Here is a 55,738-nt window from a genome sequence, read left to right as displayed (position 1 = left end):
CAACAGGTCGCTGCGCGCCGACAGGCTCGCCGCGAACTCGGGGTAGACCACTTCGTAGCAGATGTACGGCGCGATCTGGTAACCCTTGGCCTGCAACAGCGGCTGGTCTTCGGGGCCCCGGGCAAAGTCCGACATGGGCAGGTTGAAGAACTCGATCGCGCCACGCAGCATGTCTTGCAGCGGCACATACTCGCCAAACGGCACCAGTTTCTGCTTGAGGTAGGTGCCGTCGCCTTCGCCGGTCACGGTGATGCCGTTGTAATAGCGGCGTTGGTGGTGCACCACCTCACGTACGGGGACGCCGGTAATCAACGCCGAATGCCGCTCGGCGGCAAAGCGGCCCATCACGTCGATGTAGCCCTGGGCCTGGTCCTTGAGCACCGGCACCGCGGTTTCGGGCCAGATCAGCAGGTCTACGGGCTTCGAGGTGAAGGTCATGTCGCGGTACAGCGCCAGCTGAGCGTCGATGTGCGCGGGGTCCCATTTCACCTCCTGCTCGACGTTGCCTTGGATGGCGGCCACCTTGAGCGGATCACCCGCAGGCTTGGTCCAGGCGTGCCCCTTGAGGGCCATGCCCAGTACCCAGGGGGCGAGCAGCAGCACGCCGGCGACGGCCAGGAACGAGGGCCGGGCGCGTAGCCGATGCAGGTTGCACAGCAAGGCAGCGCTAAGCGCCAGGGTGAAGGAAATCAGCCACACGCCGCCTAGCGGCGCCAAGCCCGCCAAGGGGCCATCGAGCTGGCTGTAGCCCGCATAAAGCCAGGGGAAGCCGGTCAGGAACCAGCCCCGGAAGGCCTCTTGCAACAGCCACAGGGCAGCGAAGCACAAGGCATCGGCCAGCGGCGCCTCGTTGCGCCGCAGCCAGCGCGCCCATAGCCACGTGGGCAGGGCGAAGAACCAGGCAAGGGCGGCGAAGAAGGCCAGCAGCAGCAGGATCGCCAGCAGCGGCGAAGCGCCGCCGTAGGTGTTCATGCTGACGTAGATCCACCAGGTGCCGGCGCCGTACAGGCCAAAGCCGAAACACCAGCCGCGGCCCATGGCCTGGCGCGGGCTGAGCTCGCGCAGGCCAAGGTAAAGCAGGGCGATGGACAACAGGGCCAGCGGCCAGATGTTGAACGGCGCCAGGGCCAGGAGGGTGGAAGCGCCGGCCGCCATGGCCAGCAGGTTACCGGGCCAGCCGGGGCGGGTGATCCAACGCATGATTGTCCTTAGCGGGTGATCGGTGTCAGGCGCAGCAGGTGAATCCGCCGGCTGTCGGCATTGAGAATGCGGAACTTGTAGGCACCGATCTCGGTGGTTTCGTTGCGCTTGGGCAGGTGCCCGAACGCGCTCATCACCAGGCCGCCCACGGTGTCGAATTCGTCATCGGAGAAGGTGCTGTCGAAGAACTCGTTGAAGTTCTCGATCGGGGTCAGCGCCTTGACCAGGAAGTCGCCGCTGGGCAGCGGCTTGATGTAGCTGTCTTCCTCGACGTCGTGTTCGTCCTCGATGTCACCGACGATCTGTTCGAGCACGTCCTCGATGGTCACCAGGCCTGCCACACCGCCGTATTCGTCGATGACGACGGCCATGTGGTTATGGTTGGCGCGGAACTCGCGCAGCAGCACGTTCAGGCGCTTGGACTCCGGCACGAAGGTGGCCGGGCGCAGCAGGTCCTTGATGTTGAAGCTGTCGCCGTTCTCTTTGAGGATCAGCGGCAGCAGGTCCTTGGCGAGCAGGATGCCCAGCACATCATCGTGGCTTTCGCCGATCACCGGGTAGCGCGAGTGCGCGGCGTCGATCACCGCCGGCAGGAACTCGCGAGGCGATTGGCTGGCCTTGATGCTGATCATTTGCGAGCGCGGCACCATGATGTCGCGCACCTGCAGGTCAGCAACCTGGATAGCGCCTTCGACAATGGTCAGCGCTTCGCTGTCGAGCAGCTTGTTCTGATGGGCTTCGCGCAGCAGCTCAAGGAGCTCCTGGCGGTTTTTCGGCTCATGGGCAAAAGCCTGGGTCAGTTTACCCAGCCAGGACTTTTGCCCGTTGCTCGATCGATCTTCGCTCATGGCGGTTCTCGTGATCCTTGCAGTATCAGTGTGTGATGGTTTCGTCTTCATCGTCGGCATACGGGTCAGGGTGACCCAGTTCTGCCAGCAATTCTCGTTCCAGGGCTTCCATTTCCTCGGCTTCGTCATCGTCGATGTGGTCGTAGCCGAGCAAGTGCAGGCAGCCGTGGATGACCAGGTGCGCCCAGTGGGCTTCCAGGGTTTTGCCCTGTTCGGCGGCCTCGCGCTCGACCACCGCCACGCAGATCACCAGGTCGCCCAGCAGGGGGATATCGAGCAGGTCATCAGGCACGTCGGCCGGGAACGACAGCACATTGGTCGCGTAGTCCTTGTGCCGGTAGGTGTGGTTCAGCTCGCGGCCTTCGGCTTCGTCGACCAGGCGGATGGTCATCTCCGAGTCGGCGCTGCGCTGGCGCAGGGCCAGCTCGCACCAGCGGCGGAAGGCAGCATCGTCAGGGGCGGCGGCGTCCGTGGCCCGTTGCAAGTCAAGTTCAAGCATCTTTGCCGGGTGCCTCTGGCTTGGCCTGACGGCCTTCGAAGCGGTCGTAGGCCTCGACGATGCGTTGCACCAGTGGGTGACGAACCACATCTTTGGGTTGGAAATGGGTAAAGCTGATACCCGGAACGTCCCGGAGCACCTCGATCACGTGCGCCAGGCCCGACTTCGTGCCACGGGGCAGGTCGACCTGGGTGATGTCACCGGTGATCACCGCCGTCGAGCCGAAGCCGATGCGGGTGAGGAACATCTTCATCTGCTCGAGCGTGGTGTTCTGGCTTTCGTCGAGGATGATGAAGCTGTTGTTCAGGGTACGGCCACGCATGTAGGCCAGCGGGGCGATCTCGATCACCTGGCGCTCGATCAGCTTGGCCACGTGTTCGAAGCCCAGCATTTCGTACAGGGCGTCGTACAGCGGGCGCAGGTACGGGTCGATCTTCTGTGCCAGGTCACCGGGCAGGAAGCCGAGCTTTTCGCCCGCTTCGACTGCTGGGCGTACCAGCAGGATGCGGCGCACTTGCTCGCGCTCCAGGGCATCTACGGCACAGGCCACGGCCAGGTACGTCTTGCCGGTACCGGCCGGGCCGATGCCGAAGTTGATGTCGTTGGCCAGGATTTCCTTGACGTACCGCTGCTGGTTGACACCGCGCGGGCGAATGTTGCCCTTGCGCGTGCGCAACGAGACGCTGACCTCGTTGACCGCCGGGTTGTCGATGTTCTCGACGGTCGATTCCTGCAGGTACAGGTGGACCGTTTCTGGCGACAAGTCGGTGGCCTTGGCCTCGCGGTAGAGGCGGCGCAGCAGTTGCTCGGCAGCGGAGGTGGTCTTGGGTTCGCCGATCAGTTCGAACTGATTGCCGCGGTTGCGGATCTCGATGGCCAGGCGTTGCTCGATGAGGCGCAGGTGCTCGTCGAACTGGCCGCACAAGTTGGCGAAACGGTGGGCCTCGAAAGGTTCGAGGATGAAACGATGAGGTTCTATGGGTGCGTTCAAGGTCGTTTTTAGCCGCCCGACGGCAATGGGTGTGAGCTCAAGAATAACCCTTGAATGGCAGTGGCGAAAGCACTGAAACGATCAAGGGTTGGCACAAGGTATGTAGTGCCTGTTCTGGCCCCTTCGCGGGCAAGCCCGCTCCCACAGGTACTGAACCGTTTTGCAGGTGGGTGCATACCTGTGGGAGCGGGTTTACCCGCGAAGAGGCCGGCACTGCTATGATGCGCACCTTTTCTTACGCATGTGTTATCCCGCCAACCATGAGCAAACGCGAACCCGCCATCTATAAAGTGATCTTCCTCAACCAGGGGCAGGTCTTCGAGATGTATGCCAAGCAGATCTACCAGAGCGACCTGTGGGGCTTCCTGGAAATCGAGGAGTTCGTCTTCGGCGAGCGCACCCAGGTGGTGGTCGACCCCAGCGAAGAGAAGCTCAAGAGCCAGTTCGAGGGCGTGATCCGCAGCTTCGTGCCGATGCATTCGATCGTGCGCATCGACGAGGTCGAGCGCTTGGGCACCGCGAAGATCAGCGAGGCCAAGGGCGGCGGCAATGTGATGCCGTTCCCCATGCCGATGCCAGAGAAGTAGGGCGTTTCAGGGAAGTGGCGAGAACGGCGAGCGCCCTTCGGCGTTCTGCAGTTCAAGCAGGTACTTGCGGAAGATCTGGCCGAGCACCTGGGTCGCGTGTTCCAGCTCGTCGCGGGGCATCTGCTCGGTCACTTCGTCGGCCATGTCCAGCGCATCTTCAGCGCCGTTGACCGCCGCCATCTTCAGCAGAATGTAGGCCTGCACGTTATTGGCCTTGACCCCTTCGCCGCGGAAGAACATGGCGCCAAGCCGGTATTGGGCCTGGGCGTGGCCTTGCAACGAGGCCTGCTGAAACCAGTTCAGGGCCTTGTTCAGGTCTTTGGGCGTCTGGGTGTAGTAGTACTCGCCCAGTTCGAACTGCGCCTGGGCATCCCCCGTCGTCGCCGTCTGCTCGCAGGCCTTGAGGGCATTGGCGAGGTCTTCTGGCTGAACATTCAGGGTGCAGCGGCTCGTCGCTGGAATCAGCAATGAGTTACCACCCTCCGCCAGGGCCAGCAGGGGCTGTAGAAGCAACAGGCAGCCCAGGGTCAGGGCGCGGCCGGTGCGGTTCATGGGGATCGACTTACCTCTGCAAAGCTGCGGCCAATGTCTCTGGTGGCACATTATGGGATAAGCAGCGCCAACCTTACAAAGTTTTACGCGAAATTCTGTCGGGTTGGGGAAGTCAGCTGATTGTGTAGGAGCGGCCTTACGTCGCGAAAGGGCTGTAAGGGCGCTCCTACAGGGGCAAATGTGGCGGTTTACTTCAGTACAGCAAAGGCCTTTTCAGCGGCATCCAGGGTGATCTGCAGCTCCTTGTCGCCATGGGCGATGGAGGTGAAGCCCGCCTCGAACGCGCTTGGCGCCAGGTACACGCCACCGTCGAGCATCAGGTGGAAGAAGCGCTTGAAGCGATCCGCATCGCTGGCCATCACGTCGTCGAAGGTGACGATGTCATCGGCGCCGCTGAAGTACAGGCCGAACATGGCACCCGCCTGCGTGGTGACGAACGGTACGCCAGCGGCATCGGCACGCTGTTGCAGGCCGTCGAGCATGCGGCTGGTGAAATCGGTCAGTTCGGCGTGGAAGCCTGGGCGCCTGATCAGTTTCAGCGTGGTCAGGCCGGCGGCCATGGCCAGCGGGTTGCCCGACAGGGTACCGGCCTGGTAGACCGGGCCCAGCGGGGCGATGCAGCCCATGATCTCGCGCTTGCCGCCGAAGCAGCCGACCGGCATGCCGCCGCCGACGATCTTGCCGAAGGTCGACAGGTCAGGGGTGATGCCATAGTAGCCTTGAGCGCCGCCCAGCGAGACGCGGAAGCCGGTCATCACTTCGTCGAAGATCAACACCACGCCGTGCTTGTCGCACTGCTCGCGCAGGCCTTCGAGGAAGCCCGGGGCTGGCGGTACGCAGTTCATGTTGCCGGCCACCGGCTCGACAATGATGCACGCCACGGTCTGGCCGACGTCAGCCAGGGTTTTTTCGACCGCGGCAATGTCGTTGAACGGCAGGGTCAGGGTGTGTTTGGCGAAGTCCGCCGGCACGCCTGCCGAGCTTGGCACGCCCTGGGTCAGAAGGCCCGAGCCGGCTTTCACCAGCAGGCTGTCGGAGTGGCCGTGGTAGCAGCCTTCGAACTTGATGATGGCGTCGCGGCCAGTGTAGCCACGGGCCAGGCGGATGGCGCTCATGGTGGCTTCGGTGCCCGAGCTGACCATGCGGACCATTTCCATCGACGGCACGAGCGAGCAGACCAGGTCGGCCATCTCGGTTTCCATGGCGGTCGGCGCGCCGTAGGACAGGCCATGTTGCAGCTGGTTGCGCACCGCATCGAGCACTTCAGGGTGGCCGTGGCCGAGGATCATCGGGCCCCAGGAACCCACGTAGTCGACGTAGCGCTTGTCGTCTTCGTCAACGACATAGGCGCCTTCGGCGTGCTTGAAGAACAACGGCGTGCCGCCAACGCTCTTGAACGCGCGGACGGGCGAGTTGACGCCGCCCGGGATGTGCTTCTGGGCTTGGGCGAACAGGGTTTCGGAACGGGACATGGGATCTTCTCTCGAAATCAGGAAGCGAACAGGGCGTTGAAGGCACGGGCGCGGCGGGTGACTTCCTGCGCGCTATCGGTACCAAACAGGCCGTGGATCACCGCCAGCAGGTCGGCGCCATGGGCGACCAACGGGGCAGCGTTGTCGAGGGTGACGCCGCCGATCACGGCGATCGGCAGCTTGACCTGGGCGCGGGCCTGTTCCAGCAGGTCGAGGCTGGCGGCCGGTGCGCCCGGCTTGGTCACGGAGTTGAAAAAGCGACCGAAGGCCACATAGCTGGCGCCTTCGCTGGCGGCCTGGCGGGCCAGGTCGAGCTGCGCGTGGCAGGTCGAGCCGATGATGGCCTCGCGGCCCAGCAACGCCCGGGCCGGGGTCAGCGGGCCGTCGGTCTGGCCCAGGTGCACGCCGACACCCAGGCGTGCGGCCAGTTCGGCGTCGTCGTTGATGATCAGCTGGGTGTCGTAGCGCTCGCACAGTTGCTTCAAGGCTTCGGCTTCGCGCAGGCGACGCGCGGCGTCGTCACTCTTGTCGCGGTACTGCAACAGTCGCACCCCGCCGTCCAGGGCCGCTTCTACATGGGACAGAAAACGGCCGGCGAGCAGCTGGCTGTCGGTGATTGCGTACAGACCGCGTAGCTTCATCTGAAAGCCTCGTATCAGGAGCAGAAATCCAGGGGCAGGCGGCGCGGCACGTACTGGCCCTTGCCCAGTTGCTCGGCGTCACGCAGGGTGCGCCAGGTGTAGTCCAGGGCGCTGCGCACAGCGCTTTGCAGTGCTTCGCCCAGGGCCAGTCGGCCGGCCAGGGCGCTGGCCAGGGTGCAACCGGAACCGTGGTAGCTGCCTGGCAGGCGTTGGCAGGTCCAGGTCAGGCGTTGGCCATCGCGGCTGTACAGGCGGTTGTGGATTTCGTCTTCGTCGCCGTGACCCCCGGTAATCAACAGGTGTCTACAGAACGGCAACAGTTTCTCGGCACACTCGTCGGCAGTGCCTTCAGGCAGCTCGGCGAGAATGCGCGCTTCCGGCAGGTTCGGCGTGGCGATGGTCGCCAGCGGCAGCAGGCGTTCGCGCACGGCGTAGCCCACTTCGTCCTTGCCCAGGCGGCCACCGCCACCGGCACGCAGGACCGGGTCGCAGACCAGCGGCAGGTGCGGGTGGGCGGCAAGCAGTTCGGCGACGGTGTCGACCATGTCGATCGAACCGAGCATGCCCAGCTTGACGGCCGCTACCGTGGAGTCAGCCAGCACGGCGTTGGCCTGGGCCAGCACCCACTCGCGGTCGAGCACGCGGAAGTCGGAAACATTGACGGTATCCTGGACGGTCAGGGCGGTCACCGCGGGTGCGGCGTGACAGCCTTGGGCGATCAGGGCTTCGATATCTGCCTGCAAGCCGGCGCCGCCACTGGGGTCGTGGCCGGAGAGACAGAGGACAACGGGGCGGGAGCTGTAGGTATTCATGGGCGGCGAGCTTACCACCAAACCCATTTGTGGGGATCGTCCTACAAACGAGTTTTGCTGATCGACTGGTCAGATTCAGGTGTGTTGTTCTGCTGAAAGTATTGATTTAGAGCCTTTTGGCCGCAATTCGAGATGGCCGATTGCCAGGTAGGAAAGCTATGCTAGAGTGCTCGGATAACTCGACAAACGGGTTCTGCCGGATTACGTCGTCTCAAACGGATGGGAGGCAACCGCGACGCGACCGGACAGGCCATGCTGGGGCTGTATGCGCTATTTGCTGATTGTGCTTCTGGGCTTGTTGCCCGTGCTGGCCGTTGCGGTCGACTTCGACGACGCTACCCGCCATCTTCCGCTGGGCGAAACCCTTCAGGTCTTCGAAGACCCTGATGGCAGTACCAGCATTGCCCAAGTCAGTGAGCCCACGTTCGCCAAGCACTTTCGGGCCCATCACGAGCCTGTGTTGAACGCTGGTTATTCCACGTCGGTGTTCTGGTTGAAGATCGACCTGCGGTACCTGCCGTCGGCCACTGCCACCCCCCGCCAATGGCTGCTGGAACTGGCCTATCCACCTCTGGATCACCTCGAGTTGTACCTGCCCGACAGCACCGGTACTTACCGCCTGGCCCAGCGCACGGGCGACGCCTTGCCTTACGCCAGCCGGCAGATCCGGCAGAACAACTACCTGTTCGAGTTGCCGCTGCCCCCAGGCCAGGCGACCACCGTGTACCTGCGCTTGCACAGCCAGGGTTCGGTGCAGGCGCCGCTGGCGCTATGGTCGGCCGAGGCCTACATGGAGGACCAGCCCACGCGCCTGTACGTATTGGGCATGATCTACGGCGTGTTGCTGGTGATGCTGGTGTACAACCTGTTCATCTACCTCAGCGTGCGGGATGTCAGCTACCTCTACTACATCCTCTACATCGCCTCGTTCGGTCTTTATCAGGTTTCGGTGAACGGTGCGGGGGTCGCCTACTTCTGGCCGGACAGCCCCTGGTGGGCGAATGCCTCGACGCCCTTGTTCATTGGCGCTGCCGGTTTGTTCGGCTGCCAGTTCGCCCGGCATTTTCTGCAATTGGGCAAGATCAGCCGTGGCTTCGACCGGTTGTTGCAACTGTTGATGCTGGGCGGCGGGCTGGTGATGGTACTGGCCGTGAGCATGCCGTATGGCATCGCCCTGCGCATGGCCACGGTGCTGGCGTTGCTGTTCACCGTCAGCATCTTTGCCGCTGGCGTGTATGCCTGGTCGCGCGGTTTGCGGGTGGCGCGCTGGTTCATCATCGCCTGGTCGGCGTTTTTGCTGGGCGGGCTGGTCAACACCTTGATGGTGCTCGGTTACCTGCCGAACGTGTTTATCACGATGTATGCCAGCCAGTTGGGCTCGGCGCTGGAGGTGGCGCTGCTGTCGCTGGCGCTGGCCGACCGTATCAACAGCCTGCGCGAGCAACAGGCGCAGACCCTGCGTGAAACCGGTCGAACCCTGGAGCAGTTGAACCTGCAACTGGCCAGGAGCAACCGCTTGAAGGACGAGTTCCTGGCCACGGTCACCCATGAACTGCGCACCCCGATGAATGGTGTGATCGGCTCGCTGGAGCTGATGCACACCCTGCCGATGGAGGCCGAAATGGCCCAGTACCATCGCACAGCGGTCACGTCGGCGCAGAGCATGATGGACATGGTCGACGACATCCTCACCCTCTCCGAGCTGCAGGGCGGCCGCTTGCGTGTGCAGGCCGCGCCCTTCAGCCTGCGTAACATGCTGCAAGGCTTGCGAGCCGCGCACGCTGGCCAGGCGCTGGGCAAAGGGTTGTACCTGAGCCTGGACATACCTGCCGATCTGCCTGACGCGCTGCTGTCCGATGCGCAAAAACTGGCCCGTTGCCTGGGTTGCCTGCTGGACAACGGCCTGAAGTTCACCGATCAGGGCGGGGTCATGCTGCAGGTGCGCGGCCAGCGCCTGGGGCCGGACAACCTGGCGCTTACCTTTACGGTCAGTGACAGTGGCATCGGCTTCGATGATCTCGACCAGGCCACGCTTTATCAGCGTTTTTTCCAGGTTGATGGTTCCATGACCCGGCGTTATGGCGGGCTGGGCATCGGCTTGTCGATTTGCAGGCAGATGGGCGAGTTGCTGGGGGCCACGCTGTCGCATGAGTCAACGCGCGGGTTGGGGAGCCGGTTCGAGTTGACGATGAAAGTCGCGATATCGCAGGTGCAGTTGCCTCCGCACTCGCAGCAGACGCGTCGCTCCTTCTAGTAGTAGGTGTATCGATAGCGGGCACGATGCGTTTGGGGCTGACAGGCGCCCGCCACGGGAGGTATAGCGCCTGGGAAATCGAGCGCCGCCCGCGCGGCGCTTCGCAGCACAAGGCTGCTCCTACATTTCTTCCGGGCCAGTTATTCCGCGCGATCCCTTGGTGCATGGCGCGATATCGTGTCGGACCAACAAGGCGGTCGCGCGCCGCCCTCACAGGCGTGACTGGCCCGAAACAGATGTAGGAGCAGCCTTGTGCTGCGAAGCGCCGCGCGGGCGGCGCTCGATCTCACAGGCGCTAAATGTGTTGTTGCATTGAAGCCGAGGTGGTTGGCAGTTCGGCTTGACGTTTCTCGGGAGTCTGCATTGTATTTTCTCTGCAGTGGCTATATTAAAAAGTAATTGATAGTAAGCCAGATAAATCCGATGGTGCTCGTCCATGAAACGACAACTAATTTTGTTCTCAGATTGCTGGGTAGTTGATCGTAGTCTCGTGCATCCAGTATGCCTCTGCGGATGCTGGACTTGGGGAATGTAATGGCGCCAGTGATCATAAAAATCACCAAAAGCCTCGAGCGTATATTTTTTTCACCCCAAAGCGCGACGGCATAGGAAAGGCATTTGCTCCGGGAGAGCGCTTTGGCCATTTTTGCATATTGACTAGAGCAAGCGATGTGAAGGTCAGATACAAGCCCGATCAAGGCGAGGCAGAAAGGAGTGCCTAACAAAAATAGCCTTAGTTTTACGTCAAGGTGATCAATCATTTCCAGAGTCCTCGAAGATTAATTCTCCATGTTTCGTGCCGGCAACGCTACTAGCCAAAGCACCTGCGCACGAAATCACTATTCCGCATGCGAAAGCGTCATTGATCGGGCTACATCGCTTTCTTGAAGTATAAATAGCTCGCAAATGCTAATGCTGCTCCAGCGAACATCAACAGTTCGGCTGATTTTAGTTGGTGTTTTAGTTTTTTAGGGAAGTTTTCTACCTCGCGCTTGTCCAATTTGTTCAAACGGATGTGAATTGCATAGGTTGGCCAGCTCAGCAGGCAGCCAATTGCGCAGGCGAGCCAGAATCGTCCTTTCAAGCCAAGAGATTTGAAGGGAGTGGTAATGGAATTCAGATAATAGCTGCTCGACAGTGACGTCAGCATGGTTTCAAGGTTTTTGGTCCAGGCCAGCCTAGCAATCATGAATATCCCTAGGAATATCATGAGCCAAGGAGCCAGTAGCGCGACTATTTTCCAGGCGAAGGGGTGGTTTACTATTTTTAGAATTATATCCATTCTACTCGTCCCGAGGTCGCATTGGCTCTGTGATTTCAAAGACTACCTCGCCGACTTCTTCGCCGGCGGCCATTCCACCCACACTACCAGCCATTGATCCCGCACCTGTTATAGCAATACTGCAAACGGCTGCTCCAATGGGCCCAAAGCCCACGCAAGCTACGATAGCCAGCCTACTGGCTATTGCTCCGGTTATGACGCCACCTGCTACCCCACCCAAAAAATTTCCAGTTTCTTTTAATCTGATTTTTTTGCAGCTCTCAGTATCACCTGCTCGGCAAGCCTCCTTGATTTTTAACAGTGAACTACCACCGCCGAGCGCCATGCCTATATGTCCCCCAGCTTTCAGGTATTTCGACATGCTTGCCAACTTATCCAGGTGGGTTGAATACCCCGGAATCTGCCCCGGTGCTCCAGCTTTGCTCCAATGATGAACAAGGCTCCGGCTGGATATCCCCAATCCTCGACGCAGGGTGTCGTAACTACCAAGCTCCATACGCTTGTTAAGATAACTTACCCTCAGCTTGGCATTCAGTTGCCGGAACAGTTCTTTACGCTCGGCGAAGAACTCCGCGCTGCGCAGGTGTCCATGCTTCGAGAACTGCTGCTGATGCAGCTTTTCGATATTGCGCAGTGTGGTGCCTAGTTCATCTAGCGATTTGGCCATCATCGCCTCGCTCACCCCCATCGCCAGGCTTACATCGCTAAGCAAACCGGCAATCTCGGCCTGGTGACGCATCATGAAGTTGGCTTCTTCGGGTGTCAGCTCTGCCAAGGCTTCACGTGCAAGTTCCGCCGCACTCATCGCGTGCATTTCCTGGCGAGTGCAGGCGTGGCCGTTCCGTGGATCGCCGATAATGAAAATTTCGCCGGCTTTGAAGCCTTGTTGATAAGTCGGGTTGAGCCTTTTCAACATGGCATCCGGCAGTACCGATTGTGTATCACTCAGCCTAGTTAGCACCTGGTCGTACGACATGCTGCGTGGAATGATGTAAAAGCCTGGCTCTAGCTCTGGCAGCCTGGCAGCTGCGGGCTGGTTAGCATGACGGGTGGCTGTGCTGCTGTTTGTTTGAGAGGCAGCCTGAGGTGTGGGCAATTTGACTGATGTACTTCGGGGATGAGGTCGCTGGTGCATGGGCGCGACTACCCGATTGCTGCCTATGGGGCAACCGCACTGGACCAGTGCGCCATCCACGGCGGTCGGTACCCCGTCCTGCTTCCATCGACGTTCGCCTTCAACGATGGTCCCTTCGTTACCGCAGAGTGGGCAGGGTGTTGTTTTGTCGCCCACCAGCAGCCAGCCGCTCCCGTGTACACGCCCACGTGCCTGGCCGGCGATACAGATGGCACCGGTGGTGGTCTGGTCGCCGTCGAGTCCCTGGCCTTTGCCAAGGATGTTCATACGCTGGCTCATGGTTCGACGCTTCCTAAAAGGGTGGAAGCCCGAACCTAGCACTCTGGAAACGGCACATTTCACTGGAAGAATGGTTTAGGAAACCTCCTACACGAAATGCAGATTTGGATGTCGTCCGATAATCACCGCCGCAGCCAAATGCCATCCCGATTAGTCATTTTTGTCACTTTGACTGACCCCCAGGGAGTGCTTCACTGGGACTTTCAGGCCTGCACGGATCCAGGAGCTGCCAATGAACCTGCACCAGTACGCTGAAACCCACGAAGTCACCAACCAGCCGCCGTCCCTCGACGGCGCCAACCTGTATCGCCTTGACCAACCCTTACAGGAGTGGTCGCGGCGTTTTGGCGCTGGCTGGGCCGAGTCGCGGATCGATGCGTACGGTGCCTTGGCCGGTGGGCCGCTGATGGCTGCGGGCTTCTTGGCCAACGCGCACAAGCCCGAATTCAGCAGCCACGACCGTTATGGCCATCGTATTGACCTGGTCGAGTTTCACCCGGCCTATCACGAACTGATGCGTACCGCGGTCGAACATGGACTGCCCTCATTGCCATGGGCAGAACCCCGCGCCGGTGCCCACGTAGCGCGGGCTTCGATGACTTACCTGCACAGCCAGGCCGAAGCTGGCACTGGCTGCCCGCTGACCATGACCTTCGCCGCCGTGCCGGCGCTGCGCCTTCAGCCCGAACTGGCCGAGTACTGGCTGCCGAAAATCCTGGCCTGCGAATATGACCCGCGCAACGTCGGGGACCGGCACAAGGCCGGGGTTACCCTGGGCATGGCCATGACCGAGAAGCAGGGCGGCACCGACGTGCGTGCCAATACCACGCGGGCCTACCCGGTCGGTACGCCGGGCCCTGGCCAGGCGTATGAACTGGTCGGGCACAAGTGGTTTTGCTCGGCGCCGATGTGCGATGCCTTTCTTACCCTGGCCCAGACCGAAAAAGGCCTGAGCTGCTTCCTGTTGCCCCGCCATCGCCCAGATGACAACCGCAACCAGTTCTATATCCAGCGCTTGAAAAACAAGCTGGGCAACAGCTCCAATGCGTCCAGTGAAGTCGAGTTTCGGGGCGCCCTGGCGTGGATGGTGGGTGAAGAAGGGCGGGGTGTGCCGACCATTATCGAGATGGTCGCCATGACCCGTTTCGACTGCATGGTCGGCTCCAGTGCCCTGATGCGCCAGGCCCTCACCCAGGCCGCCCATCATTGCGCGTTCCGTAAGGTCGGCGGCCGGGTATTGAACGAGCAGCCGCTGATGCAGAACGTGCTGGCCGACCTGGCGCTGGAGAGCGAGGCGGCGCTGGCCCTGAGCCTGCGCATGGGGCAGGCCCTGGAGCAGCTCGATGACCCGCAGCAGGCGCATTTTGCCCGGCTGGTCACAGCGGTGGGCAAGTACTGGATCTGCAAGCGTGCCCCGGCAATGATCAACGAGGCCGCCGAATGCCTGGGCGGGGCCGGGTACGTCGAAGACAGCATCCTGCCGCGGTTGTACCGCGAAGCACCGGTCAACTCGACCTGGGAAGGCTCGGGCAATGTGCAGTGCCTGGATGTGTTGCGGGCGTTGTCCAAGGAGCCGGGGGTGCTGGACGCGCTGTTCACCGAGCTGGGTGATGGCCATGGCGACCCACGGCTGGCTGCGCACATTGGCAACCTCAAGGGGGCGTTCGCCGACACCGCCGACATCCAGTACCGCGCCCGTCAGCTGACCGAGGACATTGCACTGGCGCTGCAGGCCAAGCTGCTGCTGGAGGCGGGTAATGCGGTGGTCAGCGATGCGTTCATCGGCAGCCGCCTGGCCGCTGGTGGTCGGGCCTATGGCGCGCTGCCGCGGGGTGTGGATGTGCAGGCGCTGGTGGCAAGGGCCACGCCGGTCTGGCAAGACTGATCAATGGGGGTGTATTTACCCACGAAGGCAGGCAAGATGGTCCACATGCATGTCCAGACAGGAAGCACAGTGTGAGCCACGCTTTTGTAGTCGTTGATACCCCAGAACAGGCCGTCGACCGTCTGGCGGCCCTGCATGAACAGGCCACCGGTGCCCTCAGCCAAGCCCTCAAGCGCTACCTCAAGGACCGAACCGAGCCCGATGCCGACGAGCGCGGGCTGTTCCGTTATCCCGCGCTGCGCCTGACCTATTACAGCCAGGGTGAAGTCGCGGCCACCACGCGTGCCTACGCCAAGGTCCAGGTCGCCGGCACCTACAGCGTCACCGTCACCCAGCCAGCCGCGTTCCGTGGCTATCTGCTCGAGCAATTGCGCCCGCTCATGCACGACTACACCGTGACAGTGGAAGTGGGTGTGAGCGAGCAGAACATCCCGTACCCGTACGTGGTCGACCAGGGCGACGAACTGGCCGGCAGCGGCATCACCGCCGCCCAGCTGGCACGGGTGTTCCCCAGCACTGACCTGTCGGCAGCCACCGACAATATCGCCGATGGCCTGTACGACTGGGACAGCACCGAAACCCTGCCGCTGGCGTTGTTCGATGCCGCGCGTGTCGACTTCTCGCTGCGTCGCCTGGTGCACTACACCGGCAGCGACTGGCGGCATGTACAGCCGTGGATTTTGCTGACCAACTACCACCGCTATGTCGACCAGTTCATCAGCCATGGCCTTGAGCAACTGCGTGACGACCCGCGTTTCGTGCGCATGGTGCTGCCGGGCAACGTGGTGATCGAAAAAGGCATGGACCATGGCGAAACCCAGGCCCTGGTGGCCAGCGTGGTCTGGCACCGTTACCAGATGCCGGCCTACCACCTGATCGCCGCCGACGGCGACGGCGTGACCTTGGTCAACATCGGCGTCGGCCCTTCCAATGCCAAGAACATCACCGACCACCTGGCCGTGCTGCGCCCGCACTGCTGGCTGATGATCGGCCACTGCGGCGGCCTGCGTCAGTCGCAGACCATCGGTGACTATGTGCTGGCGCACGCCTACATGCGGCGCGACGGCATTCTTGACCGTGTGGTGCCGCCAAACATTCCGATCCCGGCCCTGGCCGAGGTGCAGATGGCCTTGCAAGAGGCAGCAGCACAAGTGACCGGTGAACGCGGCGAACAGCTGAAAAAGCGCCTGCGCACCGGCACTGTGTTGACCTACGATGACCGTAACTGGGAACTGCGCTGGGCCCAGGAGCGGCCATTGATCAACCTGTCACGTGCGGTGGCGGTGGACATGGAGAGTGGCACCATAGCCGCCCAAGGCTACCGCTTGCGGGTGCCGTACGGCACGTTGCTGTGTGTCTCCGACAAGCCGCTGCACAGTGAGATCAAGCTGCCAGGCTCGGCCAACGCGTTCTACAACCGGGCGGTCAGCCAGCATTTGAAGATCGGCATTGCCGCCCTCGACCTGCTACGTACCGAGCTCAATTCGTTGCACTCGCGTAAACTGCGCAGCTTCGATGAGCCGCCGTTCCGCTGAGGATCCATGCCCCTGCCACCCCGTTCCAAGCCGCGCCGCCCTCAGGCGCGGCCTGCCGACCCGCGTCGCCAGCCCAAGGCGCCGCCGGCCGAGCCACGCCTGATCCTGTTCAACAAGCCGTTCGACGTGCTGACCCAGTTCAGCGATGGTGAAGGGCGCGCGACCCTCAAGGACTTCATCGACATCCCGGGCGTCTACCCGGCCGGGCGCCTGGACCGCGACAGTGAAGGCCTGCTGCTGCTGACCAACCATGGCGGCCTGCAGGCGCGCATCGCCGACCCCAAGCACAAGCTGGCCAAGACTTACTGGGTACAAGTGGAGGGTGAGCCGAGCGACGAGCAGTTGCAACGCCTGCGCGAGGGGGTGATGCTCAATGACGGCCCGACCTTGCCGGCCGAGGCCCGCCGCCTGGATGAACCTGAACTGTGGCCGCGCAACCCGCCGGTACGTTTTCGCAAGAGCGTGCCGACCCATTGGCTGGAGCTGGTGATTCGCGAAGGGCGCAACCGCCAGGTGCGGCGGATGACGGCGGCGGTGGGGTTGCCTACCTTGCGCCTGGTGCGGGTGCGGATTGGCGACTGGACGTTGGACGGGTTGGACCAAGGCTGTTGGCGCGAAGTGCCAGCCAAACTACCTCGGTAGGAGCAGCCTTGTGCTGCGAAAGGGCCGGTATGTTCGACCTAGATCTTGGCGAGCGGCCAGGGGCCTCTTCGCAGCACAAGGCTGCGCCTACACCCCTTCCAGAAACGCCACCACCACGCTCTTGATGATAAAGGCCAGTACCCCAAGCCCCAGCACGAAGAACAGGATCAGGGTGCCAAACCGCCCGGCCTTGGACTTCTTCGCCAGGTCCCAGACGATAAAGCCCATGAAACCGATCAACACGGTGACGAGGATGATCATCATCCATTCTTCGAATACGGCGGGATCCATCAGTGTTCTCCAGGCTGGCTGAGCGCTCGATCATACGCCGGGCGATGAAGTATTCAACGCAGGTGGGTCAATGGAAGCTCGGTACTGGCCAGTACCTGGTTCAGCACGAAGCTCGAACGCACGCTGGTGACGCCTTCGATGCGGGTCAGGCTGCCGAGTAGCAATTTCTGATAGTGGTCCATGTCCGGTACCACCACCTTGAGCTGGTAGTCGGCGTCCATACCGGTGACCAGGCTGCATTCAAGCACCTGGGGCAAGTTGCGGATGGCGGCCTCGAAGGTCTCGAAGCGCTCTGGGGTGTGGCGGTCCATGCCGATCAGTACATAGGCGGTCAGGCTCAACCCCAGCTTCTTGCGATCGAGCAGGGCAACCTGGCGCGAGATGTAGCCGTCGTCCTCAAGTTGTTTGACCCGACGCGAGCACGGCGAAGGCGACAAGCCGATGCGTTCGGCCAGCTCCTGGTTGGAAATGCGCGCATCGCGCTGCAGTTCGGCGAGGATGCTCAGGTCGTAGCGGTCAAGTTTGCTCATGGAATATGCCTTTTCTGTTCAGATTGCGGTGAATTATCAATCTAAGGTGAAAAATTGCGCAAGTGCTATTTATCTGAGCAATCTTCGCAATCCTCTGTCGCCCTCTGCCCGGTATCTTTATCCACAGAATCACTGCCCGGACATCAGTCCACGGCGACGCGCTCTAGGCGAGCGGTCGCGGCCCAGCCATCCAACAGGATCCGCCAGGCCCCCGGGCTACACACCGTCCAGAAGACGGCGTGAGGTGAGCCGGCGCCACAAGTGCCGAGCACGGACGACAATTCCCAAAGGGAGGCCCAACGGCCTCCCTTTTTTCATGTCCGCGATTTTAAGTTGCCGGTGCGGCCGGCGCGGTAGACTGGCAGCGGCTGCAGTCATTTTGATCGAGAGGGGCACCATGAAGTCGCGCATCTGGCAGTGGGCAGGTGTTGGTTTGGTTACGTTGAGCATCAGCCTTGGCGCTGTGGCGCAGGGGCCTGATGAGGGGCATGGCGGCAACGGGCCACAGGACCCGAACGGCGCTGCCGCGGGCCGGTCTCCGCTCAACTCGCGCGACGAAGTACGCCAGACGCAGCCCCCGCGCCAGGGCTATTACCAGGACATCCCCCGGCACAATGGCGATAACCGCTATTGGCAAGCCGGTGGGCCGGGGCAGCGGCCGGGCGGTGACTGGCAGGGGCGCCCGGACGGCCATGGCAATGGCTGGGGGCCAGGGCCGCAGTATCGCCCAGGGCAGACCATCGACCGCTTCCCGGATCGCCACTGGAAGGTGCCTTACCGCGGGCACGACTACTTCTATTCGGGCGGCTATTGGTATCGACCGCACGGCGGCAGTTACATCGTCGTGGCACCGCCTTATGGGGCGCGGGTGGAGTACCTGCCGGCGTATGCCCGTGAGGTTTGGCTGGGTGGGGCGCTGTTCTTCCTGGTAGCCGATACTTATTACCAGTACCTGGCGGACAGCCGCGAGTATGTGGTGGTGAACCCGCCGATGGCTGCACCCGCGCCTGTTCCACCCGCAGTTGGCGGCTACGACGTGGTGGCTTATCCAATGTATGGCCAGGGGCAGGAACAGCAGGAACAGGACCGCTACCAGTGCCACCGTTGGGCGGTGAGCCAGTCAGGCTTTGACCCGGCGACGGCAGCCTATGCACCCCCTTTGAATGTGACCGATACCTACCGGCGTGCGCTGGGGGCTTGTTTCAGCGGGCGGGGTTACAGCATCAACTGAAATTGTCGCTGAATGATCCGGCCCTATCGCCGGCAAGCCGGCTCCCACAGAACTGTGCAGTGCTCAAGGCCTGCGTTTTCCTGTGGGAGCAGCTGTCTTGTGGTGCTTGTGCCGGCCTCATCGCTGGCAAGCCAGCTCCCACAGGTGCGGCGCTAGGCTTTGAGGCTACACAGTTCGGGTGGGAGCCGGCTTGCCGGCGATAGGGCAGGACAGGATTACACCGGGTCCGCGTGCACCATCACATCCGCCTGTGGATAACGCTGGCGAATCACCTCCGATGCCGCCACGCACAGACTGTGCGCTTCATGCAGCGCCAGCTCGCCCGGCAACTCCAGGTGCAACTGCACGAACCACTGGTTGCCCGAAACCCGAGTACGCACATCATGCACCCCCTTCACGCCAGGGATGGCCAGCACCAGGTCGGACATCGCCTCGCCCACATCGCCCGGCAGCTCCTTGTCCATCAGGATGGCGGTGCTCTCCCGCGCGATCTGCAGCGCGCTCCAGAGAATGTAGAAGGCAATGCCCAAGCCGAACAGGGCATCCAGTTGCGACCAGCCAAATTGAGTCAGCAGCAACGCCAGCAAGATGCTGCCGTTCAGCAGCAGGTCTGAGCGGTAGTGCAGGGAGTCAGCCCGCACCGCAGTGGAGCCGGTCAGGCGTATGACCTTGTGCTGCAACGCCAGCAAGGCAACGGTCAAAGCCAGTGAAAGCAGCATGACCGCGATGCCGACGCCCGTGTCACCCAAGGGTTGTGGGGTTTGCAGGCGTTCGACCGCCTGTACCCCGATCAGCACCGCGCTGACTGCGATGAACAGCGCCTGGGCCATACCCGCCAAGGCCTCGGCCTTGCCGTGGCCAAACCGATGGTCGTCATCGGCCGGGCGCAGGGCGTAATGCACGGCGAGCAAGTTGAGAAACGAGGCGACGGCGTCCAGTGCCGAATCGGTCAACCCGGCCAACAGGCTGACCGAGCCGCTCAGCCACCAGGCCAGCGCCTTGCTCACGACCAGGATGCTGGCCACCGCCAGTGACGCGCGGGTGGCCAGGCGCAGCAGGCGCTGGTGTTCAGCCGGGGTGATCATGCCGGGGCGATGTCCTTGTCTGGGTCAGGCAGCCGGTACCAGCTGGTAGGCGGCCAGTTGCTCGACGCTGCCACGGTGCTGGATCAGCCGTGGGTCGTTCAGCGGCAGGCGCTGGCCCAGTTCGCTTTCAAGAATGGCCTGCAGCTTGAGGTTGTCGACCTTGCCGTCCGGGCTTACCGCTTCGCGCAGTTTCTCTGGGGCGACCTGGGCCGTGCGGCCACCTGGGTAGTAGATGGCGCCGGTGGCAAAGTCGATGCCGAAGGCGATCAGCCCGGGGATCACGTAGAAGAGAATGCCGATGGCATCCATGGCGGCGACCACGGGGTCGATCTTGCCGTCGATCTGGCCGCGGCGGTCTGGGTAGAACAGCGTGCCGCAGGCCGTCAGCTGGGTCAGCAAGGTGACGATGAGGGCGCCGCCGATGACACGGGATGGGATACGCATGTAAATCTCCGAAAAGGTATTCAGCAGGGCAAGCGAAGCGCCAGCACCTGATGCTAAGACCATGATAGAGCAGGCTGGGTTCGCCGTTATACTCGCCCGACTGTTCGAGGACCACCATGATTTCATTACCGATCGATACTGTTTTGCCCGCCTTGCGCCAGGCCCTGGAAAACCGCGACGAAGCCGTGCTCGAAGCACCGCCCGGCGCCGGCAAGACCACCCGTGTGCCCTGGGCATTGCTGGACGCGCCGTGGCTGGCTGGGCAAACCATCGTGATGCTCGAACCACGCCGCTTGGCCGCCCGCGCGGCGGCCGAAAGGCTGGCCAGCGAGCTGGGTGAAAAGGTCGGGGAGACCGTGGGCTATCGTATTCGCCTGGACAGTAAGGTCGGGCCGAAGACCCGTATCGAGGTGGTCACCGAGGGTATCCTCACACGCCGCTTGCAGGCAGACCCTGCGCTGGATGGCGTGGGGCTGTTGATCTTCGACGAGTTCCACGAACGCAGCCTGGACGCTGACCTGGCCCTGGCCTTGAGCCTCAATGGGCGTGAACTGCTACGTGACGAACCGCCCCTGAAAATCTTGCTGATGTCGGCGACGCTGGAGGGCGAGCGGCTGTCGCGGCTGCTCGACGATGCGCCGGTGGTCAGCAGCGAAGGCCGCATGTACCCGGTGGATATCCGCTGGGGTCGGCCGTTCCAGCCGGGCGAGTTCATCGAGCCGCGCGTCGTCGAGTGCGTGCTCCATGCGCTGGCGGACCAGACCGGCAGCGTGCTGGTGTTCCTGCCTGGCCAGGCCGAAATCCGCCGCGTTCATCAGAGCCTTCAGGACATGCTGGGCGAACGTTCCGACATCCTGCTTTGCCCATTGCACGGCGAGCTCGACCTCAATGCCCAGCGTGCGGCGATCGACCCAGCCCCTGCCGGCAAGCGCAAAGTGGTGCTGGCCACCAACATCGCCGAAACCAGCCTGACCATCGACGGCGTGCGCGTGGTGGTTGATGCCGGCTTGGCACGGGTGCCGCGCTTCGACCCCGGCAGCGGCATGACGCGGCTCGACACCCAGCGTATCTCTCGCGCCAGCGCCACCCAGCGCGCCGGCCGGGCTGGCCGCCTGGAGCCGGGGGTGTGCTACCGGCTGTGGTCCGAGGCCCAGCATGACCAGTTGGCGGCGCATGGCAGCGCAGAAATCCTCCAGGCCGACCTCGCCGGCCTGGCCTTGCAACTGGCCCGGTGGGGCGTCACGCCTGATCAACTGCGCTGGCTGGACCAGCCGCCCGCGGCGGCGTTCTCCCAGGCCCAGGACCTGTTGGCACGGCTCAGTGCCTTCAAGGCGGGCAGCCGCGACAACCTCAGCGAGCACGGCCAGGCCATGGCCGAACTGCCGGCCCACCCACGTATCGCCCATTTGCTGCTGCGCGGGCAGGGGCTGGGCTTGGCGGCCATGGCCTGTGATGTCGCGGCCTTGTTGGGTGAGCGTGATATCCAGCGCGGGGGTGGCGCCGACCTGCACAGCCGGCTGGCGCTGATCAGCGGTGAAAGCAAAACAGCCCGAGGCGGGCAGGGCGGCGTGCAGCGTGCGCGGCAGCTGGCCCGCCAGTACCGGGGGCTGCTGCGTGGCAAGGCGGGCGCTGGGGTTGCCGACCCTGATCATCCACGCTGGTTGGGCGCACTGTTGGCGCTGGCTTACCCAGACCGGGTTGCCCAGCAGCGCCGCGAGGGCGGTGCCGAGTATCGCCTGGCCAATGGCCGCGCGGCCCTGTTCGCCGAGGTCGATGCCTTGATGAAATGCCCCTGGCTGGTGGTTGCTGACCTGGGCAGCCGCCAAGGCCAGCGGGAAGAACGCATTTACCTGGCGGCCGAGTTCGACCCCGCACTGCTGGACGACGTGCTGGCCGAGCAGGTCGAGCGTATTGATATCCTCGACTGGGACGACCGCGAGCAGGTGCTGCGCGCCGAGCGCCAGACCAAGGTCGGCGAACTGGTGCTCAGCCGCGAGCCGTTGCCTGGCCTGGACGACGACGCCCGCGCCAGAGCCCTGCTCGGCCTGGTACGGCGTAAAGGCTTGAACCTGCTGACCTGGACACCCGAGTTGCGCCAGTGGCAGGCGCGGGTGGCGTTGTTACGTCAGCTGGACCTGGACAAGGCCGGGCAAAGTGAGTGGCCAGATTTGAGCGACGAAGCCCTGCTGGCGACCCTGGAAGGCTGGCTGCAACCCTACCTGAGCAAAGTGTCCCGCTTAAGCCATTTTGCCGCGTTGGACCTGTCGTCGATGCTGGGCAACCTGTTGCCATGGCCTTTGCCGCAGCGCCTCGACGAATGGGCGCCGGCGCACTTGGCCGTGCCGTCCGGCTCGCACATCCGGCTGGACTACAGTGAAAACCCGCCCATCCTCGCCGTGCGCCTGCAGGAGCTGTTTGGCCTGGCAGACACGCCACGCATCGCCCAAGGGCGACAGCAGGTCAAATTGCACCTGCTATCGCCAGCACGCCGGCCCGTTCAAGTGACCCAGGACCTGGCCAACTTCTGGCGCACGACCTATACCGAGGTGAAGAAGGACCTCAAGGGCCGGTATCCCAAGCACTATTGGCCGGATGACCCGCTGGTGGCCGAAGCCACGGCGCGGGCCAAACCGCGGGGTACCTGAGGGTTTAATGGATACTGCGTTCAAGCCGTCTGTTTGAGCAGGAAGGTCACGACCGTGCCTTGCTCGACATTGAGCAATGCAATCCAGTCGCCACTGAAGTGCGGATCATCTTGGAGTGCGCCAACCCTGTGGCCCTTGTGGTCTCGCAGGTAGCAAGCAAGGCCTTCATCGGTCAGTTGCAGCGGTTCGATTTTCCAGAAATCTGTCACTTCGGCGTTCCAGTAAAACCCCAGGTAGCCATTGCGGCTAATGCCCAGTTTTTTGGTGCGTGGGTTACCCGGAATGCTGATGTGATAATGCAGTCGATCTTCGGTCCGGGAGTCGAAATGGAAGCCCATGACTGGCGAATCCTTTGGTCCGCCAGCTTGCAGCCAGTCATCTTCCGGGGTGATGCCCCAGCTGAACTTGTCAGTGCTGCGGCTTAACCGCAGCGGAATATCGCGCCCGACTGCCCGTATATACAGTTTGCCGCGAAATGACTTGGCGTAGCCCGCCTGGATGTCTTCGTCCATGGTGCTTTCTCGGGTTCAATTGAGGAAGCACGCACGTTAGACAGGGATGGCAGGCACGCGCAGCGTGAAACGGTGCTCGGGTAAACAGACTGAAAGTTCTGCCTGTCGCTTAGGTGTGAACCCGCGTAAGGCGGAAAATGGATTCTTTACCCTCAAGCACTCTCAGGTAAGAAAAGTTAGGTGCGGTCACTTTGGGATTGTGGTGGAGCCTAACCGAATGGCCTTGATGGTCGCGCCAACGGCATATCAAGCTGTCGTCGCTCCAATGCAGCGGTTCAAGCTTGAAGGGGTCGGACACGCTGGCGTATTGGTACAGCCCCAGATAACCGTTGCGGCTGATCCCCATCGTTTTGTCGTGGTCCGCTCCACTGCCGGTGATCATGAAGTGCAGGCGATTCGACGTTTTCGAGTGAAACAGAAAACGAAAGACGCTGGCAGGCTGCTGATGGCCAGCAATCACCCAATCACTTTGGCCGCTTATCACCTTCTGATCGGCGTCTTTGAACAGGCTGAGGTAGACGGATTTTAACGTCTCTTGCGCTACGTTTTCGAGCGGGGTTGCCGAGTCGAGTACCTGGAACGTGCCGAGGAAAATTTCGGCCTGTCTGCCCAGTGGATGTTAGCCGTGGTAGTGGACATGAAGGCTCCGTATTGGAAGGTCGGGAGCCACCACGGTCACTGATGTTCGACAATGCTGGCAGCCTGCAGGTTTTCCACGGAGCCCGCTTTGTGCGAGGTGCCTGGCATCAGGCGCCGGCATCAGCCTCCAGCAGCGTGAACAGGCGGTACAGCACCACGGTGCTGAACAGCTGCAAGAAGCCGCTGAGGCTGTCCATGGCCAGTTCCATGCCGGGGGACGGCGCTGGGAAGGCCATCAGCAGCAGCCCGTCGATCAGCCAGATCGGCGCCAGCACCGCCAGCACGCAAATCATGATGCGCAGGAAGTTGCCGGTGGTCATCCGTGCACTTTCGCGCATCGACTGCACCACCGGCAGGCCCCGCAGTACCAGCAGGTACTCGGCGAACACCAGGTTGATCATGATCCACACGCCCGGGAAGATGAACAACGCCAGGCCGGCCATGATCAGCAGGGAGCTGATGAGAATCAGCAGGGCCAGCTGCGGCCACAGTTGCACGGCCCGGGCAAACAGGTCGCGCTTGGCGATCTCCTGGCCATTGCTGCGGGTGTCGAGGTAAAGGATCAGCGCCGCGCTGTACAGCGGGTACAACAGCAAGCTGACCAGCATGCCGTAGGCCGGCGACGCCTGGTCGCCCATTTGCCGGTACAGCAGCTGGGTGAGCAAGGCTTCGAGCACCACCAGCGGCAGGCACAGCGGGAGGATGTTCGGCAGGTGGCGGCGGAAGAAGTACAGGGAGTCGCGCAGAACGCTCAGCGGATTCATCGGTCAACATCGCATGGCAGTAAAAGCAGGGGTGTACTTTAGCCCAAAGCAGGCGTGTAGCTGTCACTTGCTGAAAAAAGTTTCACCGCCGAGGTGATTGAATCCAGTGCCTGAACGCCCCATCTTTGACGCTGTCCGTTGTCCCGCTTCCCCATGAGGTAGCTTCATGAACACTGAAGAACAAACCCTGATCGATAGCCTGTTCGGCCGCATCAAGCAAGCGGAAGACCCGAGCCAGCCGCGCGACGCGCAGGCCCAGGCGTGCATCGAGGCACATGTGCGCCAGCAGCCGGCAGCGCCTTACTACATGGCCCAGGCGATCCTCGTTCAAGAAGCCGCGATCAAGCGCCTTGACGAGCAGAACAAGCAACTGGAGGCGGAGCTCCAGCAAGCTCGCGCACAGGTAGAAGCCAGCCGCGCCGGTAGCAGCACCCCGAGCAACGGTGGCGGTGGTTTTCTGTCGAGCATCTTTGGTTCGGGGGGGCGTAACACGCCACCGGCCGTGCAACCGCAGCGCCCCTCGGCGCCCGTTGCTGGCGGGGGTGGCTGGCGTGAACCGTCGGCGCCGGGCTTCAGCCCGCAGCAACCGCAGCAACAGCAGCAAGCTGGCTTCGGCGCAGCGCCAGCGCGAGGGGGCGCCAGCAGCTTCCTCGGCGGTGCGATGCAGACCGCTGCCGGCGTGGCCGGCGGGGTGTTGCTGGCCCAAGGGATCAGCAGCCTGTTCAACCACAACTCGCAGCCAGAGGAAGTGGTGGAAGTGATCAAGGAAGAGCCGACACCGGCCAGCGACACCGGCGGCTGGAACGACCAGGGCGGGCAGCAGCAGGTGGCCGACAACGGCGGTTGGGGCAATGACCAGGGTGGTTACGCCGATACCGATTACGGCGGTGGTGACGGCGGGTTCTTCTCCGACGACGATTCCTACGTCTGACGGGTCTGGCATACTGCTGGCATTTGGGGCTGCACGGCAGCCCCGGTTCCATCAGACCATGAGGTTCCCGTGAAAAAGATCGCGTTGTTCGCCGACGTGCAGAACCTCTACTACACCGTGCGCCAGGCGCATGGCTGCCATTTCAACTACGCCGCGTTGTGGGCCGAGGTCAGCCGTGAAGGGCAGATCGTCGAAGCCGTGGCCTATGCCATCGACCGCGGTGACAGCAAGCAACAGCAGTTTCAGCAGATCTTGCGCAACCTCGGGTTCGAGGTACGCCTTAAACCGTACATCCAGCGCAGTGACGGCTCGGCCAAAGGTGACTGGGATGTGGGCATTACCCTGGATGTGATCGACGCCGCCAGCCGCGTGGACCAGGTGGTGTTGGCCTCCGGTGATGGCGACTTCGATTTGTTGCTGGAGCGGGTTATCCAGCGCCATGGTGCCGAAGCGGTGGTGTATGGCGTGCCTGGGCTTACGGCTATGTCATTGATCCGTGCTGCTAGCCGTTATGTGCCTATTGAGGGGCGGTTGTTGTTGCGGCATTGAGCGCGGGGTTGGGGCGCGAGGTGGAGGGGTGTTGATGGCGTCAGGGCGAAGAGGGGCATGGCGTTAGGTTTTCAGCGCCTGGGAGATCGAGCGCCGCCCGCGCGGCGCATCGCGAGCAACGCTCGCTCCTACGTCTGTTTCGGGCCAGTCACGCCTGTGGAAGCTGCGCGCGAGCGCCTTGTTTGTTCGACGCGATATCGCGCCATGCGCCAAAGGCGGTCGCGCGCATATGCCCCAGGAATAATTGGCCCGAAACAAACGTAGGAGCGAGCGTTGCTCGCGATGCGCCGCGCGGGCGGCGCTCGATCTCAAACGCCCCAAAAACCTCAAGCCAACCCCCCGGGCCAACACACAACCTCAACGCACCCCCACCAAGTGTGTCGCTCATTTATTCCGGTTTTGTAACTTAAGTTTACGCAGTGACCTTTCTAAACTAAGTCACCCGTAAACGGATTTCGAGTACTTAGCCATGCCTGCCTCCCGCCGCTTCCCACTCCTGCTCATCGGTGCCTTCATGGCCCTGTACCTGGTCTGGGGGTCCACCTACCTGTTCATTCGCATCGGCGTCGAATCGTGGCCACCGATGCTCATGGCAGGCGTGCGCTTTCTGATCGCCGGGGGCCTGTTGTATGGCTTTCTGCGCTGGCGCGGTGTGCCGGCGCCGACCTGGCCGCAATGGCGGGCCGCAGGGGCAATCGGCTTTCTGTTGCTCAGCTGTGGTAACGGCGGCGTGACCGTGGCCGAACACGCCGGTGTGGCGTCCGGCGTGGCGGCCTTGGCGGTAGCGACGGTGCCGCTGTTCACCCTGGTCTTCGGCCTGCTGTTCGGCCACCGCAACTCGCGGCTCGAATGGGCGGGGATCGGCCTCGGGCTGGCCGGTATCGCACTGCTCAACCTCGGCTCCAACTTGCAGGCAAGCCCGATTGGCGCGGCGCTGATTCTGTTCGCGGCGGCGTCGTGGGCATTCGGTTCGGTATGGAGCAAAAGCTTGCCGCTGCCGCAGGGGCCGATGGCCAGTGCCGCCGAAATGCTGGTGGGCGGTGCCGTGTTGCTGCTGGGCAGTGTGCTGTCGGGCGAGCGCATGACCCAGATGCCCACCGCTGCCGGTTGGGGCGCGCTGGCCTACCTGGTGTTCTTCGGCTCGATCCTGGCGTTCAGTGCCTACATGTACCTGCTCAAGCATGTGCGCCCGGCAGCTGCGACCAGCTATGCCTACGTCAACCCGGCGGTGGCGGTGCTGTTGGGGATCGTCTTCGCCGGCGAACAGATCGGCGCCGAAGAATGCGTGGCCATGGCGGTGATCATTGGCGCAGTGGTGCTGATCGGCCTGCCTCAGTGGCGCAAGGCACCAGCGCCTGCGCAACCGTTGAAGGGCGAAATCTGCAAGTAGGCGGGGGGTTGCGGTAAACTTGCCGCCTTCGCTGAACCCCCTGACGGTATTGCCATGAATTTCGCCAAACTCGGCCTGATCGAACCCTTGCTGCGTACCCTGCAGCAGCTGGACTACACCACCCCGACCCCGGTCCAGGCCCAGGCCATCCCCGCCGTGCTGGCCGGCCGCGACCTGATGGCTGCGGCCCAGACCGGCACCGGCAAGACCGCAGGCTTTGCCCTGCCGGTGCTGCAGCGCCTGGCGCTGGAAGGTGAGAAGGTTGCCAGCAACTCGATCCGCGCGCTGGTGCTGGTACCGACCCGCGAGCTGGCCGAGCAGGTGCACAACAATGTGCGCGAGTATGCCGAGAACCTGCCGCTGAGCACCTATGCGGTGTACGGTGGGGTGAGCATCAACCCGCAGATGATGCGCCTGCGCCGTGGCGTCGACCTCTTGGTGGCCACCCCGGGCCGCTTGCTCGACCTGTTCCGGCAGAACGCGGTGAAGTTCAACCAGGTGCAGACCCTGGTGCTCGACGAAGCCGACCGCATGCTCGACCTGGGCTTTGCCGAAGAGTTGCAGTCGGTGTACGCCGCACTGCCGCGCAAGCGCCAGACCTTGCTGTTTTCCGCGACCTTCTCGGACCAGATCCGGGTCCTCGCCGGCCTGGCCCTGAACGACCCGCTGAGCATTGAAGTGAGCCCCCGCAATGCCGCCGCCAACACGGTCAAACAGTGGCTGGTGCCTGTGGACAAAAAGCGCAAGGCCGACCTGTTCTGCCATTTGCTGCGCAAGCAGCGCTGGAGCCAGGTGCTGGTGTTTGCCAAGACCCGCAACGGTGTCGACCAGTTGGTGGAGCGCTTGTTGAGCGAGGGTATCAACGCCGACGGCATCCATGGCGATCGCCCGCAGGCCACGCGCCAGCGTGCGCTGGATACCTTCAAGGCCCGTGAGATCCAGGTGTTGGTGGCGACCGATGTTGCCGCGCGTGGGCTGGATATCGACGACCTGCCGCTGGTGGTCAACCTCGACCTGCCGATCGTCGCCGAAGACTATGTGCACCGCATTGGCCGCACTGGCCGCGCCGGCAACAAAGGGGAGGCGATTTCGCTGGTGTGTGCCGACGAAGTGCAGATGCTGGCGTCGATCGAGACATTGATCCGCCAGACCTTGCCGCGGCATGAAGAGCCGGACTTTATCCCAGAGCACCGCGTGCCGATGACCGATGCCAGTGGCCAGGTGATCAAGAAGCCGAAAAAGCCTAAAAAGCCTAAAGAGAGCAGCGCGAAGCGTGGTTTGGGGCGCTGGATGGACAGTGCCGAGGCTGCGAGCCCGGCACCGTCAGTGAAAGCGGTGCGTAAGGTGCCGAGCTTCAATGGTGGGCCGCGTAAGCGTAAGCCTTGATATCGCCGGGGGGCCGTAGATTTAATTGATTTTGCAGGGGCCGTGTGGGAGCGGGCTTGCCCCGCGAACACCGGCGAAGCCGGTGCCATGCACTGCGTGGCCTCATTCGCGGGGCAAGCCCGCTCCCACAAAGTTGGGCGGCAGCTACCTGTCAGGCAGCCCCGCCACCCATTGCGCCGCCGCCCGCCCGGCGCGCAGCCCGCTGGCAAAACACGCCGTCAGCAAATACCCCCCGGTCGGCGCCTCCCAGTCCAGCATCTCGCCGGCACAGAACACCCCCGGCAATGCCTTGACCATCAACCCCTCGCTCAGCCCCTCGAAACGCACCCCGCCAGCACTGCTGATGGCCTCATCCAGCGGCCGGGTACGCACCACGGTGATCGGCAACGCCTTGATGGCCCGCGCCAACGCCTGTGGATCGGCGAACGTGGCCTGATCGGTCAGCTCCCGTAACAATGCCGCCTTGACCCCATCGATGCCCAACTGGCTGTGCAGGTGCTTGGCCATGGAGCGCGAGCCGCGTGGCTTGGCCAATGCCTGGGCGATGTTATCCACAGCCTTGCCCGGCAGCAGGTCGAGCAGCAGCACACCCCGGCCGTCACGCTTGATGGCCTCACGCACCGGCGCCGACCAGGCATACACCAGGCTGCCTTCGACACCTTGTGCAGTGAGGATGAACTCACCTTTGCGCGGCAGGCTGCCGGGCACGCTCAGGGCAATGTTCTTCAGCGGTGCGCCGGCAAACTTGTCTTTAAGCAAGGTGCTCCAGCCTTCGACCTCAAACCCACAGTTGCTCGGCTGCAAGGGTGAGATATCCACAGCCCGCTCAGCCAGCAGCGGCTGCCACGCACCGTCCGAACCCAAGCGCGCCCAGCTACCCCCACCCAGTGCGAGCACCACAGCGGCCGCGTGTACCTGGCGTTCACCCTGTGGATAAGCGATCCGCAGGCTGCCATCGTCATGCCAACCCAGCCAGCGATGGCGGGTGTGGATAACTACACCGCTGTCGCGCAGGCGCTTGAGCCAGGCGCGCAGCAAGGGCGCGGCCTTCATGTCGCGCGGGAAGACCCGGCCCGAGGTACCGACGAAGGTTTCGATGCCCAGGCCATGAATCCACTGGCGCAGCGCGTCGGCATCGAAGCCGCGCAGCAGGCCGTCAATCTCGCCTTGGCGTTCGGCATAGCGCGCGACAAAGGCTGGGTAAGGCTCGGAATGGGTGATGTTCATGCCGCCGACACCTGCCAGCAGGAACTTGCGGCCGACCGAGGGCATGGCATCGAACACCTCGACCGCCAAGCCCGCCTGGGCCAGCGCTTCGGCAGCCATCAGGCCGGCGGGGCCGCCACCGATGACGGCGACAAGGGGAGGGGTGCAGTGGTGTAGATCGGGCATGGGGGCGGCAGGCTGTGGAAAAGAGCGCGCATTCTAGCGCAGGCCGGTAGGCGGAAGCACTGATCAAAAAACGATCAATACTCTGCAGGTGGCGCAGCTAAAGGGCTGCAGCCGCTTTCCAGCAGCTTATCCACAGGCGGTTCCACAGTCATTGTGAACAACCTATGACTCGCGCCGCGCTGTGGTGCAGGATGCCGTGGCGCCGTGCCAGAGCTACGCGGTCCTTGCTGTAGCCGCCACCGATCACGCCCACCACCGGGATGTCGCGGCCCAGGCACTGGCGCATCACCAACTCGTCGCGTGCCGCCAGGCCCTCATCGGTCAACTGCAGGTAGCCCAGGGCATCGTCCTTGTGCACATCGACGCCGGCGTCGTACAGCACCAGGTCTGGCTGGTAGAGCGGCAACAGGTAGTTGAGGGCGTCATCCACCACCTTGAGGTAGGCCGCGTCGCCCATGCCACGGGGCAGGGGGATGTCCCAGTCGCTCTGGGCCTTGCGGGCCGGGAAGTTTTGTTCACAGTGCAGGGACACGGTAATTGCATCGGGGGTGTCGTGCAGAATTCGCGCGGTGCCGTCGCCCTGGTGCACGTCGCAGTCGAAGATCAGCACCCGGTGCACCCGCCCGGCTTCCAGCAGGTAGCGGCTGATCACGGCCAGGTCGTTGAAGATGCAAAAGCCTGCAGGGTGGTCGTAATGGGCGTGGTGGGTGCCGCCGGCCAAGTGGCAGGCGATGCCGTGCTGCAGGGCCAGCTCGGCGCTCAGCAGCGAACCGCCCACGGCGCGCACGGTGCGCCGGGCCAGCGCCTCGCTCCAGGGCAGGCCGAGGCGACGCTGGTCCTCGCGGGACAGGTCGCCGCTCATGTAGCGTTCGATGTAGCTTCGGTCGTGGGCCAGGGCAAGGATGTCGTTGGGACAGATTTGCGGGCGCAACAGGTCCTGGTCACGGGTCAGGCCGCTGTCGACCAGGTGGTCGCGCAGCAAGCGAAACTTGTCCATCGGGAAGCGGTGCTCGGCGGGGAACTCCGGGCTGTAGTCATCGTGGTAGATCAGCGGCAACGGCATGGTCGGTTCGCAATCGGGGCCAGTGCTGATCTTGCCAGTTGTGGGGCGCCGCGCAACCGGCTTGTTGCATTAGCCTTTCATTTGCCGGTGCTGGCCAGTACCCGCTGCCAATCCGGCTCGTTCAAGCGCCCGAGAATCCGCGCCTTGCCGTTGCCGTCGACCGACACGAACAGCGCACTGGCATAGCCGCTTTCCCGTTCCCCACCGACTACACGCTGCTGGCGCTGGAAGTGGTCGATGCAACCATTGTGGGTGACCAAGACCAGATTGTGACCAGGGCGTTTGCGCGCCAGGGCTTCATCGGCGAACTGGTTGTCGCAGCTCTCCAGCCAGGCAGCGCTCGGCACGGCCTGGCCCAGAATGAAGTGCGCGGTCTGGCGAGTACGTACTTTGGGGCTGCTCAGCACATCGACATTGCTTAAGCCCAGCGTGTGCAAACCCTGGCCGACGCGGGTGGCCGCCTGGGTGCCGGCCACGGTGATGCCGGTGGGGTCGTCCAGGCAGGGCCCGGGTGCGCTGTCGCAGCGTTCGGCATGGCGGATCATCACGATCACTGCGCCTTCGGCCCAATCCTGCAGCAGGCCGCTGTCACTCAACTGTTGCTCGTTGCCAAGGTCCACGATGTGCGTCCTCGTTGCCAGCCAGGTGGTCAACGCCGCCACGACCATGCACAGGCCCAAAGCGGCACCGAGGGCCTTGCGTGACAAACGTCGCTTGCGCCGGGCGTGGATGGCAGGGTGGCCCAGGGTATTGCTCGATAGCATGCGTGACTCCGATGGCATGGCCGCGCCGGGTGTGGTCGTGGCTGGCGACATTCTGGTGAGCGGCCTGTCGGGTAGCGGTGAAGGCGTTGTGAAAATTGCATTCAGGTGCTGCCGCTTGAGTGAAACCGTCGCCCGCGCCTACGCTGTAAACTGCAAGACAGCAAAACCGGAGCACGCCCGATGACCCCAATTCTTCACCTGGAAAGCGCACGGCTGGTGCTGCGGCAATGGCACGACGACGACCTGCGCGAGTTCGCCGCGCTGTGCGCCGACCCGCACGTGATGCAGTATTTTCCGGCACCCCTGACGCGCCTGGAGGCGGCCGCGCTGATTGGTCGAATCCGTGGCCATTTCAATGAGCATGGGTTTGGCCTGTGGGCGCTGGAGCGCAAAGACAGCGGCGCCTTCATCGGCATGACCGGGCTGCTGAACGTCAGCTTCGATGCCGAATTTGCGCCCGCGGTAGAAATCGGCTGGCGCCTGGCGCGTCGCCACTGGGGCTTGGGGTTTGCCAGTGAAGCGGCCTGGACCTGCCTGCGTTGTGCCTTCGCCCAATTGCGCCTGGACGAGGTGGTGTCGTTCACTAGTGAGAGCAACTTGCCCTCGCAAAAGGTGATGCAGGCCATCGGCATGCAGCAGGACCTGAGCGGCAGTTTCGAACACCCGCGCCTGCCTGCCGGCCACCCGTTGCGCCCTCATGTGCTGTACCGCATCGACCGCGCACACTGGGAGCAGACCCTGCGCGGCTGAATGGATGGGCATGCGCGGTGCGAATGACAAACCCTGTATCATTCGCCTTCATGAAAGCGCTGTAGAGCCGTGTTGCCTTGCTAGGAGAACCCCCGATGAGTCATGTGTTGGACGACCTGGTCGACCTGTTGAGCCTCGAGTCCATCGAGGAGAACCTGTTCCGTGGACGCAGCCAGGACCTGGGCTTCCGCCAGTTGTACGGCGGGCAAGTGCTGGGCCAGTCATTGTCGGCGGCGAGCCAGACGGTCGAAGATGCGCGCCATGTGCATTCGCTGCACGGTTACTTTCTGCGCCCTGGCGATGCCAGTTTGCCGGTGGTCTATTCGGTGGACCGCGTGCGTGACGGCGGCAGCTTCAGCACCCGGCGGGTGACGGCAATCCAGAAGGGCCACACCATCTTCACCTGCAGCGCGTCGTTCCAGTACGACGAAGAGGGCTTCGAGCACCAGGCGCAAATGCCTGATGTGGTCGGCCCGGAAAACCTGCCCAGCGAAGTCGAACTGGCCAGTGCCATGGCCGAGCACCTGCCAGAGCGCATCCGCGACAAAGTGCTGTGCGCCAAGCCGATCGAGATCCGCCCGGTGACCGAGCGTGACCCGTTCAACCCCAAGCCCGGCGACCCGGTTAAGTACGCCTGGTTCCGTGCCGACGGCAACCTGCCGGACGTGCCTGCGCTGCACAAGTACCTGCTGGCTTACGCCTCGGACTTCGGCCTGCTGACCACCGCCTTGCTGCCCCATGGCAAATCGGTGTGGCAGCGCGACATGCAGATCGCCAGCCTCGATCATTCGCTGTGGTTCCATGGCAACCTGCGCGCCGACGAGTGGTTGCTGTACGCCACCGACAGCCCGTGGGCCGGCAATGCCCGTGGCTTCTGCCGTGGCAGCATCTTCAACCAGGCCGGGCAACTGGTGGCGTCGTCGAGCCAGGAAGGCCTGATTCGCCATCGCAAGGACTGGGCATGAGCCTGGGCGAGGTACGCAACTGGGTGTTCGACATGGACGGCACCCTGACCGTGGCGGTGCATGACTTTGCGGCGATTCGCGAAGCGCTGGAGATACCGCCTGAAGACGACATCCTGACCCACCTGGCCGCCTTGCCGGCGGCGCAAGCGGCGGCCAAGCACGCCTGGCTGCTGGAGCATGAACGCGACCTGGCGCTGGCGTCGACGGCCGCGACGGGGGCGGTGGAGCTGGTGCGCGAACTGGCCGGGCGTGGTTGCCGGCTGGCGATCCTGACCCGCAATGCCCGGGAGTTGGCGCATGTCACCCTGGAGGCCATCGGTCTGGCCGACTGCTTCCCGGTGGAGCATGTGCTTGGCCGTGATGAGGCCGAACCCAAGCCTAGCCCGGATGGCCTGCTGAAGATTGCAGAGGCGTGGGGTGTGGCGCCCAGCGAACTGGTGATGGTGGGTGACTATCGCTTTGACCTGGATTGTGGGCGTGCGGCCGGGGCGCGTACCGTATTGGTCAACTTGCCGGATAACCCGTGGCCGCATCTGGTGGATTGGCATGCGGCGGATTGCCGAGCGTTGCGCGCGATGCTTGGCTGATTTTTTGTTGGCCGTGCGGGCCTCTTCGCGGGTAAACCCGCTCCCACACGGGAGGAGGCAGCCTGCACTGGCTATGCTGAACCGCAGTTTTTCCCTGAATGGAGACCCAGCCATGAGCAGCAAGGCCATCTACGTCCAACCTGGCGGCGGCTACGACAAAGTCCAGGTCGGCACCTGCGAGGCGCCTGCGCCACAGGCCGGCGAAATCACTGTGCGTCTGCACGCCAGTTCCCTCAACTACCACGACTTCGCCGTGGTCAGCGGCATGTGGGGGCCGAGCGAGCGGCGTATCCCCATGGCCGACGGTGCCGGCGAGGTCACGGCAGTGGGGCCGGGTGTCAGCGAGTTCCAGGTGGGCGACAACGTCGTCAGCACTTTCTTCCCGGACTGGCTCGACGGCCAGGCCAATATCGAAGGGTTTGCCCGGGTGCCGGGCGATGGCCTCGACGGCTACGCCCGTGAACAGGTCACTGCCCGCGCCACGGCCTTCACCCTGGCGCCCAAGGGCTACAGCCACGCCGAGGCAGCCACGCTGACCACCGCAGGGCTGACGGCCTGGCGTGCCTTGATGAGCGATGACCACCTCAAGCCCGGCGATACCGTGCTGGTGCAGGGCACGGGCGGGGTGTCGATCTTCGCCTTGCAGTTTGCCAAGCTGGCGGGTGCCACGGTGATCGCGACCTCGTCCAGCGATGCCAAACTCGAGCGCCTCAAGGCCCTCGGCGCCGACCACCTGATCAACTACAAAAGCACCCCGGCCTGGGGTGAGAAGGTGCGTGAGCTGACCCACAACCGCGGGGTCGACCATGTGATCGAAGTGGGCGGGCCGGCGACCCTGGAGCAGTCCATGATTGCCACGCGCATCGGCGGGCATGTGTCGTTGATCGGCATTCTCACCGGGGTAGCGGGGCAGTTGCCGTTGGTTCAGGCACTGGTGCGGCAAATCCGCCTGCAGGGCGTGCTGGTCGGCAGCCGTGCACAGCAGCAGGCGATGGTGCGGGCGATCGATGCCAATGGCCTGCGGCCGGTGGTGGACAAGCACTTCGAACTGGAGCAGATCGTCGACGCGTTCCGCTACCAGGAGAGCAACCGGCATTTCGGCAAGATCTGCCTGACCTGGTAATCGCACCTGTGAGTGCGATTGCCTTGTCCGGCCTCATCGCTGGCAAGCCAGCTCCCACAGGTGCGGCGCTAGCCTTGGGTGCTACACAGGTGCGGCGCTAGCCTTGGGTGCTACACAGGTGCGGCGCTAGTCTTGGGTGCTACACGGGTGCGGTGCTAGCCTTGGGTGCTACACGGTTCGGGTGGGAGCGGGCTTGCCCGCGAATGGGCCGCATCGCGGCCCCTAGTCAGGCAACAATCGATCGCGGCTGTTGGACAGGTGCAGGCACATCGCCGCCCGTGCCGCATCCGGGTCCTGGCGGCGGATGGCATTGAGTATCGCCTCATGCTCCAGGTTGGCCAGGTACGCATGCCTGGCCAGCTTGGCGCCGGCGCGTTCGGCCAGGGCCATGCGGTTGCGGGGGATCAAGCCGCTGCCGAGCTGGGCCATCATTTCGCTGAAGTACAGGTTGCCGGTGGCCTCGGCGATCAGCAGGTGAAAGCGCCGGTCGGCCTCTATGCAGCTGTCGCCAGCGGCCGCCAAGTCTTGATAGTCGTCCAGCGCCTGGCGCATGCGTGCCACGTGCCCGTCGTCGCGGCGCACTGCGGCGAGGGCGGCGGCCTGGCCTTCCAGGCCGATGCGCAATTCCAGCAGGTCGCGCACGCTGGCGGCGTTTTCGGCGCCAACGCGCAGCCCCGCCTGGGGCTGGCGCTCTATCACGAAGGTACCGATCCCGTGGCGGGGCTCCACCAGCCCTGAGGCCTGCAGCTTCGACAAGGCTTCGCGCACCACGGTGCGGCTGACCCCATGTTCACGCACCAAGGTGTTTTCCGAGGGCAACTTGTCGCCTGGCTTGAAGGTGCCCAGCAAAATCTGCTGCGTCAGGCTGGAGACCAGGTCGTGGGCGCGGCTGTGGCCGCGCACACGGGGGTGTACTGAGTCCATGGTGTGCTCCGTGATATCGATAGCTTGTACGACAAGTTAAAACACAAAAATATTTTCCGCCTATTTTTCTGATCGAGAAGCCTGCCTCGTGCGCGGTTGTTTTTGAACGTTCGCAGCAAATACTCATTTTTACAGCTTGTATTTTGTACTTTTGTCGACGTTATCGATCTTGTCGTACAACTGCACGAGGCCTATGCTCCACCCCACTGTCATGTCAGACAACCCGCATAAAAACAACTAGTGGGAGATCCGCAAGTGAACGACACCCTCGCTCCGTCTGCCGGGAATGATGGCGACGCTCTGGCCAGTGCCGTGGCCAAGGTCAAGCGCCACGTCCTGCCGCTGTTCGTCATCATGTTCATCGTCAACTATCTCGACCGCGTCAACATCGGCTTCGTCCGCCCGCACCTTGAAAGCGACCTGGGCATCAGTGCTGCTGCCTATGGGTTTGGCGCCGGGCTGTTCTTCATCGGCTACGCATTGTTCGAAGTGCCCTCGAACATGCTCCTGCAGCGTGTCGGCGCTCGGCTGTGGCTGACCCGCATCATGTTCACCTGGGGGCTGGTGGCCACGGCCATGGCCTTTGTCCAGACCGAAACCCAGTTCTATGTGCTGCGGTTTTTGTTGGGCGTCGCCGAGGCCGGGTTCTTCCCTGGGGTGATCTACTACTTCACCCGTTGGCTGCCCGGCGCCGAGCGCGGCAAGGCGATTGCGATTTTTCTCAGTGGTTCGGCACTGGCGTCGCTGATCTCCGGCCCGCTGGCCGGGGCCTTGATGCAGATTCAGGGCCTTGGCCTGCATGGCTGGCAGTGGATGCTGTTCATCGAAGGCATGGCCTCGGTAACGCTGTGCTTCTTCGTGTTCTTCTGGCTCGACTCCAAGCCGCAGGATGCCAAGTGGCTGAGCCAGGCCGAGCAGGATGCACTGGTGCACACCATCGACCGCGAGCAGCGTGAGCGGGAGGCCGTCGGTAGCGTCAAGACCTCGGCCTGGAGCCTGCTCAAAGACCGCCAGATCGTGCTGTTCTGCCTGATCTACTTCTGCATCCAGCTGACCATTTATGCCGCGACCTTCTGGCTGCCGAGCATCATCAAGCGCATGGGCGACCTCAGCGACCTGCAGGTTGGCTTCTTCAACTCGATCCCCTGGCTGATCTCGATCCTGGCGATGTACGCCTTCGCGTCCGGCTCGGCACGCTGGAAGTTCCAGCAGGCCTGGGTAGCCGCCGCGCTGGTGGTCGCCGCCATCGGCATGTTCATGTCCACCACCGGTGGGCCGGTGTTCGCCTTTGTCGCCATCTGTTTTGCCGCCATCGGTTTCAAGTCGGCCTCGTCGCTGTTCTGGCCGATCCCCCAGGGCTACCTGGACGCCCGCATCGCGGCGGCAGTGATTGCCCTGATCAACTCGGTCGGCAACCTCGGCGGATTCGTGGCCCCCACCACCTTTGGCCTGCTCGAGCAGCAGACCGGCTCGATCCAGGGCGGCTTGTATGGCCTGGCGGTGACCTCGGTGCTGGCAGCCATCGCCGTGTTCTTCGTACGCACTCGCCCAAAGGGCGCTCCTTCCGATGAGCTCAAGGCGCCTTCGGCCCTGGGCCAGACCCACTGATGACTGCGAGATTAAAACCATGAACATGCAGACGACTCCCGCCGTTCACAGCACCACCCCCGTGGTCACCGATTTGCGCGTGATCCCGGTGGCCGGCCACGACAGCATGCTGCTCAACCTCAGTGGCGCGCATGGCCCGTACTTCACCCGCAACGTGGTAGTGCTGCGCGACAGCGCGGGTAACACTGGCCTGGGCGAGGTGCCGGGTGGCGAGAACATTCGCCAGACCTTGGAAGATGCCCGCAGCCTGGTCGTAGGCCAGCCCATTGGCCACTACCAGCGCGTGCTCAACGCCATGCGCCAAGCCTTCGCCAACCGCGATGCCGGCGGCCGCGGCCTGCAGACTTTTGACCTGCGCATCACCGTGCACGCAGTGACAGCCATCGAATCTGCATTGCTCGACCTGCTTGGCCAGCACCTGAACGTGCCCATGGCCGCACTGCTCGGCGAAGGGCAGCAGCGCGAGGCGGTGAAGATGCTCGGTTACCTGTTCTACATCGGCGACCGCCAGCAGACAGACTTGGCCTACCGCAGCGAAGCGGAGGCGGATGATGACTGGTTCCGCGTGCGCCACGAGAAGGCCCTGACCCCGGACGCGGTCGTGCGCCTGGCCGAAGCTGCCAGGCAGCGCTATGGCTTCAGTGACTTCAAGCTCAAGGGTGGCGTACTGCGCGGTGAGGAAGAGATGGAGGCAGTGACCGCCCTGGCCGAACGCTTCCCCGATGCGTGCATCACCCTCGACCCGAACGGCGCCTGGTCGCTTAAGGAGGCTATCGCCCTGTGCCGTGACAAGCACGACGTGCTGGCCTATGCCGAAGACCCCTGCGGTGCCGAAAACGGCTACTCGGGCCGCGAGGTGATGGCCGAGTTCCGTCGTGCCACGGGGCTGCCTACTGCTACCAACATGATCGCCACCGACTGGCGGCAGATGGGCCACGCCATCCAGTCGCAGTCGGTGGACATCCCCTTGGCCGACCCGCACTTCTGGACCTTGCAGGGCTCGGTGCGGGTGGCGCAGATGTGCAATGACTGGGGGCTGACCTGGGGCTCGCATTCCAACAACCACTTCGACATCTCCCTGGCCATGTTCACCCAGGTGGCTGCCGCTGCGCCGGGTGAAATCACCGCCATCGACACCCACTGGATCTGGCAGGACGGCCAGCGCCTGACGCGTGAGCCGCTGCGTATCGTCGACGGCCATGTGCGCGTGCCAGCGCGCCCAGGGTTGGGTGTGGAGATCGATGAAGACCAACTGGCCAAGGCGCACGAGTGCTACCGCAACATGGGCCTCGGGGCGCGGGATGACAGCGTGGCGATGCAGTTTCTGATACCGGGCTGGCAGTTCGACAACAAGCGCCCTTGCCTGGTGCGCTGAGCCCTTTCTAGCGCGCTACCCAAGCGCCCAACACACCCTCTCTGTAGGAGCAGCCTTGTGCTGCGAAGAGGCCGGTGAACACACAGTGAATCTCTGCTGTGTTCACCGGCCTCTTCGCAGCACAAGGCTGCTCCTACAGTGCATGAAGCCAAGCCCTGACCATGCAGCAAGCGTTGCAGGGCGATGCACACCCACATGAAAAACGATAGCTTCAGACGGCCCGATGGCGCGTTTGGACATGCCAATCGCGACATCTGGCGGGAATGGAAAAGCGTTGTCGTGATCGCACACCTGCGGGACGTTCTCGTGTAATTTTCCTACGCCTTACGGGGCTTAAATGGACCTCGAATTCTGCTGGTGCGTTGCTCTGAATGCGTGCAAAAGGCCAACAACAGCGCGTGAGTGATGTGTCATTCCGATGGACTCTCTAGGAGATAATGTTCGCCTACGCCTGCCCCCCGTCCTTCCTTGTGTCAGCAAAAAGAGAACAAGATCAATGAACACCGTGGGATCTGATGGCAACCTTGCACAAGGTTTCAAGCCGCGTCATGTAACGATGTTGTCCATCGCGGGCATCATCGGTGCAGGACTATTCGTAGGCTCCGGGCACGCGATTGCCGCGGCCGGGCCAGCCACCCTAATTTCTTACTTCGTGGCCGGCACCCTGGTGGTGCTGGTCATGCGCATGCTCGGCGAAATGGCCGTCGCGCACCCTGATACCGGGTCCTTCTCCACCTACGCCGACCAGGCCATTGGCCGCTGGGCTGGCTACACCATTGGCTGGTTGTACTGGTGGTTCTGGGTGTTGGTCATCCCCATCGAGGCACTGGCGGCGGGGCATGTACTGAACGCCTGGTTCCCGCAGGTGGACAGCTGGATCTTCGCACTGGCCTCGGTGCTGCTGTTGGCAGGTACCAACCTGTTCAGCGTGGCCAAGTACGGTGAGTTCGAGTTCTGGTTCGCGATTCTCAAGGTCACCGCCATCCTCGGCTTCATCGGCCTGGGCTTCGCGGCCTTGATGGGTTGGCTGCCAAACCGTGAAGTCAGCGGTTTGAGCACGTTGGTCGCCGAGCACGGCGGTTTCGCGCCCAAGGGCTGGTCTGCCGTCATCGGTGCCTTCATCACCGTGATGTTCAGCTTCATCGGTACCGAGGCCGTGACCATCGCCGCCTCCGAGTCCAGCGACCCGTCCCGCAACATCGCCAAGGCCACCCGCTCGGTGATCTGGCGGATCAGCACCTTCTACATCCTGTCGATCTTCGTGATCATCTCGGTGGTGCCGTGGAACGATCCACAATTGGCGGTGGTGGGCTCTTACCAGCGTGCGCTGGAGATCATGAACATCCCCAACGCAGCCTTCATGGTCGACCTGGTGGTGCTGGTGGCCGTGACCAGCTGCATGAACTCGTCGATCTACATCGCCTCGCGGATGATGTATTCGCTGGCCAAGCGCGGTGACGCACCGGCCTTCCTCAACAAGACCTCCAAGGTCGGCGTGCCGCGCTCGGCGGTATTTGGCAGCACCCTGATCGGCGCGGCCATCGCCATCCTCAACTACTTCGCCCCCAAAGGCGTGTTCGAGTTCCTGTTGGCCAGCTCGGGCGCCATCGCCCTGCTGGTGTACATGGTCATCGCCATCTCCCAGCTGCGCATGCGCCGCCGCCTGGAGCGCGAGAACGCCGACCTGAAGTTCCGCATGTGGCTGTTCCCATGGCTGACCTGGGCGGTGATCATCTTCATCGCCGCGGCGCTGGCGGTGATGATGTATACGCCTGAGCACCGGGTGGAAGTGAGCTCGACACTGGGCCTGGCGATCGTGATTTCCTTCCTGGGGATAGTCACATCGCGGGGGCATACGCAGGCAGTTGCGGCGCGGTCGGTGGGGGGATCGGCTTAATCTTCCAAACAAAAAGTCTCACCACTGTTCACTTAAGAATGCCGGGGCCGCTCTGCGGCCCATCGCGGCACAAGGCCGCTCCCACACCGACCGCGTTATGCCCTATTTACAGGGCATGCGCGAACATTGTGGGAGCGGCCTTGTGCCGCGATGGGCCGCAAAGCGGCCCCAATACAGGCGATGGGGTGAGACGTTTACTGCGGGGGATCAGCGCATCATCTCGATGTACCTGATCACCGCTGGTGCCTTTTCGAAACGCCGATGAATCAGGCTCAGCCATGAGCTGGCCTGGCAATCGGCGATACGCCGGTAATTCACCTGCGCCAGGCTGATGCGCTGCACGACCGACTCCGGCACCACGGCGATGCCCTGGCCCAACGAAACCAAAGTGATTACTGCGACCAGGCTGCCGGGTTGCGGGCCGAGCCGTGGCACGAAACCACCTTGTGCCGAGACTTCGAGCGTGCCGGAAATCTGCTCGGGGAGGATGAAGGTCTCATTGGCCAGGCGGGATGCCGGGATCTGTGGCAACTCATTGATCCGCGAGTTGGCAGGCAGGGCGAGAACGAAACCTTCCTGGTGCAGGGCGATGGCTTCCAGTTCTTCCGGCAGCTCCATCGGCGAGCGCACGTAGGCGAGGTCGAGCAGGCCATCGCGCACGTGTCCAGGCAACTCCAGCATGGGCAGCTCGCGAATGTTCAGGCGCACGTCCGGGTGGCTTTCGCTAAAGCCGGTCACCTGCCGCTGCAGCATGCCCGAATACGCGGCAGAGGCCACATAGCCCATTTCGATACGCCCGCTTTCGCCGCGCCCTGCACGCTGCGCGCCCAGTTGTGCGGCATCGAACTGGCGTACGGCCTGTTCGGCTTCGATCAGCAATGCCTGGCCGGCGGCGGTGAGGTTCACCTCGCGTTGGCTGCGCTCGAACAGGCGCACGCCCAGCTCGCGCTCCATGTCCTGGATCTGCCGGCTGAGGGTAGGCGGAGCGATGCCCAACTGTTCTGCGGCACGGGTGAAATGGCCGTGCTGGGCGACGCAGAGGAAGTAGCGGAAATGGCGGATTTCCATGCGGTGTTACCTGCAAGCTAATGACGCGGGCCACTGCGGCTAACAAGCCGTGGGGCTGATGGCGTTAGGGTGAAGACAACACTACAAGGCTGGTGCCATGGCGGCAAAGGTATCGTTGGTGCCCGTGATATAGACCCTGTGGGAGCGGGTTTACCCGCGAAGAAGGTGACGCGGTATATGGCACCGGCTTTGCCGGTGTTCGCGGGTAAACCCGCTCCCACAGGTCCGTGCAATGCCACTGAATGACACCAGGCCCCATGACAACCAGCCCGCCTTCGGAGCCTTGCCATGCCCACGCCCGCTTCCCCGCGCTTCACCCTGCTCACCGCCTCACTGGTCTGTGCCCTGATTATCCTCGACACCAACATCGTCGCCGTCAGCCTGCCCAGCATCGCCCGCGACCTGTCCGGCGCGTTCGCCGATATCGAATGGGTGGTTAGCGCCTACCTGCTGGCCTTCGCCGCCTGCCTGCTGCCCGCCGGCAGCCTGGCCGACCGCTTTGGCCGACGTCGCCTGCTGCTGATCGGCCTGGCCGTGTTCGGCATCGCCTCGCTGGCCTGCGGCGCAGCCCCCAGCTTAATGTTCCTCAACCTGGCCAGAGCGGCCAAGGGCATCGGCGCCGCCATGCTGCTGACCTCAGCACTCGCCGCCATCGGCCACCGCTTCCACGAACCCCAGGAACGCCTACGCGCCTGGGCCTTCTGGGGTGCCTGCATGGGCGCCACCATCACCTTCGCGCCGCTGCTCGGCGGGGTGATCGCCAGCACGCTGGGCTGGCGCTGGATCTTCTACATCAACCTGCCATTGGTGGCGGTGCTGGCCGTGATGGTACTGCGCAGCGTCGAGCCGTCCCGCGACAGCGCCGCAGCACGCCTCGACCCCTGGGGTAGCCTGACCTTCGCAGGCAGCCTGGGCTACCTGATCTGGGCAATGATCGACGCCAACCAAGTCGGTTGGGGCAGCGCCCAGACCTTGGCGCGGCTGCTGATCAGCGCATTCCTATTCGGCCTGTTCATCATGGTCGAACGCAGCCAGACACGGCCGATGATCGACCTGCGGCTGATGCGCAGCGGGCGTTTCGTGGGTGCCCTGTTGGGCATGTTTGGCTATGCGGCCTGTGCCCAGGTGATGATGACCCTGCTGCCGCTCTACCTGCAAAACGGCCTGCAACTGTCGGCCCTGGCGGCAGGGGCGGGGATGCTGCCGTTCGCCGTGGCCATGCTGCTGACACCCCGCCTGGGCATGCGCCTGGCCACTCACCTGAGCCCGGCCCAGGTGTTCGCCCTCGGCCTGTTGCTGGTGGGCGCGGGCAACCTGCTGTGTGCCTGGGCCGCTGGCTACGGCGGCTACAGCGCTTTTGCCCTGGCCAGCGTGGTGCTGGGCGCGGGGGCAGGGCTGCTCAATGGTGATACGCAGAAAAACATCATGGCCTGCGTGCCCCGTGAGCGTACCGGCATGGCTTCGGGGCTGAGCACCACCACGCGCTTTGGCGCGATCGTGCTGGCCATCGGTGTGCTCGGCGGCGTGCTCGCGGCCCGTAGCGGCCAACTGCTGCACGAGGCCATGGCCGCCGTGGCGCCCGCGCATTTGGGCGAGGTTGCCACGATGGCCACGCGCGTTGCCGCGGGCGACCTGCAGGCGGCTTTAGCCGTGCTGGACCCTGGCCTGCGTGAGGCAGTGGCGCCCTTGGCCCGCAAGGCCTTCATCGGAGGGTTTGAAGCCGTGTTGCACGTGGCAGGCGTGGCGGCGTTGCTGTTCGCGGTGCTGGTCGGCGTGTTACTGAGCCGACCCCTGCCGGCCCTGCAGGATGCACGTTTAACCGAAGGCTAGTGATGAGGCCGCGGGCGCAATGCGATTGTTTCTTCTTGACGCGCAACTAATTCAATTGGCAAATGTCATTGACTGCGCGCCAATTCAGGCTGAAGAAGGAGCTTCACATGCACAATGACGACGTACCTGCCCCAACCATCGAACTGCCTCCCGGCGTATTCCCTCCGATGCCCGGTTATACGAATGCAGACCTGCTGTTTGTCATGAACCAGCCCATCGAAGCGCTGCTTGAACAACACAATGTCGACCCTGGCTTGATTCGCGAAACCAGCATAGCCCTGGTCAGCCATGTGTATGCGGTGTTTGAACGAGAAGATGTCGACTACCAAATCGCCACTTGGTATCAGAAGCCCTATGACGAGCCCTCCAAGCGTGCGCGCAGCGTCGAAATCATCTCGGAACAGTTCGGGGTATTTGCAATAAAGGCTGCCGCCGAATCCTTGAAAGGCTCGCCATTGCTGCATCTGGGTAAGGACTTTTATATGACGTTCGTCAGCCTGGCGGGTACTTCCATCAAAGCGCACATTCTGAAGTTGAATGACCGCGACGACGGGGCACATTCAACGCAAGAATAGGGCGCACGGTAAGCCTGGACGGCAGTGTGGGAGGCTCAATAGCGAGCGTGTGACGTGTGTTGCGCAGAAACCTGAAAATAAATGAGGTGTTTTCTCATTCTCGTTCGGCCTGTAGAGAAGGCCGGAATACAGGCCAGTCTGCCAGCACTCCACGGAGCGAGAAAATGAGTTCGACCCCGGTTCCACAGCGCCACCCCTTCAATCGTGCCCTGCACGGCGCTTTCTTGGGGTTGGTTGTCAGCAGCTATGCCTTGCCGTCGCTTGCGCAACCCTTGGCCACTGATCACAACAACCAACTGCAGCAGTGGAACATCCCGGGAGGCCCGCTGGCGCCGGCGCTCGACCGCTTTGCGCGCCAGGCGGGCATCAGCCTGTCCTACGATGCGCAGAGCATCGGCAACCGCACGACCCAAGGCGTCCAAGGCACGCTCGAGACGCCGGCAGCACTGTCGTCATTGTTGCAGGGGACCGAGTTGCAGCCAGAGCAGCAAGGCCCGAATGCCTACCTGATCATTCCGCAAACCAAGCCTGCTGGCCCGCTTGAACTTGGCGCGACCGAGGACTATCGCCTGGCGCCCGTCATCATCAATGCCAAGGTCAAAGCCAATGCTGACGACGACGCCGACTCGGTGGTCGCCAAAGAGCTGTGGGTGGGTGGCAAAGTCGCGACCAGCATCCTCAACACGCCCGCGTCGGTGTCGGTGGTTACCCGCAAGGAAATGGAGCAGCGCAGCGTCAGCACCACCGAAGAGGCCCTGCTCTATACACCAGGCGTCATCAGTGACTTCTACGGCTCGGACGACCGCAACGACTACTTCCAGATCCGCGGCTTCCAGGCCACCACCTACCGCGACGGCCTGACCTTAAGCTCGATGCGCGGTGTGCGCGAAGACCCCTACGCCTACGAGCGCATCGAAATTTTGCGCGGCGCCAACTCCACCCTGTTCGGCCCGGCCGACCCCGGTGGCTCGGTCAACTTCGTGACCAAACAGCCCCGCTTCGAGCAGTTCGGCCAGGGCTACGTCACTTACGGCTCCTATGACCATGCCGAGACCGGCATCGATGTTGGCGATGCGCTGAATGACGAAAAAACCGTCGCCGGCCGCTTCACCGCCAAGATGCAGAACAGCGACCGCGAGTACGACCACTCGCAAGACGACAACCGCTTCGTGATGGGTGGCCTGACCTGGGCGCCGACCGACTACACCTCGGCCACCGTCATCCTGGACTACCTGAAAACCGACAGCTCGCCCAACAGCGGTGGCTACCCGCTGGACAAGGAATACGACCGCAGCGATTTTTACGGTGAGCCCAGCTACAACTTCCACAAGGTCGAGCGCACCAGCCTCAGCGGCAACATCACCCACGACTTCGACAACGGCTTCGTGCTGCGCAGCAACCTGCGTTACAGCGAGCTGAGCGATGACTTCGGCTACGCCTACCTGAGCGACAGCCCTACGCGTGTTGGCACCACGATCCCACGCTACGTGTTTGGTACCGACAGCGATGCCGACCAACTCAACGGCAACCTGATGCTGCAATACGATGCCCAGTTCGAGCACATCGACAGCAGCACCCTGGTGGGTGTGGAGTACCTCGACTCCACCACCAAGCAAAGCTCCGTCTACGGCCTGGCGCCTTCCATCGATATCGCCAACCCAATCTTCACCGGCGTGCCGGGCGATATCTCGCCGTATACCCGCAAAAAGAACGACGCCACGACCAAGGCTGTTTTCCTGCAGCAGAACTTGTCGTTCTACGACCGCGTCATTGCTACCGCAGGTGTGCGTAACGACTCCATGGACCTGTCCAGCAAGGAGTACATCGGCGGCGCCTCGAGTGAAAACGACAGCTTCTCCGAAACCTCTTACCGCGGTGCGTTGACCTATATCGTCAACGATGAAGTATCGACCTACGTGAGCATGGTGGAATCCGTTTCGCCGCCACAGGTTGGCGTTACCCCGCAAACGGGCCGGCAGTACGAAGTGGGCGTGAAGTATTCGCCCATGGGCATGGATGCGTTGTTCTCTGCAGCCATTTATGACCTGACGCAGGAGAACGTCACCATTGCCGTGGTGTTGCCGAGCGGCATCATCGAGCAGCAGACGGTGGGTGAGTCTCGCGTGCGCGGCCTGGACCTGGAAGCCAAGGCGCAGGTGACGCAAGACATCAGCGTGATCGGGGCTTATTCGTATATGGAGTCTGAAGTGCTGCGTGGGTCGTTGTATGACGGCTCGTCGCTGAAGGGTAAAGAGTTCACCACGGCGCCCAAGCATTCTGCCTCGCTTTGGAGCTACTACAGCATTCCTGATACTGACGTGAGCGTTGGGCTGGGGGCGCGGTATGTGGGGGCCTATTACATGGATGCGGCCAATACCAAGAAAAGCGATGGGACCACGCTGTTTGATGCGGCTTTGAATTACAAGATTGCCAAGGGGACCGACCTTGCGCTGAATGTGAGCAATCTGTTTGATGAGCAGCATGTGGTGGGGTCGGGGACTGCGAACTATTACAACCCGGGGCGGGAGGTTACGGCTAAGTTGAGTTACAGCTGGTAAGGCGATTTCTGGATTGTGAAGTGCCCGCCGTATGGCGTAATGCTGTTCACTTAAGTTATCCATCGCCTGTATTGGGGCCGCTTTGCGGCCCATCGCGGCACAAGGCCGCTCCCACAATGTTCGCGCATGCCTTGTAAATAGGGGTATAACGCGGTCGGTGTAGGAGCGGCCTTGTGCCGGGATGGGCCGCAGAGCGGCCCCGGCATTCTTAAGTGAACAGCATTACGCCGTATGGCGGGCATTGCCAACATCCTTGTGTAGACGCTTTTTCCAATGAGAGACTAAGTAGTCGATCTAACGAGTGGGATTGCAGGTCGGCACCTGCATCCACGGAGAAAGCATGAGAAAAGTCGATCCTCAGAAACACCAGGCCAAGCTGCAGCACATCCTCGAAGCCGCTGTGGCGTGCTTTGCCGAGAAAGGTTTTCGCGGCACTTCGACCAACGAAATCTGTGCAGCTGCGGGGATGAGCCCAGGCAACCTGTTCCACTACTTCCCCAACAAACAGGCCGTGATCGAGGCCATTGTGGAGGAGGACCGGCGCGAAATGAGCGAACGCTTCGCCCAACTTGCCGAAGAGCCCGATGCCATTCTGGCAATCGAGCGATTGGCCAAAGACCTCCTCAAACAGTGCGCCGACCCTGTCTACGCTAAGATCGGGGTCGAAGTCGTTGCCGAGAGCATGCGCAACCCCGAGATGGCCACCTTGTTCGCTGCCAGCGAGGCTTCGATCAAGGGCGACCTGGTAACGCTTCTACGGCGGGGGATCGCCCAAGGTCAGATCGATGCATCCCTGGATCCGAAGATCGCTGCCACCTGGCTCATTGCGCTCATTGACGGTGCAGTCTCCCGCTCCGTGCTGGACCGGGACTTCAAGCCCAAAGCCTATACGCCAACACTGATGCGCATGATCCGGCGCTTTCTCGAATAAACCGTCGCACGCGGCTCTAGCGAGTGCAGGCCGGTTGCCCGATGGATTGGGCGTGCAGCCGGACCACGCGTTGGGCCGCAAACAAGGCCAACAGGGGCGCCAACGCGAACACGCCAAACAGCCAAGCTGCAGCGCTGGCCGTACCCTCGATACCGCCTGGGTCCGTCAGCCCGGCAAGGTTTGCCACCATGCCGGCCAGCGCCGCACCGAGTGCTGTGGCAAACAGTTGCACGGTTGTGATGGACGCTGCAGCCAAGCCCTGCTCGCCAGCCGACGCGACCTGAAACACGCGGGTCAGCAGATGCGGCCAAGCCAGGCCCACCCCCAACCCGATGGCAACCAGGGCCAGGCAGATGGGCGTGATCGTCAGCCAGCCACCTGCACTCTCGGCTCGAATCAGCACGGCAAGCGTCACCATGCCGGCCAACCCAAGGATCGGGCCGGCGAGGATGGCGCGCCTGACGCCGTTGTCACTCGCCCCAGCACTGGCAAGCGAGCCGAGCGTCCACCCGGCCGCCATGAGCGCGGCAAGATAGCCGGCGGCGAGGGGGGATTGATGGTGAAGCACCTGAAGGAACAGCGGCACGAAAATCTCGCCACTGGTCACGGCGACGGCCAGCAGCGACATCGTCGCATACAGTGCGCCCAACGCAGACGTGACGCTGAAAGCACCTGTCGGCAGCAGCTTATGGCGTGAGCGGCTTTCAGTGCCCATCAGCAGCGCGGTGAAGATAACGGCGGCGCCCAGCCCGGCGATGTTCCAGAGCAGGCCAGGCAAGACACTGCCGGCCGAAACGGCCAACACTGCCAACGTCAAAAACAGCAACTGGGCCAGTGGCAGCGGCGCGCGGCCAACGCGTTCATCGGTGCGCTTGGGCAGCACAACGGCCGCCAGCAGTGCGAACAACACGGCGACGGGGATGAGTGACCAGAACGCGGCGCGCCAGGCGCCGAGCTCGGCGAAAATACCGCCGACTGCCGGGCCGACCAACGTCGCCACCCCCCACATGCCCGAAACCAGCGCCATTGCCCGCGGCCATAACGCTTCATGGAAAACCAGCCGGATCATGGCGTAGGAGAGGGCGAACAGAAACCCTCCGCCGAGCCCCTGAACCAGGCGGCCGGCCAACATGATCGGCATCGATGGGGCAAACGCACACAGCAGCGCGCCGCTGGCAAACACCAGTGTGGCGATGATGTAGGCGCCTCGCGGCCCCGCACCGCCAAGCAACCGCGCCGACAATGCCGAACCAAGGATTGAGGCAGCGACGAACAGCGTGGTATTCCACGCGTAATAGTCGATGCCGCCGATGTCCCTGACCACTGAAGGCAGGATCGTGGTGGCAATGTAGACGTTGATCGCATGCAGCACGACGCCCCCAGCCAAGGCGAGCGAGCGCACACCATTGGCGCCTGACAGCAGGGCAGCCCAGCCTGCACTGGCCGGGCGGTTATCCACAGACGTGCGCTGTTCTGGCATGGGTTGCGAACCTGAATCAGGTGAGGCGTGATGCTTGTTCATGTCGGCTCCACTTCGTAAGTTCACCCGCCACTGCGAGTAGGGTTTGCGAAGGCAAACCGACCACCCTTATAAAACCTCAGGTTAAGCTGAGGTCAAGCGGCATTTGAATTCATGTTGGCGATGAGCCCCGCATAAACACCGTTGAGGCTCTCCAGCTCGGTGTGCGTGCCGCATTCAACAACGCGGCCATGTTGCAGAACGACGATTTGGTCAGCATGGCGAATGGTGGACAGGCGGTGTGCAATGGTGATGGTGGTTCGGCCTTTTGACAGGGCCGCCAGGGCAACTTCCATGGCGCGTTCGGTTTTTGTGTCCAACGCACTGGTCGCTTCATCGAGCAGCAGGATCGGAGGGTTGCGCAAGATGGTGCGCGCGAGCGCAAGGCGCTGTTTTTCCCCCCCTGAGAACCGGTATCCGCGATCGCCAACCAGCGTGTCATACCCTTGGGGTAGGGCCGACAGGCTGTCGTGGATCTGCGCAATCTTGGCAGCTGCGATCAACTCTTCATCGGTGGCGTCGGGTTTTGCGAAGCGCAGGTTTTCCGCCACGGAGGCGTACAGCAGATACGGTTCTTGTGTAACGACACCCAGCAGATCGGTCACCGTTTCAAAACTCAGCGTCCGCACATCCACGCCGTCATAGCGGATTTCACCGGCCGAGACATCGTAAAGACGCGCCAGCAGATAACCCAGCGTGGTCTTGCCCGAGCCTGTCGAACCTACGATGGCGACGCTGGAGCCGGCAGGAATATCGATTGATACATCAGTCAGCGTCGGTTGCAGGTTGGCAGGGTAAGAGAAGCTGACGTTTTTCAGTTGCACTGCGCCTTGCATGTGCAGCCGGTCCAACGTGATGGCATCCGGTTTTTCGGTGATCTCTACCGGCTGGTCGAGGTACTGGAAAACACGGGTGAACAAGGCGCGGGTAGTGCGCATTTCGCGGCCAATCTCCAGCAGCCCTTCCAGTGGCCAGAGCAACTGCTCCTGCAAAGCGATCATCGCCACCAGCGTGCCGATAGTTGCCGGAACCCCGGCGTTCAGCAGCAGGCCGCCCAGCAACAGCGTGAGGGCCGGGAACATCGACAACATCAACAGGATCAATTGCCATTGCCACTCGCCTGCAGTGTGGGAGCGGACCTCAAGGCTTGCGACTTCTTTCGAGGTACGCGTGAAGCGTTGAGTCAAATGTGCTGCGCGCCCAAGGGTACGCGCCAGGATCACACCCGAAATCGACAGCGACTCTTGAACCGCTGCAGACATATCGCCAAGGCGGACCTGTTGTTCGTGCGTAATGCTTTCCCGCAGCTTGCCGACGCGGTCGCTCAGCAGGATGGAGATCGGCACCGCAATCATCGAAAACAGCGCAAGCCGCCAGTCGAGTAGAAACATGGCGATGGTGGTCATTACCACGATGCTGAAGTTACGCGCCAACTCGTTGGCTGTGTGGGTAACGAGCGTTTGCAGGCCACCGATATCGCTGGCGATGCGTGACTGGATTTCGCCAGAGCGTGTTGCTGTGAAGAACGACAGCGAGAGCGATTGCAGGTGTGAGTAAAGCCTCACGCGCAGGTCATGCATGATCGACTGGCCGATTTTCGTCGACATGACAATTTGCAGCGTATTCAGCCCTGCCGTTAGCGCGGCAACGCCAATCAGCCCACCCGCGAGGTACACCAGCAGGCGCATGTTGGCGTTAGGTAACGCCTCGTCAATGATCGCCCGCAGCAGGAAAGGGGACGCCATGCCGATCGCGGAACACACCAGGATCAGGCAGATGACCCGCGCGATTTGCATCTTATAGGGAACGAACAGCGCGATGATCCGGCTTGCCGAGACATGCTTGGCGGCAAGGTCATGGTAGCTGTCGGCTTTTGCTGTGCCATGTTCAGTCATTTTTGTTCCGGCCCTGTAGGCGCTGAATGGTTGCTCACCCTCGGTGAGCGTTCCTTGTATCGATTTCCCTGTGCCGAGGCCGCTGCGGCGCCCTGGACGCTTCACTCTGTGCGAGCGTATTCTAGACTAAGTGCTTAGTCTATAAATCGCAATGGGATGAGCCGGGCTACTTGCGCCGGTACAAGGAGAGATTGGCGTGCGAACAAAATTAGGGATGTTGGCTTTGGCAGGTGGCCTGTCGATGCTGCTGGGGCTGGCCGTGTTTGTTGTCCAGAACGTATCCGACTTTGAGCTCGACGATGCGCAAGTCTCTACGTTGAAGTTTCGCTCGGGTGACGTGGACGTGGTCGGAACGTTGGTACTGCCGATGGATGTGCAATCTGTCGTGCTGCTCATTCACGGTGACGGCCCTATGGACCGCTTCGCATCCCGTGGGTATTTACCGCTAATCAATAGCCTGCTCGACGCGGGGGTGGGTGTGTTTACCTGGGACAAACAGGGCATAGGGGAGAGCGACGGCAATTGGCTCAACCAGTCGATGTCAGACCGCGCTGCTGAGGCGCTGGCCGCACTGGCACGTGTGCGTGAAGAACCTCGTGTAGCTGGGCGTAGTGTTGGTTTTCTGGGGTTCTCTCAAGGTGGTTGGGTGATACCGCGGGCCGCCAGTGAAGGGGACCCTGACTTCTCGGTAATTATCGGCGGGGCGGTTAATTGGCGACGCCAAGGCATGTACTACACCGGGTTGCGATTGGCGGGCGAGGGGCGCACCCCAACTGAAGTTGAAGTGAAGGTGCGCGAGGAGTACGAAAAAAACGACAAAGTATTCGGCCATCCCAATGAACATAACGCCCCTGATGGTTTTGCCGAAATGGACCGTGACCGCTTCAATTTCGTCCTCAAAAATTACAACGAAGACGTGACGCCAGCATTGAAAACCATGAAAGGGCCGGTGCTGGCGGTTTGGGGCGCGCAGGATGTGAATGTCAATGCGGCCGAAGACTCGAGCGTCTACAAGGCGTTATTTTCTGGTGCCAGTGGAAGGCAAGTTGTCCTAGTCCCCAACGCCACGCACAGCTTGTTAAGGGCTGAGCTATTCAATTATCAGTTGGTCTCGCAATTGCCCTTATGGAAGCAGTATCTGTTCGTGGCGCTTGGGCGTCACGCCTATGCGCCCGGCACGCTGGCGTTCATCAGTGACTGGATCAAGCGCCCAGCAGGTCTTTGAACAGAGGCTCCTGTGCCAGCCGAGCACGGCTAGCTTCAAGCGTTGAGCGCACGGCCTCATCACCGAATACCAAGCCCTGCAGGTAGGTGAAGTGCGGATGGAGCAGCCCGAGGGTATTCAGTACCTGGTGCAGGTAAGGCGTCAGAAAGTCCGGTTGCCGCGCTGACTCGCCTTGGTGAAAACCACCTGAGCCCACCAACACGTACACCGGACGCTGTTTCAGAAGGCCGATTTTGCCTTCAGGGGTTGAGCGGAATGTCCGGTGAATACGTAGGACGTAATCGACCCAGAGCTTGAGCGCAGCGGGCAGCGTGAAGTTGTGCATTGGGGTGGCAATGAACAGGATGTCGCAGCGCTCCAACTCGCCGATCAGCGCTTCTGAGTGCTCGAACACCGGTGAGTCGAACGGCGTGGGGGTCGCCAGGGCATGGGCATAGTCCATGTCGAGCGGTGGCAGCGGGTACCGGCCCAGGTCGCGCTCGACCAGTTCAAGCCGCGGATACCGATGGCGCAGCGTTGCCACTAACTCGACTGCCAACTGATTGGCATGGGATACGTGGCCATGCGGGCTGGCATTGATCAAGAGCACATTGTTCATGCTGGGTTCTCTGTTTGAAGGTTCTGTGTGAAGTGCATGCCGTGAGCCAGCAGCCCCTGACGGAAATAGAAGCGTTGGGCCAACGGCATATGCAGCCCAGTGTCCAACACAAAGTGGGCGCAACCGCGCCGTACGGCCTCTTCCCGAACAGCGCTCAACAGCCAGGTACCCAGGCTGCTGCGCTGAACATCAGGCCGTACCACCAAATCGTCCACGTAGAGGAAGCGCCCGTAGAGCAGGTTTTCCAGCTCGCGATAACCGGCCAAGCCGACGATCTGTTCACCGTCCCAGGCGGCCAGCAAACGGTAACCCTGCCCAGTCTGCCGAGCCAATTGATCGACATAGGCATCCAGTTGGGTGAGGTGCGGCCGCAGTACCCGCATCAGGTCAAAACTGGCCTGAAAGGTTTCCAGGTCTTCGAGGTGTTGCAGTGTGTAATTCATGACCATTGTCCGCTGTGGAGTGATAGCTGACCTTAGTGCGGCAATGGCTTAAGCTGCAGGGCCATAAAATACATAAATGACTGGGCCATGATGCTTCCTATCAAGCTGGATCGCGGCCAGTCAGTGCCGATCTACCGTCAGCTGTATCTGCGCTTTCGTGAGTCCATTGCCTATGGCCGCTTGCGCCCGGGTGACCGAGTACCGGCGGTACGCGCGTTGGCGGCAGAGCTCAATCTGGCCCGCGGTACGGTCGAAGCGGCTTATCAGTTGCTGATGGGGGAGGGCTACCTGACCGCGCGCGGCGCCGCCGGCACGGTGGTCACACCGCAACTGCCACCCATGTCCTCACCCACGCACCACCCCCTGGTGGCCTCGACGGCGTATCAGCCCACCCATTCAGGGGCGCAGCCATTAGCCCTGCAGATGGGCCTACCGGCGCTGGACGCCTTCCCCCGCAAACTCTGGACAAGACTGGCAGGCCGCCAGCTGCGCCAGGCTGGCCTTGAAGGGCTGGTCTACCCCGACCCACGAGGGCATGCCCCGTTGCGCGCGGCCATCGCCACCTACCTGGGCATTTCACGGGGCATTACCTGCCACCCGGAGCAGGTGTTCGTGTGTGCAGGCTATCGAGCGTGCCTCGACCTCATCAGCCACACGTTAATGCGCCAAGGCGATGGTTGCTGGATGGAAGAGCCAGGGTATTTCATGGCCAGGAATGCCCTGCTGGAGGCTGGCGCACAGTTGGTGCCGGTTCCCGTGGATGAAGACGGGCTCGACGTCGCGCAAGGCATTGCCCGAGCCCCCGACGCACGCTTCGCCGTGGTTACGCCGACCCACCAGAGCCCGCTGGGCGTATCCCTGTCACTGCCGCGCCGGTTGGCGCTGTTGGACTGGGCCAACCAGCGCGGTAGCTGGGTGATCGAAGATGATTACGACAGTGAGTACCGCTACCAAGGCAAGCCCTTGCCCGCGCTCAAGAGCCTCGACCAGCAGGGGCGCGTGCTTTATACCGGCACCTTTAGCAAGGTGCTGTTTCCGGGGTTGCGCTTGGCTTATCTGGTGGTGCCGGCGGAGCAGAGCGAGGCGTTTGCCCGCCAGGCGGACCGGTTGCATAACCACTGCCCGCAGGTGTTGCAGGCGACTGTTAGCGCGTTTTTGCAGGAGGGGCACTTTGCGCGGCATTTGAAGAAGATGCGCGGGCTTTATGGGGTTCGGCGGCGGTGGTTGGTTGAGGCGCTGCAGGCGCAGTTTGGGGAGCGGCTGTTGATTGACCCTCAGGCGGGGGGCATGCATTTGGTCGCGGGGCTTTGTGAAGGGGACGATCGGGAGATTTCCCTACGTGCTCGGGCGGTTGGGGTTGCGGTTGAGCCGTTGTCGCAGTGGTATATGGACGGGGGGCGTAGGCAGGGGTTGGTGCTTGGGTTTACTAATATTGTTAGTGCGGAGGAGGCGTTCGGGGTCGCTGATCGGTTGGCTCGGATTGTTCGGGGGTGATCCAGGTGCAAAAAGACGCCCGAGGGCGTAATGCCAGTCACTTAGGCGACATCGGCTGTAATTGGGGCTGCTGTGCAGCCCATTGCAGCTCCTACAGGTGAGCGAGATTCACATGAAATACGCCACCCCTGTAGGAGCTGGCT

At 62.6% G+C, this 55,738-nt stretch carries 51 protein-coding genes (1 of these 51 cut by a window edge); 25 read left to right on the top strand and 26 right to left on the bottom strand.

All coding sequences use genetic code 11. The features are described from left to right. The 4 genes in view from lnt to AC5PZ0_RS18510 are tightly spaced (at most 25 nt apart) and all read right to left on the bottom strand, a layout consistent with a single transcriptional unit that may run on beyond the window. Positions 1-1,200 carry the 5' portion of an apolipoprotein N-acyltransferase gene (lnt, locus tag AC5PZ0_RS18525; protein ID WP_493855479.1) on the bottom strand. The gene continues 318 nt to the left of window position 1, outside the view, so only the first 1,200 of its 1,518 coding nucleotides appear in the window; its start codon is at positions 1,198-1,200; its stop codon lies beyond the left edge, outside the window. Positions 1,201-1,208: 8 nt separating this feature from the next. After that, positions 1,209-2,048 carry a CorC family transporter gene (locus AC5PZ0_RS18520; RefSeq protein ID WP_027592624.1) on the bottom strand — a complete coding sequence of 280 codons (840 nt, stop codon included), beginning with the start codon at positions 2,046-2,048 and terminating at the stop codon, positions 1,209-1,211. Positions 2,049-2,073: 25 nt separating this feature from the next. Then, on the bottom strand, positions 2,074-2,547 hold the full coding sequence (ybeY, locus tag AC5PZ0_RS18515) for an rRNA maturation RNase YbeY (RefSeq protein ID WP_027592625.1): 474 nt from the start codon (positions 2,545-2,547) through the stop codon (positions 2,074-2,076). After that, positions 2,540-3,538, bottom strand: coding sequence for a PhoH family protein (locus tag AC5PZ0_RS18510; protein WP_027592626.1), 999 nt, complete (start codon positions 3,536-3,538; stop codon positions 2,540-2,542). Before AC5PZ0_RS18510 ends, ybeY begins: the two co-directional genes overlap by 8 nt. A 260-nt stretch (positions 3,539-3,798) precedes the next feature. Between AC5PZ0_RS18510 and AC5PZ0_RS18505 the strand changes: the two genes are divergently transcribed. Further along, positions 3,799-4,125: a DUF1820 family protein gene (locus tag AC5PZ0_RS18505; protein ID WP_027592627.1), complete on the top strand. Its 327-nt coding sequence runs from the start codon at positions 3,799-3,801 to the stop codon at positions 4,123-4,125. 6 nt (positions 4,126-4,131) lie between these two features. Here AC5PZ0_RS18505 and AC5PZ0_RS18500 read toward each other — a convergent pair whose 3' ends face one another. The 4 genes from AC5PZ0_RS18500 to AC5PZ0_RS18485 all read right to left on the bottom strand — a co-directional run bounded on the left by AC5PZ0_RS18500 (position 4,132) and on the right by AC5PZ0_RS18485 (position 7,602). Next, the gene (locus AC5PZ0_RS18500) at positions 4,132-4,677 is read right to left on the bottom strand and encodes a tetratricopeptide repeat protein (RefSeq protein WP_027592628.1); all 546 of its coding nucleotides are present in this window, start codon (positions 4,675-4,677) and stop codon (positions 4,132-4,134) included. A gap of 188 nt (positions 4,678-4,865) precedes the next feature. Further along, complete coding sequence (gene hemL / locus AC5PZ0_RS18495; protein ID WP_493855478.1) at positions 4,866-6,149, bottom strand: glutamate-1-semialdehyde 2,1-aminomutase; 1,284 nt, start codon at positions 6,147-6,149, stop codon at positions 4,866-4,868. A gap of 17 nt (positions 6,150-6,166) precedes the next feature. Then, positions 6,167-6,790: a thiamine phosphate synthase gene (thiE, locus tag AC5PZ0_RS18490; protein WP_027592630.1), complete on the bottom strand. Its 624-nt coding sequence runs from the start codon at positions 6,788-6,790 to the stop codon at positions 6,167-6,169. Positions 6,791-6,804: 14 nt separating this feature from the next. Next, complete coding sequence (locus tag AC5PZ0_RS18485) at positions 6,805-7,602, bottom strand: hydroxymethylpyrimidine/phosphomethylpyrimidine kinase (protein ID WP_085272375.1); 798 nt, start codon at positions 7,600-7,602, stop codon at positions 6,805-6,807. 265 nt (positions 7,603-7,867) lie between these two features. Between AC5PZ0_RS18485 and AC5PZ0_RS18480 the strand changes: the two genes are divergently transcribed. Continuing rightward, positions 7,868-9,856: a sensor histidine kinase gene (locus tag AC5PZ0_RS18480; RefSeq protein ID WP_085272347.1), complete on the top strand. Its 1,989-nt coding sequence runs from the start codon at positions 7,868-7,870 to the stop codon at positions 9,854-9,856. Between the two features lie 383 nt (positions 9,857-10,239). Here the strand turns inward: AC5PZ0_RS18480 and AC5PZ0_RS18475 are convergent, their stop codons facing one another. The 3 genes from AC5PZ0_RS18475 to AC5PZ0_RS18465 form a co-directional block, all read right to left on the bottom strand. Further along, positions 10,240-10,617, bottom strand: coding sequence for a hypothetical protein (locus AC5PZ0_RS18475; protein WP_493855477.1), 378 nt, complete (start codon positions 10,615-10,617; stop codon positions 10,240-10,242). A 110-nt stretch (positions 10,618-10,727) separates the two neighbouring features. After that, positions 10,728-11,138, bottom strand: a complete 411-nt coding sequence (locus AC5PZ0_RS18470) for a hypothetical protein (protein WP_493855476.1) — start codon at positions 11,136-11,138, stop codon at positions 10,728-10,730. A gap of 1 nt (position 11,139) precedes the next feature. Beyond that, positions 11,140-12,552, bottom strand: a complete 1,413-nt coding sequence (locus AC5PZ0_RS18465) for a PAAR domain-containing protein (protein WP_493855475.1) — start codon at positions 12,550-12,552, stop codon at positions 11,140-11,142. Positions 12,553-12,784: 232 nt separating this feature from the next. On the opposite strand from AC5PZ0_RS18465, the gene AC5PZ0_RS18460 reads away from it, so the two are divergent. The 3 genes from AC5PZ0_RS18460 (at position 12,785) to AC5PZ0_RS18450 (ending at position 16,614) form a co-directional block, all read left to right on the top strand. After that, entirely contained in the window at positions 12,785-14,437 is a 1,653-nt protein-coding gene (locus AC5PZ0_RS18460) for an acyl-CoA dehydrogenase family protein (RefSeq protein WP_493855474.1), read from the top strand. A gap of 71 nt (positions 14,438-14,508) precedes the next feature. Then, entirely contained in the window at positions 14,509-15,972 is a 1,464-nt protein-coding gene (amn, locus tag AC5PZ0_RS18455; protein ID WP_027592636.1) for an AMP nucleosidase, read from the top strand. A gap of 6 nt (positions 15,973-15,978) precedes the next feature. After that, entirely contained in the window at positions 15,979-16,614 is a 636-nt protein-coding gene (locus AC5PZ0_RS18450; RefSeq protein ID WP_027592637.1) for a pseudouridine synthase, read from the top strand. Between the two features lie 87 nt (positions 16,615-16,701). Here AC5PZ0_RS18450 and AC5PZ0_RS18445 read toward each other — a convergent pair whose 3' ends face one another. Next, complete coding sequence (locus AC5PZ0_RS18445; RefSeq protein ID WP_027592638.1) at positions 16,702-16,905, bottom strand: DUF2788 domain-containing protein; 204 nt, start codon at positions 16,903-16,905, stop codon at positions 16,702-16,704. Between the two features lie 53 nt (positions 16,906-16,958). Further along, a complete protein-coding gene (locus tag AC5PZ0_RS18440; protein ID WP_003249795.1) occupies positions 16,959-17,435 on the bottom strand; it encodes an Lrp/AsnC family transcriptional regulator in 477 nt (158 codons plus the stop codon). 397 nt (positions 17,436-17,832) lie between these two features. On the opposite strand from AC5PZ0_RS18440, the gene AC5PZ0_RS18435 reads away from it, so the two are divergent. Further along, entirely contained in the window at positions 17,833-18,666 is an 834-nt protein-coding gene (locus AC5PZ0_RS18435; RefSeq protein ID WP_493855473.1) for a DUF6515 family protein, read from the top strand. 215 nt (positions 18,667-18,881) lie between these two features. On the opposite strand, the gene AC5PZ0_RS18430 is transcribed toward AC5PZ0_RS18435, so the two are convergent. Next, a complete protein-coding gene (locus AC5PZ0_RS18430; protein ID WP_493855472.1) occupies positions 18,882-19,751 on the bottom strand; it encodes a cation diffusion facilitator family transporter in 870 nt (289 codons plus the stop codon). A gap of 24 nt (positions 19,752-19,775) precedes the next feature. Beyond that, positions 19,776-20,195, bottom strand: coding sequence for a periplasmic Zn2+ metallochaperone PmcY (pmcY, locus tag AC5PZ0_RS18425; protein ID WP_027592641.1), 420 nt, complete (start codon positions 20,193-20,195; stop codon positions 19,776-19,778). Between the two features lie 116 nt (positions 20,196-20,311). Between pmcY and hrpB the strand changes: the two genes are divergently transcribed. Next, the gene (hrpB, locus tag AC5PZ0_RS18420; protein ID WP_493855471.1) at positions 20,312-22,840 is read left to right on the top strand and encodes an ATP-dependent helicase HrpB; all 2,529 of its coding nucleotides are present in this window, start codon (positions 20,312-20,314) and stop codon (positions 22,838-22,840) included. 20 nt (positions 22,841-22,860) lie between these two features. Here hrpB and AC5PZ0_RS18415 read toward each other — a convergent pair whose 3' ends face one another. Next, positions 22,861-23,352, bottom strand: a complete 492-nt coding sequence (locus AC5PZ0_RS18415; protein WP_493855470.1) for a hypothetical protein — start codon at positions 23,350-23,352, stop codon at positions 22,861-22,863. A gap of 217 nt (positions 23,353-23,569) precedes the next feature. Here AC5PZ0_RS18415 and AC5PZ0_RS18410 point away from each other — a divergent pair, with 217 nt between their 5' ends. Further along, complete coding sequence (locus AC5PZ0_RS18410) at positions 23,570-23,881, top strand: hypothetical protein (RefSeq protein WP_493855469.1); 312 nt, start codon at positions 23,570-23,572, stop codon at positions 23,879-23,881. Between the two features lie 217 nt (positions 23,882-24,098). Here the strand turns inward: AC5PZ0_RS18410 and AC5PZ0_RS18405 are convergent, their stop codons facing one another. Then, on the bottom strand, positions 24,099-24,755 hold the full coding sequence (locus AC5PZ0_RS18405; RefSeq protein ID WP_085272355.1) for a YciC family protein: 657 nt from the start codon (positions 24,753-24,755) through the stop codon (positions 24,099-24,101). Positions 24,756-24,921: 166 nt separating this feature from the next. Here AC5PZ0_RS18405 and AC5PZ0_RS18400 point away from each other — a divergent pair, with 166 nt between their 5' ends. From AC5PZ0_RS18400 to rhlE1, 4 genes are all read left to right on the top strand, one after another. Further along, entirely contained in the window at positions 24,922-25,686 is a 765-nt protein-coding gene (locus AC5PZ0_RS18400; RefSeq protein ID WP_493855468.1) for a DUF2076 domain-containing protein, read from the top strand. 69 nt (positions 25,687-25,755) lie between these two features. Next, on the top strand, positions 25,756-26,235 hold the full coding sequence (locus AC5PZ0_RS18395) for a LabA-like NYN domain-containing protein (protein WP_027595082.1): 480 nt from the start codon (positions 25,756-25,758) through the stop codon (positions 26,233-26,235). A 469-nt stretch (positions 26,236-26,704) separates the two neighbouring features. Next, positions 26,705-27,625, top strand: coding sequence for a drug/metabolite exporter YedA (yedA, locus tag AC5PZ0_RS18390; protein WP_085272357.1), 921 nt, complete (start codon positions 26,705-26,707; stop codon positions 27,623-27,625). A gap of 54 nt (positions 27,626-27,679) precedes the next feature. After that, positions 27,680-29,011 (top strand): RNA helicase RhlE1, encoded by a 1,332-nt coding sequence (gene rhlE1 / locus AC5PZ0_RS18385; RefSeq protein WP_493855467.1) that lies wholly within the window; start codon positions 27,680-27,682, stop codon positions 29,009-29,011. A 144-nt stretch (positions 29,012-29,155) separates the two neighbouring features. Here the strand turns inward: rhlE1 and AC5PZ0_RS18380 are convergent, their stop codons facing one another. The 3 genes from AC5PZ0_RS18380 to pmrG all read right to left on the bottom strand — a co-directional run bounded on the left by AC5PZ0_RS18380 (position 29,156) and on the right by pmrG (position 32,230). Next, on the bottom strand, positions 29,156-30,403 hold the full coding sequence (locus tag AC5PZ0_RS18380; protein ID WP_493855466.1) for a TIGR03862 family flavoprotein: 1,248 nt from the start codon (positions 30,401-30,403) through the stop codon (positions 29,156-29,158). Positions 30,404-30,551: 148 nt separating this feature from the next. Further along, entirely contained in the window at positions 30,552-31,466 is a 915-nt protein-coding gene (locus tag AC5PZ0_RS18375; RefSeq protein ID WP_099455374.1) for a histone deacetylase family protein, read from the bottom strand. A 77-nt stretch (positions 31,467-31,543) separates the two neighbouring features. Further along, positions 31,544-32,230: a lipopolysaccharide core heptose(II)-phosphate phosphatase PmrG gene (gene pmrG / locus AC5PZ0_RS18370; protein ID WP_493855465.1), complete on the bottom strand. Its 687-nt coding sequence runs from the start codon at positions 32,228-32,230 to the stop codon at positions 31,544-31,546. Between the two features lie 180 nt (positions 32,231-32,410). Between pmrG and AC5PZ0_RS18365 the strand changes: the two genes are divergently transcribed. The 4 genes from AC5PZ0_RS18365 (at position 32,411) to AC5PZ0_RS18350 (ending at position 35,655) form a co-directional block, all read left to right on the top strand. Then, positions 32,411-32,980, top strand: coding sequence for a GNAT family N-acetyltransferase (locus AC5PZ0_RS18365; protein WP_493855464.1), 570 nt, complete (start codon positions 32,411-32,413; stop codon positions 32,978-32,980). 95 nt (positions 32,981-33,075) lie between these two features. Next, complete coding sequence (gene tesB / locus AC5PZ0_RS18360; RefSeq protein ID WP_027595074.1) at positions 33,076-33,945, top strand: acyl-CoA thioesterase II; 870 nt, start codon at positions 33,076-33,078, stop codon at positions 33,943-33,945. Then, positions 33,942-34,532 (top strand): HAD family hydrolase, encoded by a 591-nt coding sequence (locus tag AC5PZ0_RS18355; protein ID WP_027595073.1) that lies wholly within the window; start codon positions 33,942-33,944, stop codon positions 34,530-34,532. Before tesB ends, AC5PZ0_RS18355 begins: the two co-directional genes overlap by 4 nt. 112 nt (positions 34,533-34,644) lie before the next feature. Further along, entirely contained in the window at positions 34,645-35,655 is a 1,011-nt protein-coding gene (locus AC5PZ0_RS18350; RefSeq protein WP_493855463.1) for a zinc-dependent alcohol dehydrogenase family protein, read from the top strand. Positions 35,656-35,877: 222 nt separating this feature from the next. Here AC5PZ0_RS18350 and AC5PZ0_RS18345 read toward each other — a convergent pair whose 3' ends face one another. Further along, complete coding sequence (locus tag AC5PZ0_RS18345; protein ID WP_493855462.1) at positions 35,878-36,579, bottom strand: FadR/GntR family transcriptional regulator; 702 nt, start codon at positions 36,577-36,579, stop codon at positions 35,878-35,880. A 255-nt stretch (positions 36,580-36,834) separates the two neighbouring features. On the opposite strand from AC5PZ0_RS18345, the gene AC5PZ0_RS18340 reads away from it, so the two are divergent. From AC5PZ0_RS18340 to gabP, 3 genes are all read left to right on the top strand, one after another. Beyond that, positions 36,835-38,187 carry an MFS transporter gene (locus AC5PZ0_RS18340; RefSeq protein WP_099430513.1) on the top strand — a complete coding sequence of 451 codons (1,353 nt, stop codon included), beginning with the start codon at positions 36,835-36,837 and terminating at the stop codon, positions 38,185-38,187. Between the two features lie 19 nt (positions 38,188-38,206). Then, the gene (gudD, locus tag AC5PZ0_RS18335; RefSeq protein ID WP_493855461.1) at positions 38,207-39,562 is read left to right on the top strand and encodes a glucarate dehydratase; all 1,356 of its coding nucleotides are present in this window, start codon (positions 38,207-38,209) and stop codon (positions 39,560-39,562) included. A 496-nt stretch (positions 39,563-40,058) separates the two neighbouring features. Next, positions 40,059-41,459, top strand: a complete 1,401-nt coding sequence (gene gabP / locus AC5PZ0_RS18330; protein WP_493855460.1) for a GABA permease — start codon at positions 40,059-40,061, stop codon at positions 41,457-41,459. 207 nt (positions 41,460-41,666) lie between these two features. On the opposite strand, the gene AC5PZ0_RS18325 is transcribed toward gabP, so the two are convergent. Further along, a complete protein-coding gene (locus tag AC5PZ0_RS18325) occupies positions 41,667-42,527 on the bottom strand; it encodes a LysR family transcriptional regulator (RefSeq protein ID WP_493855459.1) in 861 nt (286 codons plus the stop codon). 288 nt (positions 42,528-42,815) lie between these two features. On the opposite strand from AC5PZ0_RS18325, the gene AC5PZ0_RS18320 reads away from it, so the two are divergent. The 4 genes from AC5PZ0_RS18320 to AC5PZ0_RS18305 all read left to right on the top strand — a co-directional run bounded on the left by AC5PZ0_RS18320 (position 42,816) and on the right by AC5PZ0_RS18305 (position 48,421). Continuing rightward, positions 42,816-44,357 carry an MFS transporter gene (locus AC5PZ0_RS18320; protein WP_493855458.1) on the top strand — a complete coding sequence of 514 codons (1,542 nt, stop codon included), beginning with the start codon at positions 42,816-42,818 and terminating at the stop codon, positions 44,355-44,357. 107 nt (positions 44,358-44,464) lie between these two features. After that, complete coding sequence (locus tag AC5PZ0_RS18315; protein ID WP_099430509.1) at positions 44,465-44,932, top strand: hypothetical protein; 468 nt, start codon at positions 44,465-44,467, stop codon at positions 44,930-44,932. 164 nt (positions 44,933-45,096) lie between these two features. Next, entirely contained in the window at positions 45,097-47,490 is a 2,394-nt protein-coding gene (locus AC5PZ0_RS18310) for a TonB-dependent siderophore receptor (RefSeq protein WP_493855457.1), read from the top strand. Positions 47,491-47,830: 340 nt separating this feature from the next. Next, positions 47,831-48,421, top strand: coding sequence for a TetR/AcrR family transcriptional regulator (locus tag AC5PZ0_RS18305; RefSeq protein WP_493855456.1), 591 nt, complete (start codon positions 47,831-47,833; stop codon positions 48,419-48,421). Between the two features lie 16 nt (positions 48,422-48,437). Here AC5PZ0_RS18305 and AC5PZ0_RS18300 read toward each other — a convergent pair whose 3' ends face one another. Then, positions 48,438-49,901: an MFS transporter gene (locus AC5PZ0_RS18300; RefSeq protein WP_493855519.1), complete on the bottom strand. Its 1,464-nt coding sequence runs from the start codon at positions 49,899-49,901 to the stop codon at positions 48,438-48,440. Positions 49,902-50,035: 134 nt separating this feature from the next. Continuing rightward, positions 50,036-51,835, bottom strand: a complete 1,800-nt coding sequence (locus AC5PZ0_RS18295; protein WP_493855455.1) for an ABC transporter ATP-binding protein — start codon at positions 51,833-51,835, stop codon at positions 50,036-50,038. Between the two features lie 196 nt (positions 51,836-52,031). Here AC5PZ0_RS18295 and AC5PZ0_RS18290 point away from each other — a divergent pair, with 196 nt between their 5' ends. Next, a complete protein-coding gene (locus AC5PZ0_RS18290; RefSeq protein ID WP_493855454.1) occupies positions 52,032-53,060 on the top strand; it encodes an alpha/beta hydrolase family protein in 1,029 nt (342 codons plus the stop codon). On the opposite strand, the gene AC5PZ0_RS18285 is transcribed toward AC5PZ0_RS18290, so the two are convergent. Together AC5PZ0_RS18285 and AC5PZ0_RS18280 are read right to left on the bottom strand one after the other, a co-directional pair. Continuing rightward, complete coding sequence (locus AC5PZ0_RS18285) at positions 53,038-53,658, bottom strand: FMN-dependent NADH-azoreductase (protein ID WP_085274248.1); 621 nt, start codon at positions 53,656-53,658, stop codon at positions 53,038-53,040. The two genes, AC5PZ0_RS18290 and AC5PZ0_RS18285, sit on opposite strands and share 23 nt — an antisense overlap. After that, on the bottom strand, positions 53,655-54,101 hold the full coding sequence (locus AC5PZ0_RS18280; protein WP_493855453.1) for a GNAT family N-acetyltransferase: 447 nt from the start codon (positions 54,099-54,101) through the stop codon (positions 53,655-53,657). Before AC5PZ0_RS18280 ends, AC5PZ0_RS18285 begins: the two co-directional genes overlap by 4 nt. Before the next feature lie 87 nt (positions 54,102-54,188). Here AC5PZ0_RS18280 and pdxR point away from each other — a divergent pair, with 87 nt between their 5' ends. Beyond that, a complete protein-coding gene (gene pdxR / locus AC5PZ0_RS18275; RefSeq protein WP_493855452.1) occupies positions 54,189-55,595 on the top strand; it encodes a MocR-like pyridoxine biosynthesis transcription factor PdxR in 1,407 nt (468 codons plus the stop codon). Positions 55,596-55,738 lie beyond the last annotated feature (143 nt).

It is taken from the genome of Pseudomonas sp. 5.2, from assembly GCF_059025405.1.
Note: the sequence above shows the minus strand (reverse complement) of the source record. Positions and strands in the feature narration are given on the sequence as shown.

Bases quoted from the DNA above. Each gene is read 5' to 3' on its own strand.
- AC5PZ0_RS18280 (WP_493855453.1), bottom strand. From the start codon at position 54,101: ATGAATTACACACTGCAACACCTCGAAGACCTGGAAACCTTTCAGGCC.
- thiE (WP_027592630.1), bottom strand. From the start codon at position 6,790: ATGAAGCTACGCGGTCTGTACGCAATCACCGACAGCCAGCTGCTCGCC.
- AC5PZ0_RS18410 (WP_493855469.1), top strand. From the start codon at position 23,570: ATGGCCTTGATGGTCGCGCCAACGGCATATCAAGCTGTCGTCGCTCCA.
- AC5PZ0_RS18350 (WP_493855463.1), top strand. From the start codon at position 34,645: ATGAGCAGCAAGGCCATCTACGTCCAACCTGGCGGCGGCTACGACAAA.
- AC5PZ0_RS18505 (WP_027592627.1), top strand. From the start codon at position 3,799: ATGAGCAAACGCGAACCCGCCATCTATAAAGTGATCTTCCTCAACCAG.
- rhlE1 (WP_493855467.1), top strand. From the start codon at position 27,680: ATGAATTTCGCCAAACTCGGCCTGATCGAACCCTTGCTGCGTACCCTG.
- AC5PZ0_RS18430 (WP_493855472.1), bottom strand. From the start codon at position 19,751: ATGATCACCCCGGCTGAACACCAGCGCCTGCTGCGCCTGGCCACCCGC.
- AC5PZ0_RS18400 (WP_493855468.1), top strand. From the start codon at position 24,922: ATGAACACTGAAGAACAAACCCTGATCGATAGCCTGTTCGGCCGCATC.
- gabP (WP_493855460.1), top strand. From the start codon at position 40,059: ATGAACACCGTGGGATCTGATGGCAACCTTGCACAAGGTTTCAAGCCG.
- AC5PZ0_RS18300 (WP_493855519.1), bottom strand. From the start codon at position 49,901: ATGCCAGAACAGCGCACGTCTGTGGATAACCGCCCGGCCAGTGCAGGC.
- AC5PZ0_RS18450 (WP_027592637.1), top strand. From the start codon at position 15,979: ATGCCCCTGCCACCCCGTTCCAAGCCGCGCCGCCCTCAGGCGCGGCCT.
- AC5PZ0_RS18380 (WP_493855466.1), bottom strand. From the start codon at position 30,403: ATGCCCGATCTACACCACTGCACCCCTCCCCTTGTCGCCGTCATCGGT.
- AC5PZ0_RS18475 (WP_493855477.1), bottom strand. From the start codon at position 10,617: ATGATTGATCACCTTGACGTAAAACTAAGGCTATTTTTGTTAGGCACT.
- AC5PZ0_RS18440 (WP_003249795.1), bottom strand. From the start codon at position 17,435: ATGAGCAAACTTGACCGCTACGACCTGAGCATCCTCGCCGAACTGCAG.
- AC5PZ0_RS18445 (WP_027592638.1), bottom strand. From the start codon at position 16,905: ATGGATCCCGCCGTATTCGAAGAATGGATGATGATCATCCTCGTCACC.
- ybeY (WP_027592625.1), bottom strand. From the start codon at position 2,547: ATGCTTGAACTTGACTTGCAACGGGCCACGGACGCCGCCGCCCCTGAC.
- AC5PZ0_RS18310 (WP_493855457.1), top strand. From the start codon at position 45,097: ATGAGTTCGACCCCGGTTCCACAGCGCCACCCCTTCAATCGTGCCCTG.
- AC5PZ0_RS18485 (WP_085272375.1), bottom strand. From the start codon at position 7,602: ATGAATACCTACAGCTCCCGCCCCGTTGTCCTCTGTCTCTCCGGCCAC.
- AC5PZ0_RS18315 (WP_099430509.1), top strand. From the start codon at position 44,465: ATGCACAATGACGACGTACCTGCCCCAACCATCGAACTGCCTCCCGGC.
- AC5PZ0_RS18415 (WP_493855470.1), bottom strand. From the start codon at position 23,352: ATGGACGAAGACATCCAGGCGGGCTACGCCAAGTCATTTCGCGGCAAA.
- AC5PZ0_RS18375 (WP_099455374.1), bottom strand. From the start codon at position 31,466: ATGCCGTTGCCGCTGATCTACCACGATGACTACAGCCCGGAGTTCCCC.
- AC5PZ0_RS18520 (WP_027592624.1), bottom strand. From the start codon at position 2,048: ATGAGCGAAGATCGATCGAGCAACGGGCAAAAGTCCTGGCTGGGTAAA.
- pmcY (WP_027592641.1), bottom strand. From the start codon at position 20,195: ATGCGTATCCCATCCCGTGTCATCGGCGGCGCCCTCATCGTCACCTTG.
- AC5PZ0_RS18345 (WP_493855462.1), bottom strand. From the start codon at position 36,579: ATGGACTCAGTACACCCCCGTGTGCGCGGCCACAGCCGCGCCCACGAC.
- pmrG (WP_493855465.1), bottom strand. From the start codon at position 32,230: ATGCTATCGAGCAATACCCTGGGCCACCCTGCCATCCACGCCCGGCGC.
- AC5PZ0_RS18500 (WP_027592628.1), bottom strand. From the start codon at position 4,677: ATGAACCGCACCGGCCGCGCCCTGACCCTGGGCTGCCTGTTGCTTCTA.
- hemL (WP_493855478.1), bottom strand. From the start codon at position 6,149: ATGTCCCGTTCCGAAACCCTGTTCGCCCAAGCCCAGAAGCACATCCCG.
- AC5PZ0_RS18355 (WP_027595073.1), top strand. From the start codon at position 33,942: ATGAGCCTGGGCGAGGTACGCAACTGGGTGTTCGACATGGACGGCACC.
- pdxR (WP_493855452.1), top strand. From the start codon at position 54,189: ATGATGCTTCCTATCAAGCTGGATCGCGGCCAGTCAGTGCCGATCTAC.
- yedA (WP_085272357.1), top strand. From the start codon at position 26,705: ATGCCTGCCTCCCGCCGCTTCCCACTCCTGCTCATCGGTGCCTTCATG.
- AC5PZ0_RS18320 (WP_493855458.1), top strand. From the start codon at position 42,816: ATGCCCACGCCCGCTTCCCCGCGCTTCACCCTGCTCACCGCCTCACTG.
- AC5PZ0_RS18460 (WP_493855474.1), top strand. From the start codon at position 12,785: ATGAACCTGCACCAGTACGCTGAAACCCACGAAGTCACCAACCAGCCG.
- AC5PZ0_RS18325 (WP_493855459.1), bottom strand. From the start codon at position 42,527: ATGGAAATCCGCCATTTCCGCTACTTCCTCTGCGTCGCCCAGCACGGC.
- AC5PZ0_RS18365 (WP_493855464.1), top strand. From the start codon at position 32,411: ATGACCCCAATTCTTCACCTGGAAAGCGCACGGCTGGTGCTGCGGCAA.
- gudD (WP_493855461.1), top strand. From the start codon at position 38,207: ATGAACATGCAGACGACTCCCGCCGTTCACAGCACCACCCCCGTGGTC.
- AC5PZ0_RS18285 (WP_085274248.1), bottom strand. From the start codon at position 53,658: ATGAACAATGTGCTCTTGATCAATGCCAGCCCGCATGGCCACGTATCC.
- AC5PZ0_RS18465 (WP_493855475.1), bottom strand. From the start codon at position 12,552: ATGAGCCAGCGTATGAACATCCTTGGCAAAGGCCAGGGACTCGACGGC.
- AC5PZ0_RS18305 (WP_493855456.1), top strand. From the start codon at position 47,831: ATGAGAAAAGTCGATCCTCAGAAACACCAGGCCAAGCTGCAGCACATC.
- tesB (WP_027595074.1), top strand. From the start codon at position 33,076: ATGAGTCATGTGTTGGACGACCTGGTCGACCTGTTGAGCCTCGAGTCC.
- hrpB (WP_493855471.1), top strand. From the start codon at position 20,312: ATGATTTCATTACCGATCGATACTGTTTTGCCCGCCTTGCGCCAGGCC.
- AC5PZ0_RS18435 (WP_493855473.1), top strand. From the start codon at position 17,833: ATGAAGTCGCGCATCTGGCAGTGGGCAGGTGTTGGTTTGGTTACGTTG.
- AC5PZ0_RS18295 (WP_493855455.1), bottom strand. From the start codon at position 51,835: ATGACTGAACATGGCACAGCAAAAGCCGACAGCTACCATGACCTTGCC.
- AC5PZ0_RS18405 (WP_085272355.1), bottom strand. From the start codon at position 24,755: ATGAATCCGCTGAGCGTTCTGCGCGACTCCCTGTACTTCTTCCGCCGC.
- AC5PZ0_RS18480 (WP_085272347.1), top strand. From the start codon at position 7,868: ATGCGCTATTTGCTGATTGTGCTTCTGGGCTTGTTGCCCGTGCTGGCC.
- AC5PZ0_RS18470 (WP_493855476.1), bottom strand. From the start codon at position 11,138: ATGGATATAATTCTAAAAATAGTAAACCACCCCTTCGCCTGGAAAATA.